The 57,671-nt window shown below is 56.2% G+C and carries 30 protein-coding genes (2 of these 30 cut by a window edge); 19 read left to right on the top strand and 11 right to left on the bottom strand.

The features are described 5' to 3' along the window. A protein-coding gene (locus ACR3ZL_RS17440) for an outer membrane protein assembly factor BamB family protein (RefSeq protein WP_473651841.1) crosses the window boundary here: on the top strand, nt 1-1,082 show its 3' portion. 151 nt of this gene lie to the left of the window's left edge; the window shows 1,082 of its 1,233 coding nt (coding positions 152-1,233); its start codon lies off the left edge, out of view; its stop codon occupies nt 1,080-1,082. Between the two features lie 209 nt (nt 1,083-1,291). Here ACR3ZL_RS17440 and ACR3ZL_RS17435 read toward each other — a convergent pair whose 3' ends face one another. The 3 genes from ACR3ZL_RS17435 to kdsA form a co-directional block, all read right to left on the bottom strand. Beyond that, a complete protein-coding gene (locus tag ACR3ZL_RS17435; protein ID WP_473651842.1) occupies nt 1,292-2,185 on the bottom strand; it encodes an alpha/beta hydrolase in 894 nt (297 codons plus the stop codon). A gap of 250 nt (nt 2,186-2,435) precedes the next feature. Next, on the bottom strand, nt 2,436-4,205 hold the full coding sequence (locus tag ACR3ZL_RS17430) for a tetratricopeptide repeat protein (protein WP_473651843.1): 1,770 nt from the start codon (nt 4,203-4,205) through the stop codon (nt 2,436-2,438). Nucleotides 4,206-4,297: 92 nt separating this feature from the next. After that, entirely contained in the window at nt 4,298-5,182 is an 885-nt protein-coding gene (kdsA, locus tag ACR3ZL_RS17425) for a 3-deoxy-8-phosphooctulonate synthase (protein WP_473651844.1), read from the bottom strand. A 182-nt stretch (nt 5,183-5,364) separates the two neighbouring features. On the opposite strand from kdsA, the gene ACR3ZL_RS17420 reads away from it, so the two are divergent. The 14 genes from ACR3ZL_RS17420 to ACR3ZL_RS17355 all read left to right on the top strand — a co-directional run bounded on the left by ACR3ZL_RS17420 (nt 5,365) and on the right by ACR3ZL_RS17355 (nt 27,521). Next, nucleotides 5,365-6,534, top strand: coding sequence for a DegT/DnrJ/EryC1/StrS family aminotransferase (locus ACR3ZL_RS17420; protein WP_473651845.1), 1,170 nt, complete (start codon nt 5,365-5,367; stop codon nt 6,532-6,534). Nucleotides 6,535-6,636: 102 nt separating this feature from the next. Next, the gene (locus ACR3ZL_RS17415; RefSeq protein WP_473651846.1) at nt 6,637-8,667 is read left to right on the top strand and encodes a tetratricopeptide repeat protein; all 2,031 of its coding nucleotides are present in this window, start codon (nt 6,637-6,639) and stop codon (nt 8,665-8,667) included. A gap of 47 nt (nt 8,668-8,714) precedes the next feature. Then, entirely contained in the window at nt 8,715-9,683 is a 969-nt protein-coding gene (locus tag ACR3ZL_RS17410; RefSeq protein WP_473653532.1) for a MotA/TolQ/ExbB proton channel family protein, read from the top strand. A gap of 57 nt (nt 9,684-9,740) precedes the next feature. Next, nucleotides 9,741-10,145 (top strand): ExbD/TolR family protein, encoded by a 405-nt coding sequence (locus tag ACR3ZL_RS17405; RefSeq protein ID WP_486172816.1) that lies wholly within the window; start codon nt 9,741-9,743, stop codon nt 10,143-10,145. Nucleotides 10,146-10,183: 38 nt separating this feature from the next. Then, nucleotides 10,184-12,013 carry a prenyltransferase/squalene oxidase repeat-containing protein gene (locus ACR3ZL_RS17400; RefSeq protein WP_473651848.1) on the top strand — a complete coding sequence of 610 codons (1,830 nt, stop codon included), beginning with the start codon at nt 10,184-10,186 and terminating at the stop codon, nt 12,011-12,013. 933 nt (nt 12,014-12,946) lie between these two features. Continuing rightward, nucleotides 12,947-19,063 carry an alpha-2-macroglobulin family protein gene (locus ACR3ZL_RS17395; protein ID WP_473651849.1) on the top strand — a complete coding sequence of 2,039 codons (6,117 nt, stop codon included), beginning with the start codon at nt 12,947-12,949 and terminating at the stop codon, nt 19,061-19,063. Nucleotides 19,064-19,403: 340 nt separating this feature from the next. Beyond that, nucleotides 19,404-20,477: a 3-deoxy-7-phosphoheptulonate synthase gene (gene aroF / locus ACR3ZL_RS17390; RefSeq protein WP_486172815.1), complete on the top strand. Its 1,074-nt coding sequence runs from the start codon at nt 19,404-19,406 to the stop codon at nt 20,475-20,477. Next, entirely contained in the window at nt 20,474-21,238 is a 765-nt protein-coding gene (gene tpiA / locus ACR3ZL_RS17385; RefSeq protein ID WP_473651851.1) for a triose-phosphate isomerase, read from the top strand. The genes aroF and tpiA overlap by 4 nt, the downstream gene beginning before the upstream one ends. 200 nt (nt 21,239-21,438) lie before the next feature. Further along, complete coding sequence (secG, locus tag ACR3ZL_RS17380) at nt 21,439-21,993, top strand: preprotein translocase subunit SecG (protein ID WP_473651852.1); 555 nt, start codon at nt 21,439-21,441, stop codon at nt 21,991-21,993. Between the two features lie 65 nt (nt 21,994-22,058). Beyond that, entirely contained in the window at nt 22,059-23,183 is a 1,125-nt protein-coding gene (locus ACR3ZL_RS17375; RefSeq protein WP_473651853.1) for a YicC/YloC family endoribonuclease, read from the top strand. 14 nt (nt 23,184-23,197) lie between these two features. Then, a complete protein-coding gene (gmk, locus tag ACR3ZL_RS17370; RefSeq protein WP_473651854.1) occupies nt 23,198-23,818 on the top strand; it encodes a guanylate kinase in 621 nt (206 codons plus the stop codon). Further along, a complete protein-coding gene (locus tag ACR3ZL_RS17365; protein WP_283432220.1) occupies nt 23,812-24,084 on the top strand; it encodes a DNA-directed RNA polymerase subunit omega in 273 nt (90 codons plus the stop codon). The genes gmk and ACR3ZL_RS17365 overlap by 7 nt, the downstream gene beginning before the upstream one ends. 63 nt (nt 24,085-24,147) lie before the next feature. After that, a complete protein-coding gene (gene fdhD, locus ACR3ZL_RS17360) occupies nt 24,148-25,068 on the top strand; it encodes a formate dehydrogenase accessory sulfurtransferase FdhD (protein ID WP_473651855.1) in 921 nt (306 codons plus the stop codon). Between the two features lie 50 nt (nt 25,069-25,118). Beyond that, nucleotides 25,119-27,521, top strand: a complete 2,403-nt coding sequence (locus ACR3ZL_RS17355; RefSeq protein WP_473651856.1) for an FdhF/YdeP family oxidoreductase — start codon at nt 25,119-25,121, stop codon at nt 27,519-27,521. A gap of 88 nt (nt 27,522-27,609) precedes the next feature. Here ACR3ZL_RS17355 and tmk read toward each other — a convergent pair whose 3' ends face one another. The 3 genes from tmk to ACR3ZL_RS17340 all read right to left on the bottom strand — a co-directional run bounded on the left by tmk (nt 27,610) and on the right by ACR3ZL_RS17340 (nt 30,885). Continuing rightward, entirely contained in the window at nt 27,610-28,239 is a 630-nt protein-coding gene (gene tmk, locus ACR3ZL_RS17350) for a dTMP kinase (protein ID WP_473651857.1), read from the bottom strand. Nucleotides 28,240-28,252: 13 nt separating this feature from the next. Then, nucleotides 28,253-28,840, bottom strand: coding sequence for a hypothetical protein (locus ACR3ZL_RS17345; protein WP_473651858.1), 588 nt, complete (start codon nt 28,838-28,840; stop codon nt 28,253-28,255). An 86-nt stretch (nt 28,841-28,926) separates the two neighbouring features. Beyond that, nucleotides 28,927-30,885 (bottom strand): DUF3352 domain-containing protein, encoded by a 1,959-nt coding sequence (locus ACR3ZL_RS17340; RefSeq protein ID WP_473651859.1) that lies wholly within the window; start codon nt 30,883-30,885, stop codon nt 28,927-28,929. Nucleotides 30,886-30,961: 76 nt separating this feature from the next. On the opposite strand from ACR3ZL_RS17340, the gene ACR3ZL_RS17335 reads away from it, so the two are divergent. Further along, complete coding sequence (locus ACR3ZL_RS17335; RefSeq protein WP_473651860.1) at nt 30,962-31,648, top strand: BON domain-containing protein; 687 nt, start codon at nt 30,962-30,964, stop codon at nt 31,646-31,648. Nucleotides 31,649-31,740: 92 nt separating this feature from the next. Here ACR3ZL_RS17335 and ACR3ZL_RS17330 read toward each other — a convergent pair whose 3' ends face one another. After that, complete coding sequence (locus ACR3ZL_RS17330; protein WP_473651861.1) at nt 31,741-32,664, bottom strand: uracil-DNA glycosylase; 924 nt, start codon at nt 32,662-32,664, stop codon at nt 31,741-31,743. A gap of 215 nt (nt 32,665-32,879) precedes the next feature. Here ACR3ZL_RS17330 and der point away from each other — a divergent pair, with 215 nt between their 5' ends. Continuing rightward, nucleotides 32,880-34,211 carry a ribosome biogenesis GTPase Der gene (der, locus tag ACR3ZL_RS17325; RefSeq protein ID WP_473651862.1) on the top strand — a complete coding sequence of 444 codons (1,332 nt, stop codon included), beginning with the start codon at nt 32,880-32,882 and terminating at the stop codon, nt 34,209-34,211. Between the two features lie 121 nt (nt 34,212-34,332). Here der and ACR3ZL_RS17320 read toward each other — a convergent pair whose 3' ends face one another. The 3 genes from ACR3ZL_RS17320 to ACR3ZL_RS17310 all read right to left on the bottom strand — a co-directional run bounded on the left by ACR3ZL_RS17320 (nt 34,333) and on the right by ACR3ZL_RS17310 (nt 54,164). Next, nucleotides 34,333-36,816 carry a dockerin type I domain-containing protein gene (locus tag ACR3ZL_RS17320; RefSeq protein ID WP_473651863.1) on the bottom strand — a complete coding sequence of 828 codons (2,484 nt, stop codon included), beginning with the start codon at nt 36,814-36,816 and terminating at the stop codon, nt 34,333-34,335. Between the two features lie 75 nt (nt 36,817-36,891). Beyond that, nucleotides 36,892-52,131, bottom strand: a complete 15,240-nt coding sequence (locus ACR3ZL_RS17315; protein WP_486172814.1) for a dockerin type I domain-containing protein — start codon at nt 52,129-52,131, stop codon at nt 36,892-36,894. A 572-nt stretch (nt 52,132-52,703) separates the two neighbouring features. After that, nucleotides 52,704-54,164: a sigma-54-dependent transcriptional regulator gene (locus tag ACR3ZL_RS17310; RefSeq protein WP_473651865.1), complete on the bottom strand. Its 1,461-nt coding sequence runs from the start codon at nt 54,162-54,164 to the stop codon at nt 52,704-52,706. A 100-nt stretch (nt 54,165-54,264) separates the two neighbouring features. Between ACR3ZL_RS17310 and ACR3ZL_RS17305 the strand changes: the two genes are divergently transcribed. Beyond that, nucleotides 54,265-54,486, top strand: coding sequence for a hypothetical protein (locus tag ACR3ZL_RS17305; RefSeq protein WP_486172813.1), 222 nt, complete (start codon nt 54,265-54,267; stop codon nt 54,484-54,486). 60 nt (nt 54,487-54,546) lie between these two features. After that, nucleotides 54,547-57,393, top strand: a complete 2,847-nt coding sequence (locus tag ACR3ZL_RS17300; protein ID WP_473651867.1) for a DNA translocase FtsK — start codon at nt 54,547-54,549, stop codon at nt 57,391-57,393. Between the two features lie 72 nt (nt 57,394-57,465). Here ACR3ZL_RS17300 and serA read toward each other — a convergent pair whose 3' ends face one another. Beyond that, nucleotides 57,466-57,671 carry the final stretch of a phosphoglycerate dehydrogenase gene (serA, locus tag ACR3ZL_RS17295; RefSeq protein ID WP_473651868.1) on the bottom strand. The gene runs 1,417 nt beyond the window's last position, so the window shows 206 of its 1,623 coding nt (coding positions 1,418-1,623); its start codon lies off the right edge, out of view; it ends in the stop codon at nt 57,466-57,468.

Genomic DNA, 57,671 nt, shown 5'->3' with positions numbered 1-57,671 from the left:
AATGGCGGGTCCGTTGTGGGGCGGGATATGCCGGCGTCGCGGTTGCCGGCAATCATGTGCTGTTGTGGCATCGCGAAGACGACCAGGAGTGTTTGGATTGCTTGTTGAGTGATGACGGCAGTCGAAAATGGCGAGCGGTCTTTCCAGCTGTCTACCGGGGAGGTGTCGACTCGGATTTAGGGCCGCGCTGCGTCCCCGTGATTGATGGCGAGCAAGTCTATGTATACGGAGCCGCTGGCGACTTACACGCCGTCAATCTAGCCGACGGCAGGACGATTTGGTCGCGCCCATTGCGAACCCAATACGAGGCCGATGAGGGGTACTTCGGCGCGGGCAGTACACCGATTGTCATCGGTGATCGACTGGTGATTGCTGTCGGTGGCGAACCCAATGCGGGACTCATCGCGGTGAATAAAGCCGACGGCGAGACTCGCTGGACGGCGCTCGAGCAGGAAGCGGCATATGCCTCTCCGGTTTCCATCAGACTCAACGATAAAATCTACGTGGTGGCGGTGATGCGACTGAAGACGGTCGTCGTCGACCCGGTGGATGGCACGGTTCTCACTGAGTTTGATTTTGGTCGCCGGGGACCCACGGTCAATGCCGCAACCCCGTTGGTGAAGGGATCCAATCTGTTCGTCACAGCGGCCTATGGAGTGGGCTGCCGAATGTTGGATTTATCCGGCGGAGTGCTCACGGATCGGTGGGACGCGAGAGATGTGATCAGCAGCCAATACGCCACGCCGGTTCGCTGCGGCCGATGGATGTTTGCGATTACGGGGCGGGAAGACTACGGCAACGGCGAACTGCTGTGCGCCAATTGGGAAGACGGAAAAGTAGGTTGGCGACAATCAGAATTCGGAACCGCCCACTTGATCGCGGCGGGTGATCGCGTTTTGGCACAGAAAATCAGTGGAGATTTGAAGCTATTTGCCGCTGACGGATCGAGTTATCAGGAACTAGCGAGTGCGACATTACCCAGCGGTACGTACCGCGCCCTCCCGGCATTTTCAGGCGGCGTGCTGTATTGCCGCCGCATCATTTCGCCTTCCCAAAACGAACTTCTGGCGATCCAGCCATAGCGAATCAAAGGGGCGGAGGGAACGTTCCGCTTCAAGCCGGTTATTGACTGGCAACCTGTGTGTCGGGCTGGTTTGTTCAGCTTCCCTTCGACCGGTTGCTTACGCCCACCGGCAGAGATATGTCGGCCTCAGGTCCTGTGGTCCTGTGGTCCTGTGGTCCTGTGGCCCTGAAGCCCTGAAGCCCTGAAGCCCTGCGGCCCTGCGGCCCTTTACTCTTTCCCCTCACTCACATATCGGAGCGATTCTAAGAAGTCCGACGTCATCCCCATCACTTTCGGGTAGATGGTTTTGTCTTTCGTTTTCGGGCGGAACGACGTGCTGTTGAAGAAGCCGTGCTTCTGGCCTTTGAATGCTTTTAATTCGCACTGGTTGCCCGCCTCCTGCATCAGGCGAGTGAATCGCTCGGCGTTTTCGAATGGGACGGTCGTGTCGCCGGTTCCGTGGAAGACGATCGTGGGAGCGAGTCCGGCACGAACATGATGGTTGGGTGAAATTGCATTCTGTTGTTCTTCGCTGAAGCGGGCGTGCCCGTAGCCTTGCTTCGTCGTATCCAGTACCGGGTTGTAGAGAATCATGGCATTGGGGACCGAACTGATCGACAGATCTTCGCCGTCCTCCTCGTTGCCTTCGATCACGCCGGTGCAGGCCGCGACATGGCCGCCAGCTGATCCGCCTGCAGCAACGATCCGGTTTGGGTCGATACCCAAGTCCGAAGCGTGTTGGCGAATCCAACGGACGGCTGACTTGCCGTCTTTGACGCATTCAAACGGAGTCGTCTTGTTGCGACTTTTGACGCGGTATTCTGCTGAAAAGGCGACCATGCCGCGATCGGCGAGCGTGCGAGCCTGCTCATAGAATTGGTTCGGGTTGCCCCCATTCCAGCCGCCGCCAAAGAAGAAAACGATTGCGGGTGATTGGTCGGAAGGCTTGTGATCTTTGGGCTCGAAGCAGTGCAGTTGTAGTTCGACGTCGCCAACCTTCTTGTAGGTCACCTTCCGATCGGGGCTGAAATCATCCGCTGACGCTGTTGAGACCGTTGCCATGGTGGTTGCCCAAAGGCCGGGAATGATGAGGATGGCGAAAGCGAGTAATGAGTTCTTCATGTGGTACGGCTCGGTGAAGGCATGGAGGTGAAGGCACGAAAAGGGAGAGCGAATACGCTACCTGCCAATCTACCTAGCGGTCAGCTCGGTTTGGCGATCCGCATCTGAAAACTGGAGATCGAAACTGCGTTTTTAAAGTTCGCTGGCCAGCGAAAGCGGCCTGGACAAACACATGGATTAACAGCCAAGTCGAGTTGCCCTGGAAGGCCGGACGACTTCCTGCTGGCGATGCCTTTGGCGTAACCACGTGCTATTTGCCCAGCAGGCGAGCTCGTAGGCGGTTGCCGTGTCCGTAGACCGGGCCGTCTGTTTTGAGCCGCTCGATCGCGGAATCCACGTCGCCTTCGAGCTCTTCAGAGCGGGCAGCGTTGTAGATAGCGGCATCTTCCCAGTAGGAGAGTTGTTCTTTGTCGAGAACTCGTTTGGTCAGCCAGTTGTTGGCGGTTTCATAGCGTCCGTCGTCGTACTGGACCAATGCCAGCCAATACGTGGCGGTTCGTTTGCCCAATCGCATGAAGCCCTGGACCTGGTTCAATTGCCGGTCGTAGTCTTCCGGTTTCATCCCGAGTCCACGTCGAATTCCGTACTGTTTTTGCAGCTCGACGTTGATGCGAAGGTCATCAATTTCAAATTCAGGAGCACGTTGTTCTAGGTAATAGGTGCGAGCGCCCTTTTGGCCTTCGATGTCATCGTCAGCGAAGTGGCCAATCAGGTGCTGCCAGCGACCTTGGGCCAGGTTGTTTCCGCTGGCGTCTTGGTTTTCCAAGATCGCGTTACGCGAATGGTGCCAGAACGAGAACAGCGGGTCTCGATCCGCCAGCATGGTCAGGACGACCGCGTACATTTCGGACAGCGTTGGAACCAGCCACGCACGCACGCCTGCGATTCCGGATACGTCATCGATTCGTTTCGACCAGTCGTCGGTATCGACCCACAGCGTCATGCGTCGATCGCCAGTCAGGCTGGACTGCAACGCCTTCATTCGCGGCGAAAGCGTTTCGGCGCGGACGTTCAACAAAGCGACGCTTTGCTGGATGTCGGTTCTTGAAAGAGGAAAGTCAAAGAATCCGGCCACGTCCAGACGCCGCATCACCGACGCATCCTTACGAGCCTCGGCAAGGGTGGCGATGCCGACTTGATCCGGGCCGGGAATCGGCAGCCCGATTTTGGGCTGGAACAGGTAGATTTGGTCGCCAATGAGAACGCCGACCGACCACGGAGTACGCTGGCCGGTGTCTTCAGATTGGGTTGCTAGGACTGCCGAAGGGATCCCCGCTTGAGTCAACAAACACGTGAAAACGCCAGCTCTTTGGAGCCAGTCACCGCGGCCTCGCCACAAGGTTTGAAAATCGGTTTGCCGATAGCCAGGTCCTTCGAATGTGATCCCGGGGGGCAGGTTTGGACGCGGAAGGTTGGGCGTGACTTCGGCTTGGTCCGGTTCCAGTGCGATATTGCGAACCGTCCAGTCGAACAATCGCATGGCGGTTTGCAGTCGATCGATATCGGCGTCGGTTAGGTCACCAGGTGGGTTTTCTCGCAAAGAGCTCAACCACGGGGCGAACAAGGGATCGTCGCGTCCGGGCGAGTCGATCCAGCCCCAAACCTTGTTGAATAGGTAAGCGTCACGCAGCAGCGGAACATCCGATGGGATGAACGCGTCCCGCAGGATGACTTCGTGAAGCCGCTCCTCTTCCACCAAATCGGTCAGTGTTTCGGCGATCGCAGGTAGCTTTTGGTCCGCCTGCTTTTTCTTTTCCGCTTCGGGCCGCTCATTATTCCACTGATTCAGGTGGTAAGTGATCTGTTGGCGAGCTTTTTGCTCGTTCAGCGTGACGTACTGGCTTAGCAACGCCACGGTTTCGCCGAGGTGATCTTGGCGGGTGGATTCCTGCAACGCGATCTGGCGTTTGTTTTGGATCCGGCGGAGCGTTTCGGAATCGTCGTTGCAGCCCACCGCAACGATCAATGCGAGCGACGTTGAGGCGGCGATCAGATACCGCTGGAAAGAGTTACTCGTCACTGCAAACATAGCCACTGCTAAAAACCCGTGTTCATGCGGTTTGTTGGATCGTACGCTTCGTCTGAAAGCTGGCTCGTCAGAGAGCCAAACGCTTATTCATCCAAGCTTTCGATTGTTTCGCGAAGTCGCAAAAGCCGCTCGATCGTCGCTGGGAATTCGTCCAGCATGATCATATTGGCACCATCACTGGGGGAGGTTGCCGGGTCGGGGTGGGTTTCAAAGAACAACGCGTCACAACCGATCGCTACGGCGGCGCGGGCTAATGGTTCGACCATTTCTCGATTTCCGCCGGTTGAACCGCCCAAACCACCGGGCTGTTGGACGCTGTGGGTGGCGTCAAAGACGACCGGAACGCCCAGGTTACGCATGATGGGGATCGACTGCATGTCGTTGACCAGTCGGCCGTAACCGAAAAACGTGCCTCGCTCGCAGGCCATTACGTTGGCTCGGCCCGCTTCGCGATCCGCCTCGGGTTGGCTGCCACGAACCTTGTCGACGACGTATCGCATGTCCGAGGGAGACATGAATTGGCCTTTTTTGACGTTAACGGGACGTCCGGTTGCCGACGCGGCGACCAATAGGTCGGTTTGGCGAGCCAGGAAGGCGGGGATTTGTAGCAAGTCGCAAACTTCGGCGACCGGTGCGGCTTGTTCCGGCAAGTGGATATCGGTCGTGACGGGCAGCCCGCTATCGGCGGCGACCGCTTCGAGCAATCGCAAGCCGGCTTCCAGGCCTGGACCTCGTTTGGCCGCCAAGCTGGTGCGGTTGGCTTTGTCAAAGGATGCCTTGAAGACGACCTGTACGTCGGGCCGCTCGTTGATTTTGGCAAGCGTCTCGCTGATTTCGAACGCCAGTTCACGCGTTTGCAGGACGCAGGGGCCTGCAATCAATAGCAGCGGTTGGCCGGGCCCGCACAGGTAGTCGCCGATAGCGACGGGGGCGATGGGCGAACCAGAAGATGAAGTGTTGTTTGTCATGCGGCAAAGAATAATGCAATGCGGCAGTTTGTCGTAGGCCAGCTTGTGTTGCCCCTTCGCTCTTGACGGCAACCCAGATACGGGCGTAAACGATTCTTGTGTGTTCAGTGCGGCGAGCCGTCTGAGCGACGACCGAAAACGGATTTTCGGTGCTTTAGCAACAATTTACGGATGAAATCCAAATGTCCAATCCTCAAGATAACGCTGGCGTCCCGTTGTTGGACGTCAATCGCGACAACGCCCCGCATCGCGAAGAATTCATCGAAGCACTCACCGAAGTTGTCGACAGCGGCCGGTTCTTGTTCGGCCCCGATGTCGTGGAGTTGGAAAACGAGCTGGCTGGGTATTGCCAGGTTGATAACGTCGTCGGTTGTGCCTCCGGCAGCGACGCGTTGCTGTTGGCGTTGATGGCACTGGACATCAAGCCGGGCGACGAAGTGATCGTGCCAAGCTTCACCTTCTTTGCTTCGGTTAGCTGCATCTCGCGGCTAGGGGCTACGCCGGTGTTCGCCGACATCGAGCCTGGAACGTTCAACGTCGATCCCGAATCGGTCGCTTCGCTGATCACCGACAAGACCAAGGCGATTATTCCGGTTCACCTGTTCGGCCAATGTGCTCAGCTCGACCGGATTTGCGAAATCGCTGCGAAGCACGACATTCCTGTAATCGAAGACGCTGCTCAAGCAATTGGTGCAGCTTACCAGTCGCGTCCCGCCGGTAGCTGGGGCACGATTGGTTGCTTTAGCTTCTATCCGACCAAGAACCTGGGCGGCATGGGCGATGGCGGCATGATGACGGTTCCCGACGCTGGGCTTGCTGATCGTGTGCGATTGTTCGCCGGTCACGGCATGCGGCCGCGTTACTATCACAAGGTCGTCGGCATCAACAGCCGATTGGATACTTTCCAAGCGGCTGTCTTGCGAGTCAAGTTGCGTCACTTGGGCGATGCGATCGAAAAGCGAACCGCCGTGGCGGATCGTTACGACCGCATGCTGACCGACCTCGGTTTGGTGGGCGAAGATCAAATCACGTTGCCTGCACGCGACGAAAACGCGTTCCATGTTTGGAATCAATACGCCATTCGAGTTGGCGGAGAGCGTCGCGACGCACTTCGTAGCTACTTGGCTGAACGCAAAATCGGTTCGGAGATTTACTACCCGATCCCGATGCACAAGCAAGAGTGCTTCGAAGGCACACCGTTCCGCCATAACGGATTGCAGCAGACAGAAAAGGCTAGCTTGGAAGTGTTAAATCTTCCGGTCTTCCCATCATTGACCGAAGAAGAGCAGACTCGCGTCATTGACGCCGTTGGCTCTTTCTATTCATCCGCTGCCGCTCGAGCAGCCGCATAACGCCTTCGATTTGGCTTGATGCCATTTCGTTGCATGTAAACGTGATCGCCCGCAGGCTTTTTAGCCTCGCGGGCGTTTCTGCCAGAATACCGGAGACTCAATTTGTCGACTCGATTCAGCACTTTGGCGAAGTTCATCGTCTGTGTATCTCTTGGTGGTGCTAGCTCACTAGGTCCGGGCTGTTTCGGTCCTGGGTTTGTGTTTGCCCAGGAAGCCAGTGCGCAGAATGCAGGCGCCCGGTTGGACGCTGCTGATCCAAGCGATGCGGAGTTAGCTGAGATTGATCGTCAGCTCGATGTCGAGATCGAAGAAGCCACGCAAGTGAATCTGGATGCGCCGGATCTAAAGGCAAGCAGTTTGGCGGCAATCGTCAAAGTGGCCCGCAAGTGCGAGCGTCATAACCGCCGCGAAGAGGCTGCGGATTTGCTGAACTTGGCTGGTGAGGTTTGTGCCAAGTTGATCGAAAACGGAAATGCCGCGCCGCCGGTGCCTCAGTCGGTCGCAATTTTCACGGCCGCCGCTTCGTCGCTGAATCAGCAAGGGCGTTATGCCGACGCGTTGCGTTGGTTGTCGTCGGCGGCTGATTTGGATGCCAACGGGACGTCTTCTTTGCGAATCGGCGAAGCTCTCTTGGCGACGGCGTCTGGCCTGCTTGACGAAGGAAACTTGGAAGGCTCTGAAACCGGGTATCGGTTGGCGGTTGAATCTTTGGCGAATGCTCGGTCAGGCGAAAAACCGCTCGCGACCGCTCGCTTAGGATTGGCGTGGACGATGGTGATGCGGGCTAACGCAGCCAACGATGAAGGCATGATTCGGGATGCGTTGACGGCCACGGATGCTTTCATCCAAGGGCATCCAAACCACAGCGATTCCAGTTCGGCGTTGCTGCTGAAGCTGAGTTGCTTGACCCGCCTAGGCGACAAGGATGCTGCAAAGGGTGTCCAGGACACCGTGTTGCAAGATCACCCGCAAACGGTTGCTGCTTGTGAAATCTTGAAGTCGGAATGCAATTGGCAATTGCCGTTGGCGTCGCTGCGGCCAGCGATTCGAAAGCACTTGTTGTCCAATTGTGAATTCATCGGCGATTCACCAGCGGTGGGATCCAATTTATCGGTCTTAGCATGCGGCTTGCTTGTGGCTGCTGCGGAGGGCCATCCTGCGGCTGAGGCGACCTACAGCGTTGCACTTTCGGTTTCGGACCAATCCGGTGACGCGTCGACTCATGTGCTAGAGGAATTGCAGTCGGTCGGGCACGACGCTGCCGCTTCTCGAATCGCGATCGATTGGCTTTCCGCTCGCGATGCTGGCGTGGTCAGTTCGTCGCTTGCTCAAATGCAAAAACAAGCCGGTGTGTTGGTCACAACCGGCGTCCGTGAAGCCGCTTGTCGCTGGGCAGGCCGTAACGGCGACTGGGCTATGTTGGCGATGGCAGCGGAAGACGAGCAAGGGCTTTATTCCTCGCGCGATAATGAGGAGGCTGTGGATGAGGCCGTTCGCCGCGGGCGCTCATTGCATGTGGAGCGATTGTTCGCGGAAGCTTTGTTGCAAACGGGGAAGACCAGTCAGTCATTGAAGTTGTGGGAGCACATTGTTGATACCGGCAACGCCGACGATTTTCCGACCTTGTTGCGAACGGCCGAAGCCGCTGTGGCCGCGGGTTCGGTAACCCAGGCGAGTAAGCGGATCGCGGCTGCCCAGGCGGCTGCCGGTGGGATTTCGCCTCAGGTTGCGTTGACGGATTTGTTGGCTGCCAATCTTGAAATTCGCCAATTGCGATTCGATCGCGGGCGAGCTTTGTTGGAACAGGTCGTGCGTTCGGCGGAATCCGGTGCGGATCTTCGCGGTCGAGCCCAGTGGATGATCGGCGAGACGTTCTTCATGCAAGAAAAATTCTCTGAAGCGATTGCGGCGTACCGGCAAGTCGAATCGATCGGCGATTCCGACGAATGGACCGCCGCAGCGTTGGTCCAAGCGGGGAAATCATTTGAACAATTGGGGAGGACACGCGAAGCGACGGTGTGTTATTCCACATTGGTCAGCCGCTTCGGCCAGTCTCCCCATGCCACCGGTGCTCGCCGTCGGCTTGCTGCGATGACGACCTCTGATCCTGAATCCAACACGATGCGACGATGATCCTATTCTCACGATCTCGCGACGATACCACGATCTCTCAAGCTGGGATGTTTGCGTCTTTCGCAATGCCTTGTCGTTGGGTGATCGGTTTCGCCGCATTGATGATGTGGGGCGAATCGGTCAACGCCCAAAACTACAACTTCTCGCCCAACGGCGGGTTCAATAACTACAACTCGACCGCACCGAACAACTACTCGAACAACAATTTTGGTGCGTCCCAGCCATCCGCTCGGATTGCCGCTGCGCCGCAGTCGTCGGCACCGGCCGCAAACCAATTTTCGATTCCCGCTGCGCCGGTTCAAGAACAGCCCGCCGAAGCGGAAGCCGAGTCCGCTCCGTGGGAGATGCCCGCCTTCCTAACGAAAGTTGCTGAAGGTGGTTGGTTGATGATTCCACTGGGCGTTTGCTCGCTGATCGTGCTTGGTCTTTCGATTGAGCGGATGATCGCGTTGCGACGTTCGCGAGTGATCCCCAAACCATTCGTGCGTCGTTTCACGGAATGCGTGGAAGACGGGCAGCTTAGCTATGAAGAGGCGACGTCGATTTGTGACGAGTTTGATTGCCCGGTTGCGGAAGTTTTTCATTCGGCGGTGCGTCGTTGGGGACGTCCGATGATGGAAATCGAGCAAGCCGTGATTGATGCGGGTGATCGAGTGGGTGATTCGCTTCGGCGTTTCCTGCGAGTATTCCATGCGATCAGTAATGTGACGCCGCTAATCGGATTGCTGGGGACCGTGCTGGGGATGATTCAAGCGTTTGAAAATCTTGGTGAACAAGGTGGCGGCGGTCAAAGTGATTTGCTTGCCTCGGGAATCAGTACCGCGTTGATGACGACAGCGGGCGGTTTGAGTGTTGCGATTCCCGCTTACCTCGCTTACATGTATTTCAGTGCAAAGTCAGATCGTTATCTCGGTGAGATCGACAAGCTTTGCCAGCGAGTGATCGATTGCATCAGTGCCGAAGGGCTCGAAAACAGCGGTGCTGCGAAGGCACCACGAAAACGACGCGCCGCCTAGTCGACGTGGTGTCGTTGTTGCCTTTCAATCGCGTTCCAATCCTTTGTATATCGAGCCATGCGAAAACGCCCAAATCCTGAAGCCGCTTCGATCAATCTGACGCCGATGATTGATGTCGTCTTTCTGTTGGTGATCTTTTTCATGGTGGGCAGCAAGTTTGATAACGGCGATTCCGGGGTTCAGGTCAATGTGCCAGGAACCGGTGACATGAAGTCGATGGCTCGTTTGCCAGACGAACGCATCGTCGAAGTAACGGCGGCGGGTTCGATCACCTTGGATGGAACAAGCGTCACCGCGGACGAATTAACGCAAACCTTAAAGACGCAGCGTGAAGCGTACCCATCACTGAAAGTTGCGGTTCGGGGCGAGCAAAACAGTTCGTTCGCTCAAGTGGCTGAGGTATTACAGCGTGTGCGCGCGGCCGGTGTGCAGCAGATGGGCATTGCGACCAAACGCCGATAGGCTTTGCGATGGGATTACCTTCTATAGAAGATTCTTTTTTGGCGGATCCGTCTCAATTTTGGCATAACGCAACTGCTGTGCGAGTGGTCGCGCTGCTTGCCGTTGGACTGTTGATCACGACGGTCTGGCTGTTTCGGCGGAAAGAGCGATCCGGTCATGGTGCGGCGATCATCTGTTTGATCGTGTCGATCGGTTTGCATGTGGCGATCGTGGCTTTCGTGCCTCGGCTATCGCTGTTCTTTGTCGGCACCGCTGACGGGGAACCGACGGATTCGGCGGGCATGGAGTCGATTGACGTTGCGGTCTTTGCGCCACAGCTTGATGACGCCTCGGTGTCGACTGACGATGCGCTCGCGGAGATGTTGTCGCCTGTGCCAGACGGCGACATGCCGGTTGAAGATCAGTCGATCGCGCCGCTGGCGCTTCCAGAGTCGATTGCATCGCTCTCAATGCCAGTCGCTTCCACACCACCAGTGGTTGAGTCGAATCCTGAGCCGATCGAGATGCCCAAGTCGATGGTGCCGGCGGTTTTAGCATCGGCAACGACGTCGACGGTGGAGGATCATGCGACGGCACTCGATGACATGTTGGGTGATTGGTTGGATGAAGCTTTAACGCCAACCGAAACTACGCCGGACCCCGACATGGTTACCGAATCCGATGTGGACCAGGTCGCCACGCCGGCTTCGATCGATGTAGCTCAGCAGGCTCCGACGAATCAGTATTCAATCACCGATCAAGACAACACGGCACAGCAGATGCCACCGCCAGCACCTCGGCAGGGCGTGCCGGTGGAGTCAACACGAGCTGAAAAGATTGACGAAGACTTTGCGTCCCGGATCGGAACCGCCAAGTTCGCTGCTCTTAGGGCCAGTGGCGGGAATGCGGATACCGAGGCTGCGGTGGAGATTGCACTGAAGTATTTAGTGAAGCATCAACGAGACGACGGGGCGTGGGATCCGACTGCGTCCGGTGCCGGGCAAGAGCGTGCTCCGCTGGGGCTTAGCCGTGGTAACGCGGGAAGGCGAGCGGAGACTGGGTTGACCGGCTTGGCGTTGTTGTCGTTATTGGGCGCCGGCCACACGCACCAATATGGCGATTACCAAGACAACGTGTATCGCGGCTTGGCATTCTTGCTTGGTAAACAGCGCGCCGATGGTTCGTTAGCGGGCGGAGCGTCGATCTACGCGGCACACTACTGCCACGCGATGGCGGCGTTGGCGGTTGCGGAGGCGGCTGCGATGACCGGCGACGAGGCTGCGATGGAAGCCACTCGCCGAGCGGTTGCCTATTCACGATCTACTCAACATCCCACGACCGGCGGCTGGCGTTACACGCGAGGCGACAAAGGCGACTTAAGCCAACTGGGTTGGCAGGCGATGCTGATTGACGCTGCCGTTCGTTCTGGAGCGATCCAGCAACCTCATTCGATGCAGCGTGGCGTCGCTCGATTCTTGGATTCGGTCAGCACAGGTTCGGCAGGTGGTTACGCGTGTTACCGGCCGGGGGAACGACCGACCGTCACGATGACCGCCGAGGCGTTAGCGACTCGGCTGCTGATCGGACAACACGTCAGCGCCGCTCGAATTCGTGAAGCGGAGGGGGCTTTGTTGGGCGCGCTTCCCGGAAAAACACCGGGGCCAGATAACTATTACCAGTGGTACTACGCGACGATGGCACTGCATCAGCTACAGGACGATGCCTGGCATCGCTGGAACGCTGCTCTTCAACAACGACTGCTGTCGACGCAGCATCGCGACGGAAGTTGGCCCGATTCGACTTTATGGGGCGGCTACGGCGGTACGGTCTATTCGACATCGATGGCAACGCTGTGCCTGGAAGCGTATTACCGCCACACCGAGCGGTGATCAGCCGGTGTCGCCATCTATCAACGGCTGTGCTTTGGTCCCGCGACGCTGCGGATTTTGCTTCAACCGACTTCCATGTTCGGGTGGTGGGCAAGTCAACGAGTCCATTTTCCGGAACCTTACGGTGACGTGTTGTCACGTCCAGTGCGGTCAATAGAGGGCTATGGCGGTGGTCTTCAGTGCATGGGGTGGCGTAATGCTCATGTCCGTTCCTTCACGTGGGCAAACTAGTGCTTCGGCTACATTTCATTTTGGGGTTGATCGTAGTGGATGAGGCGACGAATCCCATCCACTCACCAACCAGACGGGCTCGTCGCCTTGCCCACTACACTCCAAAGTTGAATATGGATGAAGCATTAGTGCTTCGTCTACATTTCATTTCGGGGTTGATCGTAGTGGATGAGGCGACGAATCCTATCCACTCACCGACCAGACGGGCTCGTCGCCTCGCCCACTACACCCCAAAGTTGAATATGGATGAAGCATTAGTGCTTCGTCTACATTTCATTTCGGGGTTGATCGTAGTGGATGAGGCGACGAATCCTATCCACTCACCGACCAGACGGGCTCGTCGCCTCGCCCACTACACCCCAAAGTTGAATATGGATGAAGCGCTAGTGCTTCGGCTACATTTCATTTTGGGGTTGATCGTAGTGGATGAGGCGACGAATCCTATCCACTGACCAACCAGACGGGCTCGTCGCCTCGCCCACTACACTCCAAAGTTGAATATGGATGAAGCGCTAGCGATTTTGATTGCGAACGATACGCTCGGGCCAGCCCCAGTGGTGGGCCATCCAGCAACGTCAAAAAGATTCTTGGAAATCCCACTAATGAATCGAACTGACGACCGTTATCCTTGTAGTGACCCACCTTTTCGTAGAGCCTCGTCTTTTCTTGGTAGCCCCACCTCCTCTGTTCAGACTCGATACCATGAACCTGCCCAGCCGAATTGTCTGTCTGTTTGTTTTGTTCCTTCTGCCCCTGGTGAGCCTTTCTGTGTCGCTCTCGCAAGCCAAAGACCCAAGTCCCGGGGTCTGGAAGCCGGTTCAAACTGCCTTGGAAAAAGGGTTGCCCAAGTCGGCGGTCGAAGAAATCGAAAAACTGTTGCCGGGTGCCATCGACAAACAGCAAAATGCGTTGGTTGCTCGGGCGATCGCGACCCGTGCAACACTTGACGGCGCGATCGAAGGCCGCGGCGAGTTGCACCGGATCGTTCGCTTGCAAGCGGACATTGCGATGGCTCCCGAAGAAGCCCAGCCGATCCTCAATGCGTTGATGGCGAATTGGCTGTGGGGCTATTTTCAGCAGAACCAATGGCGGTTCCAGGATCGCACCGAAATCGACAACGAAGGTGGCGACGGCGAAAACGAATCCATCTTGCCGATTCGATCCGAAGAGGACTTGGCGACGTGGAGCCGTCAAAGAATCATTGCACAATCAAGGTTGATCTTCGAACGAGCCTTGCAGGCCGATGAGGTTTTGAAGGCCGCGCCGATCGAATCTTACAATGACCTGCTCGTCGGTGGGAACGCACCGGATGACTACCGACCAACCCTCTACGATTTTGTCGTCGCCGATGCGATTGATTTCTATAACGACGCTGATGAAACCTACGCGGGCCCGGCGACTCGATTTGAATTGCAATCGGATTCACCGATCTTCAGCAAGGCCGAACAGTTTGTTCAGTGGGAAGTGCCGCAAACCGATCCCGATTCGCCGCTGATGCGAGCGACCCAGTTGTATCAGGACTGGTTGCGTTTTCATCGTGATCGTGGCAACCAATCCGCGCTGCTGGATGCGGATCTTGCTCGACTGGCATTCGCTGATGAACATGCGATTGGCGACGAGGATGACAAGCGGTATTTGGAATCGCTTCGCCAGTTTTCCGCTGATAACGATTCGCATCCGATTTCGGCTCGGGCCCAATTCTTAATCGCTCAGAACGCGTTTTCCAATGACGAACCGGCCAAAGCACGCGAAATCGCGTTGGCTACCATTGCGTCGCATCCCGAAAGCGTCGGGGCATCGCAGTGCCAAAACTTGGTTGATCAGATCGAAGCACCGAGTATCTCGGTTTCAACGGAACGTGTTTGGAATCCGGCTGCGGCTTCGGAATCTCAAGCTCAAATTCATGTCGAGTATCGAAACTTAACGAAGGTCTATTTTCGTCTGGTCAAATTGGACGCCGACGAGGTTCAGGCTTCCGGTCGAGATGCGGTACATGTCAATCCAGAACAGCGAAAAGCGTTGTTGTCGGCGAAGCCGGAGCACAGTTGGTCGGAATCGCTGAAGGCTACCGACGACTATCGACAGCACGAAGTGGATTTGTCAGCCAAGCTGAAATTGCCGCGTGGTGGCTACTACTTGTTGGCCAGCAATTCGCCGCAGTTTTCAGACGAGCGTAACTTTGTCGCTGTGGCCGAAGTTTGGATCAGCGGTCTATCGCTGGTCATTCAGTCGGACCACCAGCACGGCACCCTTCGCGGTTTCGTCGTCAACGGTGACACGGGGCAGCCTGTCGAAGGTGCCAAGGTGCGGCTCTATGGACGTGAGTCCGGGGTGCGGCGAAATGATCGCGAGGTTAAGGAAATCGCTTCGCTAAAAACCGCTTCGGATGGCAGCTTCGACTTCAAGGGGCGTCAGTTGAGGGATGCGACCTTTTATGTCACCGAAGGCGAGGACTCGTTGTTGTCGAACGTTTACTACGTCCACAACCCTAATCGCAAACCCCAAGAGAATTCCAAACGGAGCTTCTTCTTTACCGATCGCAGCATCTATCGGCCTGGGCAAACGGTTCGATTCAAAATTATCGCGACTCGGTCCAACACCGAAACCAGTTTGTATGAAGTCGCACCGGGGGAACGCTTGACCGTTGAGTTGCGAGACGCCAACGGAAAGGTGGTGCAAACCCAGGATTTGAAGACGAACGACAAAGGAAGTTGCAATCACAGCTTCCCGTTGCCGTCCAGCGGGTTGACTGGCCAGATGAGCTTGCAAATCAACGGCCCGTTTCAAGGCAACGCCATGATCCGGGTCGAAGAATACAAGCGGCCGAAGTTTGAGGTCGAACTGGAGTCGCCCAAGCAGGCCGTGCGTCTGAACCAAGATGTGACGGTCAAGGGCGTTGCCACTGCGTACACCGGAGCGGCGGTCGATGGTGCGAAGGTCACTTACACCGTCACCCGTCAAACGCAAATGCCGCCTTGGTTCGGTTGGCGTTGTTGGTGGATTCCCGTGCCACCGTCGTTCCCGCAAGTGATTGAAACGGGGACCACCGAAACCGATGCGATGGGCCGTTTTGAAGTTTCGTTCCCGGCGATACCGGACGAGTCCGTCGATCGTAAAAACGAGCCTGTGTTCCGGTACGTTGTCAAAGCCGAAGTGACGGACACCACCGGTGAAACGCGGGAAGACAGTCACGCCGTTACGGTGGGCTACACGATGCTAGCGGCCACGCTTAGCGTGGAAGATCCGGACTGGGTGACGGACGAATCACCGGTCGAAGTTCGCGTCAATACAAAGACGGTTCAAGGGCAACCGGCCTCGACGAAGGTCAAGGTTCAGGTGCATTTGTTAAAGTCTCCTAAGCGAGTTGGGCGTCCATCGTTGCGTGGCGGTCACCCCATTCCGCTAGGGACGCTGGATGCAGACGAAGCGGCCGATCAGGTGGTTGATTCGGATCCGAATACCTGGCCAATCGACAAAACCGTTGAGGTCCGTGACGTAACAACTGATGCGAATGGCGATGGCAAGTTTGCCGTCGAACTAGCCAGTGGCTTCTATCGGGTTGAGTTGTCAGGCGTGGATTCCGCCGGCCAATCGATTCAGGCTCTGTTGCCACTGCGGGTAATCGATCCGGACGCGAAGGAATGTGACTTGAAGGTTGCCAGTTTCTTGGCCATGCCGAAGAATTCGCTGCAGCCTGGTGAGACATTTCGTGCCGTTTGGGGCAGCGGATACAAAACGGCCCGGGCGTACGTGGAGATCTCTCATCGGGGTAAACCGATTCAGCGATTTTGGACGCCCGAAGGGCAGACCCAGTTCACCCTTGAGCAAAAGGTGGACGAGGCGATGCGTGGCGGCTTCGTTGTGCGTGTCTTCAGTGTGCGTGAGAACCGTTTGCATGTGCACCAGCACACCGTAGACGTGCCTTGGTCGAACAAGTCGCTGGACATTCGTTGGGAGCGGTTTGTTTCCAAACTGAAGCCTGGCCAAGAAGAAACCTGGACGGCTGTGATCACCGGTGCATCGGAGGATCAAATCGCAGAAATGGTTGCGACGTTGTATGACGCTTCGCTTGATCTTTTTGCACCTCATCGCTGGATGTCGCAGTTCAATTTGTTCTATCGGGATTTTAGTAACGTCTCGACGAACCACCAAAACACTTATGAGGGATTGCGGTTGCTCAGTTCGCTGCACCGCCAGATCACGCCCGCCCGTTCGCTTTCGTATCGAGACTATCCCAGCGAGTTGCAGTCGCACAGTCGGTTTGGATACGGCCGGATGATGCAAAAGGGCGTTCCAAGGATGATGCGGGCCGAGTCGATGATGATGATGGATTCGGCGCCGGCACCGATGATGGCCGCAAGAGCAGCTCCGGGCAGTCCGGTTGCGGGGGCAGCGAATGAAATGGTCGCCGAAGATGAGAGTGCTGACATGGGCGGCGCCGCTGGAGGTGAACCACCGGCTGACCCGAAAGAGGTCGATTTGTCGGATGTTTCGCCACGCCGTAATCTCAACGAAACCGCGTTCTTCTTTCCTGAGTTGACCGCTGATGAAGACGGTGTGGTCTCGATGAAGTTCACAATGCCAGAAGCACTGACTCGATGGCAATTGATCGGCTTTGCACACACCAACGATCTGGCCGCCGGCACGATCCTTGACACCGTTGTGACCAGCAAAGACCTGATGGTTCAGCCCAATCCGCCTCGTGTTTTGCGTGAAGGCGACTTGATTGAAATGACGGTGAAGGTCAGCAACCAATCCGCGACCAATCAAACCGGCACCGTGGCGTTGCAATTCAGTGACGCTCGGACTGGTGATTCAGTCGATGTGGATTTGGAAAACACCAACGTACGGCAATCCTTCGACATTCCGGCTGGGCAATCCAAGTCGTTCTCTTGGCCGATTAGGGTCCCCGATGGGATGGGCTTCCTGACTTACAAGGCAATCGGCTCCACCGGACGTTTGTCCGACGGGGAGGAAGGTTATCTGCCCGTTTTGTCGCGACGAATTTTGGTGCACGAGTCGCTGGCTTTGCCAATCGATGGCGCCGAAACGAAGACGTTCACGTTGAATAAGCTTGCGACTGCCGATGGCACGTCGATCACCAATGAGTCTTTGACGGTCCAAATGACCTCCAATCCCGCCTGGTACGCCGTGATGGCACTGCCGTACTTGATGGAATATCCGCACGAGTGCAGCGAGCAAACGTTCAACCGTTTGTACGCGAACCTGTTGGCTCGGCATATCGCGACGTCCGACCCTAAGATCGAACGCGTGTTCGAACAATGGCGGCGACAACCCGTCGCGGCGGGGCGAGAAACGCTGGACAGTCCTCTGGAACAGAACCAGGACATCGCTTCGATTGCCTTGACAGAAACGCCATGGGTTTTGGAAGCTGAATCCGAATCAGAGGCTCGCCGTAATGTGGGGAACCTGTTCGATACCAATCGCACCAACGATCAGGTTGTACGCTGGACCGAGCGATTGGCTGAAATGCAACTGGACGACGGCAGTTGGCCTTGGTTCGATGGTGGGCGTTCGAATTCGTTCATCACGCTTTATCTGACCACTGGTTTTGGTCGACTGCGTCATTTGGGCGTTGATGTCGATACGCGTTCGGCGGTCCTTTCGCTCCAGCACCTCGATGCGTTCATTCTGAAACAGTACAAGCGAATCAGTAATCTGAAGGAGAATCATCTTTCGCCCACGATTGCGATGTACCTGTACGGACGAAGCTTCTTCCTGAAGGACATGCCGATTGCCGACGAATCCCGTGTCGCAGTCGACTACTACCTCGATCAAGCGGCCGAGCATTGGCTGTCGCTGTCGAGTCGCATGAGCCAGGCTCATGCCGCGGTGGCATTGAAGCGATTCGGTCGTTTGGACGATGCCTTAGCGATCACGGCGTCATTGAAGGAACGAAGTGCGACGGACGATCAAGGGATGCACTGGAACGATGGCGTCGCTGGGTGGTTCTGGCATCAAGCCGACATCGAGTCACAGGCGATGATGATCGAAGCGTTTGACGAAGTTGCTGATGATCAGGCGTCCGTTGAGTCTTGCAAGGCTTGGTTGCTTCGCCAAAAAGAAACCCGATCTTGGGAAACGACCAAGGGCACCGCCGACGCAATCTATGCGTTGCTACTTCGGGGCGTCGATCTGTTGGCCGACCAGGCGTTGGTCGATGTGAAGGTTGGTGAGTCAGACATCCAACAAAACGATGTCGAGGCTGGCACTGGTTTCTATCAACAGCGTTTCACGGCCAAGGAGATCACTCCGGCGATGTCGTCGATCACGGTGACCAAAACCACGCCGGGGATCGCATGGGGCGGAGTCCACTGGACGTTCTTCCAGAACATTGACGAGATCACGCCGCACGAAGGCACACCGCTGAAGATTGAAAAGCAGTTGTTTGTCGTTCGCAGCACGCCGACCGGCGAAGTGATGCAGCCGATAGTTGCGGGACAATCCAAGCAACCCGTCGAAGTCGGCGACCAGATCGTTTCGCGATTGATTGTGCGAACCGATCGGGCGATGGAGTTCATCCATTTGAAGGATTCCCGCGGTAGTGGCACCGAGCCAACCAACGTGCTGTCTCGGTACCAATTCCAGGACGGTGTGGGGTACTACCACAGCACTCGGGATGCGGCCGAGCATTTCTTCATCGACTATTTGCCCGCGGGGACGTTTGTCATCGAAAGCCGCAGCCGGGTGCAGTTGCGAGGCGAGTACCAGGCTGGGTTGGCAACGATCGAGTCGATGTACGCGCCGAAGTACAACAGTCATTCCGAAAGCCATCCGCTGAAGATTGGTGGGAAATAGACGTGCTGGTGTGAAATAGACTCGTTGAGTAGACGCCGGTTCACTGTCGGTTGATAGAGCCGGTTGATAGAGCCGGCTGATGCGGTCCCCGGGCGAACGCTTAGGGGGCCGTCATCAGCAAACGGCCGGCGGGGGATTATCGGACTCGCTAGCTAGGTGACGGTTCGATAGCGGGATTGATGCGATTTGAGACCGGCGGCCATTGGGATAGCGGAGTTTGCCAGGGCCGAAATTTGGGCCAATTTCCATCCCTCTCGACGTTTCCTAAGGTCGCCTGCTAAAGTACCCGCTTGTTCCTACGCTATTTTGCTATCCGAATGAATTCCCAGCGGGTTTTGTCTTGATCCTGATCCTCAAAAACGGTGCGACCGACGACCAAATCGACCACGTCGTCCAACGGGTTGAGGCGATGGGGCTGCAATCGCACCTGAGCCGCGGCACTTTCCGCACAATTGTCGGGCTGATTGGCGATGAGTCGACCTTGAATCAAGAGACTTTGAGTGCTATCCCGGGCGTTAGCCAGGTGATCCCCGTATTGCCGCCTTACAAATTGGCATCCCGCGAAGCGCATCCTGAATCCAGCGTGATCGACGTTTCAGGCGTCAAAATCGGTGGCGGTCATCTTGGCATGATCGCTGGACCGTGCAGCGTGGAAGACCGCGACCGGATGTTCCGGATTGCTGAAAGCGTCTGTGAATCGGGGGCCAACATCTTCCGAGGCGGCGCCTACAAGCCTCGAACGAGTCCCTACGCGTTCCAGGGGCTTGGCGAAGAGGGCCTGAAAATCTTACGCGAAGTGGGCGACAAGTTTGGCATCCCGGTCGTGACTGAGATCACGGACCCGCGAAACGTCGAGCTGGTCGCCGAGTACGCTGACATGTTGCAGGTGGGTGCCCGCAATATGCAGAACTTCGTGTTGTTAACCGAAGTGGGCAAGACGAAACGTCCCGTGCTGCTCAAACGCGGCATGAGTGCAACGATCGCGGACCTGTTGATGAGCGCCGAATACGTTCTTTCACAAGGCAATCCCGACGTGGTGCTTTGCGAACGAGGGATCAAGAGTTTCGATCCCTCCACGCGAAACCTGTTTGACGTTGCCGCGGTGCCGGTTGTGCAGGGGCTGACCCACCTTCCCATCATCGTGGATCCATCCCACGCCACGGGGCGTCCCGATTGCATACCGCCGTGTTCGCTAGCGGGATTGGCTGCGGGTGCCGATGGCGTCCACATCGAAGTTCATGATTGCCCCGAAGAAGCGAAAAGCGACGGGCCGCAAGCGTTGCTTCCTGAACAATACAAAGACATCGCTCATCGGATGCAATTGATGGCCGACTTGCTCGGTAAAACCATCTCGCCGCGTCCGGGAGCATCCTCTAATTCACTAAATCCACCCCCGACCGAGGCCCTAGCGTGAGTCGTCGAATTTTAATTGCTGGTAACTGGAAAATGAACATGCGGGCGGCCTCGGCTGCTTCGCTCGCCAAGGGCATCGTCGATGCCGTCGGTACCGACAGCCCCGTCGAAGTGGTTTTGTGCCCGCCAGCGGCATACCTGCACACCGTCACCGAAGCGACTGCGGGAACGCCCGTCGAAGTGGGGGCCCAGAACTTGTATCCCGCCGACGACGGTGCATTCACCGGCGAATTGAACGCCGCCATGCTGACCGATGTCGGTTGCCGTTTCGTGATCTTGGGCCACAGCGAACGTCGCCAGTTGATGGGCGAAACCGACGCGTGCGTCAGCAAAAAGTTGCACGCTGCGTTGGCCGGGAACTTGATCCCAATCGTTTGCGTCGGCGAAACGCTTGAGCAGCGTGAAGCGGACGAAACGGAATCGGTCATCGAAACTCAAATTCGCGGATCGCTGGAAGGTTTGGACGAAGTCCGTGCCGCTGGCATCGTGATCGCCTACGAGCCTGTATGGGCAATCGGCACCGGCAAGACAGCTTCGAAAGAGCAAGCGGAAGCCGTCCACGCGTTCATTCGTGGCTTGCTTGGCAAAATGTTCACACCCGGCGTGGCTGAACAAATCCGCATCCAGTACGGCGGTAGCGTCAAACCCGGCAACGCTGCTGAATTGCTGGCTGAGCCCAACATTGACGGTGCCCTTGTTGGCGGTGCCAGCCTGAAGGTCGAAGATTTTGCGGGCATCATTTCCGCTGCTCCGACCGCTTAATCACTATCCCTGTTGCGGATGGGTTTCGTATCAATTGATCTTGGTTGGCGAGTTGTTGTTCGTTCGGAACCCAACTCGCAGTGAGCACGCGTTGAGTGCTCACGCCAACCAGTCGGATTGATCGAGAGAAACCATTCGCTCCCCTCAATCGTTTTTCACTCACTGGGTTTCCGCCCAACATTCAACGGACTGACCACACCATGGCTTCCCTTATTAACTTCACCCCATTCCTGCCGCTCGCCTCATTCTCCGGTCTTGTGCTGGGTGTGTTGATGGGCTTCTTGTCGCTGTTCCTGATCCTGTTGATTCTCGTTCAGCGTGGACGCGGTGGCGGACTTAGTGGTGCTTTGGGTGGCCCCGGCGGCCAAAGTGCTTTCGGTAGCAAAGCGGGTGACACGTTCACCGTCATCACCGTTGGTGTCGCCGGCGTCTGGATTTTGGTTTGTGCGTTCGCGATGTGGTTGCTAGGCATGCACACCCCCGCAGTCGCCAACTTGAACGACGATTCGGAAATGTCCGCAGGTCCCGAAGATGGCGAAGTCGAAGATATCGCTAGCGGTTTGGTCGTGCCGACTTTGGACGGCGATGGCGACGAAAATGTAGAGCTGACCCCAGCCGAAGGTGACGCCGATTCGGCTGAAACCGAAGCCGCTGTTGAAACGGAAGAAGCTGAAGCGGAAGCAGCCGATTCAGAAGCTGCTGCTGAGGAAGAAGCTCCTAGCGAAGAGAAGGCTGCTGAAGCTGCCGCCGAATAGGCGAGTTTCCGCTTCGTAATCTTCAGATCGAATACGAAGGACGCGGTGCATCATCGCCGTCCTTCATGATCGATCGTCGCGGATGCCCCGCGTTGAAGCCGCTGCTTTTTGCAGTCGGCGAGCATCGCGAGCCAATTTGCGATTTCCTTTATCTTTACCTCTTGCCGCTAGCATCTATGTCCCAGCCGTATTCACACCTGCGAAGCATGACCGGTCAGGGAAGCTGCGAGGTGCGAGGGGATGCTGGCGTGTTGGTGGTCGAGCTTCGCGCCGTCAATCATCGCGGACTCAAAGTCGTCTTGCGGACCAACGACGCGTTGTCTGCTCACGAACCCATCATCCAAAAGCTGGTCAGTGGTGCCGTCGAGCGCGGAACGGTAACGGTTCACGCTTCGTTGAAGCCGCCACCGGGCCAGGACTTGCCGAAGATCAACCAGGCGATTGCGTTGGCCTACGCGACTCAGCTTGGCGAAGTCGCTCATCAGTATGTGGACTTGCCCGTTAGCCGAGCGACGGCACCTCCCCAGTTGGATTTGACGAATCTGTTAAGTCTGCCGGGCGTGATGAACTCGACCGATACCAGTGCTGTTAATGCCGGTGAGTTGTCATCGGATGAACAAGCCGAAAAGTCTGCTGCGGCGGAAGCCAAAGAGCAGTTGATTCGTGAAGGCGTCACTGAAGCGGTGGCCCGGTTCAACGAGATGCGGCATCACGAAGCAGTGTCGATGGCCAGTGTTTTGATGGCGGATTTGAAGTCCGTCGCCAAGCGATGTGAAGCTATTGAAGGCTTGGCACCGGCGGTCGTCGCACGTTATCGCGAGCGTCTGCTGGATCGGATTAACAAGACGCTTGCCGAACATTCCATCGAGACCGATAAAGTCGATGTGATTCGCGAAGTTCAGTTGTTCGCCGATCGCAGTGACATCAGCGAGGAAATCACTCGTTTGGGCAGTCACATCGAATTGTTTACCGCGGTGTTGGATGGATCGCACACTTCGGACCGTGATGATTCTGCCAGAGCGGTTTCCACCGAAGCGGTGGGGCGAAAACTCGATTTCATCATCCAGGAAATGTTCCGCGAAACCAACACGATCGGCAGCAAAGCTGGCAACGCTGAGATTGCCGAGCATATTGTTGAGATCAAATGCGCGATCGAACGTATGCGAGAGCTTGTCCAGAACCTCGAATGATATCCTCCACGACCATGTCTCAATCGCCTTCGCACTCGCCCAAATCGTCTCCCAAAGGCCGGTTGGTGATCGTATCTGGGCCCAGCGGTTCAGGGAAATCCACCGTTGTCACCCAGTTGCGGACCGTTTGTGAGGTGCCGCTGGCGTTTTCGGTATCCGCCACCACCCGGGCACCACGTGAGGGGGAAGTCGACGGTCGAGAGTACTTTTTCTTGAACGACGCGGAATTCCAGCGGAAACGCGAAGCGGGCGAATTCCTCGAGTGCAAGCAGGTTTTCGGCCTAGGACACTGGTATGGAACGCTGGCCGATCAAGTTGCCACTGGTCTAAATGCCGGTAAGTGGGTAATTTTAGAGATCGACGTACAGGGTGCGATGACGGTGATGAAGGACGATCGCTACGATCCGGTCTCCATCTTTATTCACCCTGGCGACATGCAAGAACTCGAGCAACGCCTACGCTCGCGGGGAACCGAATCCGAAGAAGCCATCACCGCGAGGCTGAAAACGGCGGCGGCCGAGATGGAATATCTCGACCAATACCAGCACGAAATCATCAATCAAACCGTCGATCGAGCCGTCGACGATATCTGCCAACTTTTAAAACAATCTCACAAGGAACACGCCGCGTGTTAGAAGAACTTAAAGAAGAAGAAATCGTCAACAAGGTTGGTGGTCGTTTTAAGCTGAGCACATTGATTCAAAAGCGATTGGTGCAATTGAATCAAGGTAGCCGTGCACTTGTGAACATTGACACCCACGACAAGATGTCGATCGTTCTGCAAGAAATCGTGCAAAACAAGATCTTCTTGAATCTTGATAATGAAGTCGCCGTTGCCGACGACCTGGATACCGTGGTCGCCGCCGCGGAAGCTCCTGAGCTTGACGCTTCGGATCTCTAGGAACCGGCCAACGGAAGTCGAAGGCTTTGCTGAGGCATTTTATCCTGAAATCTTGGCATTGCCGTGGCGAATGTACATCGTGATTCATCTCGCTTCCCGGTGGTGCGTTTCACCGATGGAATAGCCTCGCACGTCATCGACGATGTCGCGGTCGAGTCTCCGCTGGAGATCCGGTTGGTGATTGAAAATGCACCTGACCGTCTGGTGTCAGGTGCAAGCGTAGAAGCGAAATTGCCTCAGGCTGCGTTCTCTGTTGCGAATGTTGCGTCCAGCGAAAGTGTTACGGAGCATCCGATTTCCGTCACGATGCGGACGCCGGGTAGTGATACCGAACTTGCTTTGGGCTTCCTGCTGACCGAAGGCATTATCACGTCGCCGGAGCAGGTCAAACGCGTCCGCTTGTGCGGTAATGACAGCACCGTGCGTGTAACGCTAGCACCGGGGGTTTCCGTTGATGTCGATCGGCTGAAGCGTCATTTCTATACCTCCAGCAGTTGCGGGGTTTGCGGCAAATCAGCGATCGATGCAGTCAGTGTATCGATCCGCCACCCGCTTGAGCCACAACATCCAAATGTCGCCGTGAGTGTTCTGGCGGGATTGCCGGACGCGCTACGGTCGGCGCAACAGGTGTTTGATCGCACTGGTGGGCTACATGCCAGCGGCTTGTTCAAGCCATCGGGCGAACTGATTCGAATGCATGAAGATGTCGGCCGACACAATGCGTTGGACAAACTGATTGGTGCGCAATGGTTCGACGATGAGTCCGTGTTTTCGGAATCGGTTTTGCTAGTCAGCGGACGTGTGAGTTTTGAACTGGTTCAAAAGGCTTTGGTGGCGGGGATCGCCGTGCTGGTTGCCGTTGGAGCCCCGTCGAGTTTGGCGGTTCAGTTGGCTGAAACGCACGGGATGACCCTAGTTGGATTCGTTCGTAACAATCGAATGAATATTTATTGTGGGGCCCATCGAATCATCGATGTCGCCTAAATTGAATGCTAGCGATTTCCATTTTTGAGAACACGAAAAGGTTAGCGACAGTGCCACCGTCTTCCGCCGATGAAATTGTCAACGTAGACGTGATTGCCAGCGACGCTGACACGGCGCCGCTGGATAATGGTCATGGCCCAATCCATTTGATCCCGCTGGAAGAAGACGGGATTTTGAAACAGAGCCCGGTGAAAAGTAAGGGAACGGGCTTGCCGGCGGTGTTGAACAGCTTCCGCTATGCAATCGGTGAGGCCGGAGTGTTGCGGGGCACGTTGCCGATGCTGCAAATCAATCAGGCCGACGGTTTTGATTGCCCCGGTTGCGCTTGGCCGGATCCTGACCAGCATCGGTCGGCGTTTGAATTTTGCGAGAATGGTGCCAAAGCGGTCGCACACGAATCGGACAAGCGTCGGATCACACGCTCGTTCTTTGAACGTTATTCCGTCAGCGAGATGTCGCGGCATTCGGATTATTGGCTGGAACAACAGGGAAGATTGACCGAGCCGATGGTGCTGCGCGAAAACGCGACGCACTATGAACCTATCGGATGGGATGAAGCGTTCGGCATGGTCGCCAAACAACTCCAGGGGCTCGATTCGGCTGATGAAGCCTGTTTCTACACATCAGGTAAGGCAACCAACGAGGCAGCGTTCGTGTTCCAGACCTTCGCGCGAGGGTTGGGGACTAACAACATGCCTGATTGTTCCAACATGTGTCATGAATCCAGTGGCCGCGCGATGACGCGGATGTTTGGTCATGGGAAGGGCACGGTGTTGCTGGAAGACTTTAAGAAGGCTGAATTGGTGTTCGTGGTGGGACAGAATCCTGGCACGAATCATCCTCGTCAATTAACCGCTTTGCAGCAGGCGAAGCGTGCGGGTGCGAAGATCATTACGGTCAACCCGTTGCCGGAAGCCGGACTGATGGGGTTCATGAACCCGCAAGAAGTCAGCGGGATGTTAGGGGTGTCGACTCAGTTAACCGACGTGTTCTTGCAGGTGAAGATCAACGGCGACATTCCGCTGTTCAAGGGGATCTTGAAGCAGCTTGTCGAGTGGGATGACGCTCAGGGTGGCGGCATCATCGACCGGGAATTTGTGGATCAGTACACGATTGAGTTAGACGATTTGCTGGCGGACGTGCGAACGGCATCCTGGGATGACATCGTTCGACGAAGTGGGATCACCCGTGATCAAATCACCGAAGCGGCGGAGCTTGTTAGAGACCGAGAACGGATTGTGATTTGTTGGTGCTTGGGGGTAACTCAGCATCGCAACGGGACCCAAAACGTTCAAGAGTTCTTGAACTTGTTGTTGATGCGTGGGGCAATCGGCAAGCCGGGTGCAGGTGCGTGTTGCGTTCGTGGGCACTCCAACGTTCAGGGGGACCGGACGATGGGCGTGTGGGAGCAACCCAAGAAGGCATTGTTGGACCGGATGCAAGAAGTCTTTGACTTCGATCCACCCCGTCATCACGGTTTCGATTCGCATTCGTCGGCGATTGCAATGCACGAAGGCAAATTGAAAGTGTTCGTTTCGCTGGGGGGCAATTTCTTGATGGCGATGCCGGATACTCGGTATGGCGCCGAAGCACTCCAAAACACAGATTTGACTGTGCGAATTGGCACCAAGTTAAACCGTGCGGATTTGGCAACCGGACGCCAGTCGTTGATCTTGCCCTGTTTGGGGCGTACCGAGCGAGATGTCCGGATCGACGCGGACGGCAAGACGGAACGTTTGCAAATCTCCAGTACCGAAAACTCGATGGGGGTTGTGCAGCGGACAACGGGACGATTCGAGCCCGCTTCGGCCGACTTGATGAACGAGACTGAAATCCTTTGCCGGCTAGCGCATGCGACTCTGGGAGACCGAATTGGCGTGGATTGGCTGGCTTGGGCAGATGATTACGATCGTATCCGCGACGCGGTGGCGGAAGTCATTCCTGGCTTTGAAGACTACAACGTTCGCGTTCGTCAGGATGGTGGTTTCTATCTGCCTAACGGGCCTCGCGTGCGAAGTTTCCCGACGCCATCCGGCAAGGCCGTCTTTACCGTCAACCCGATTCCGCCCGAAGAGGTCGGCCCGGGCCAGTTTGCGATGACGACCGTACGCAGCCATGACCAGTTCAACACAACGATCTACGGACTGCATGATCGCTATCGTGGGATCTACAACGCACGCCAGGTCGTGATGATGAACCAATCGGATATGGACGAGCTTGGTCTAACTGCTGAGCAAGCGGTGGATGTGACGAGCCATTTCGAAGGTAAGACTCGCAAGGTTTGCGGGTTCAAGGTGGTACCGTATCCCATTCCAAGACAATGCTTGGCGATGTACTTCCCCGAAGCAAATCCGCTGATACCGATGGGCAGTACGGACGAGTTCAGTAATTGCCCGTCGTTTAAACACACCGTGGTGACGGTCGCGGCAGCTGCTGGGTTAAAGAAACGGTAGAGTTGATCAACTGCTTGCGGGCCGCAGGGCCGATGCAATCTTGGGTGACCAACCGTGACGACTTGTGGCGTTCAGGATGCAGAGGTGACTAAGTTTCTTGAACCGCGGTCCAGATGCGTTCGGCAACTTTTTCAGGGACATCGTCGGCGTTAATGACGACACCACGTCCACCCGTGTTAGGCAATTCGTTCAGAAACGCATTACGAACCGCGTTCATGTATTCGGCTCCCCTGGCTTCCATGCGATCAGCCGGGCCGTCGATCCGCTTTAACGAGGCTTCGGCGGCCATGTCCAGCACCAATGTCAGGTCTGGACACAGGCCTCCACAAGCAATTCGTCCCATTTGCCAAAGCGTCTCCGGCGCGACGGTTGGTTTGGCTCCCGGACGCAGATCGCCGGTGCTTTGATAAACCACATTCGCCAGCAAGAATCGATCTGAAATTACCGTTTTGCCTGCGTTCAGTGCCGGTCGCAAGATGGTCTCAATCATCTCCGTTCGACTCGCCATGAACAACATCGCCTCGGTCAGGCGGTTCATGTGCAGATCGCTGTCCAGCAGCAAGGCACGCAGCTTTTGGCCGATTTCGGTTGAGCCAGGATCACGAACCACCAAGACTTCTTGTCCGGCTTCGGTTAGGCGTTGAGCGAGAAGTTGGATTTGGGTTGACTTGCCGACACCGTCGATTCCGTCGAGAGAGATGAATTGGGGGAGGGGCATCGTCAACTAATCGTTAGGGCGAAGTGGGAATCGGACTGGTGGTGAATCCGTCGGCGTTGCCAACGATGGGAAGGTGTTGATAGCTAACTACAACCCAACCGCCGTGCAGACTATCGTTTTCGCCGCGTTTTTCAAACGTGAGTAGAAGTCGACGCGGAACTCGGATGTTCTGCATCGATCCCCGCTTGCTGCTGACTTCGACTTTGACGGTCATGTCGACATCGGCCTGGACCGGGTCCGTGTTTCGGACGACGTCGATGCTGCGAATGCTGCCTACTTTGGCTTCGGAAAAAATCCATTGTGGCAATTCGGCTGCGGCCTGCCGACGGGTGGCCTCATCGGCGATAACGGCGAGTGCCGTTTCGTGATCGTTGTGTTCAACGGCACTTGCGAGTTCGTAAATCGCAAGTTCAATGCGTTCTCGATCGGTCACCCAATTTTCGGAGATAACCCACACGACGGGTACGCAAACCGCAACGATCAAGCCAGCGATCACGAGTGGTTTTTTACCGGTTTGCAACCAACCGTAAATCAAACCGATCGCCAAGACGGCCAGCATCAGTGAAACGATGGTTGGACTTTCGGCGAGCAGTTCAGTCATGATCGAAGCCTGTCAGGGTGGAGTCGTTCATTGTAGCGAAGAAGTGCTCGTACGGGTGACCCGACAATCGCGTCGATAATCGTGGGCTACTTCAATGGACGCAAGCTTATGATTCCGAAATGCAACCCGCCCGGTTCGTTGTAGCCAAACGTTCCGCTGACATTAAAGTAGCGGCGCAGTTCATCGAAGGGTGGCAGTTTATTGCTTTGCAACAAGTCGGCGAACCCGGCTAACTTGGAATCGTTTTGAGCCCTACGCTGCATTACTTGAGCGGACGAAGGTGAAGCTGCCATTTCGAATAGAATTCGATAGCTTTCCGCGTCACGGTTGAACGAATAGTAAAACGGTTTTTCGGAACCAAGCTTGGCACCGATTTCAGACGCCAATAACGCAAAGTCGCTGTCCATGGCGAGACCGTCAACGGATCCGGAATGGGCTTCGAGGATCGCGTCGACAATTTCGCGACTGTCAGCAAGGATCAAATAGTCATCCAAAAGGAAGAAGCTACGCTCGGGGACGCGAACCATTTCAGGGCGTACTTGGTCAGGCCGCGAACGCGACTTCAAGAAATGGACTTTCTTGCCTGCGATGTTGCGTGTCGTTACTTCATCGGCCGGTAGCTTGGCAATGACCTTCTTGATAAGAGCTTCGATCTGGTCGGGATCTTTGACCTGTAACGCGTCGGCCCGGGCTGCTGAATTCCACGTGGCGGGTTCCTGGTAGCGACGCATGCCCACGTAACGGCCAGTGAGATTGGCGATCAAATCGTCTCGTAGACTGATACCGAGGCGACTCTTGATTCGGTCTTCAGTGAATCGAGCGAATCCGCCTTCGCCAGCGAACCGATCCACCACGATGCTTAAGTTGTCGTGAGCCGTTGCGATGTCCCAGTTGGCGGTCGAGTAGGACATCATCTTCGCAGGAACCCAATTCGGCGGCGTGGGCGGAACGTCTTGAGGCCGCACGACGCCGAACAATCCATCGCGTGGTGGGTCAATCACGACATGCAGATGAACAATGCCCTCGATCAGTTCGCCGCCGCGAAAGACGCTGCCACCGATTCCTCGAATCTTCGAGATTCCAAGGTCTTCTAGAATTGGCATGATGAAGAACGACGAACTGCTACGGCGTATGATCCGTTGGACGATCGCATAGGGATTGGCAAAGAATGTGATTTGGGGCGTTTCCGCTTCGGCACCCACACAGCGGGTCATGACAGATGCAAAGTCGGCGTTGCCAGATAGTCTGCCAACGGTGAGGGTGTCGTCATCGTCGGTTTGCGTCGCGGCCTCTTTGCGATTCTTCGGCAGGTCCGTGGCGTTCCAGCGACGCAACACTTCGGCGGCGGATTGGTTGCCGATTCCGATCACGAACATGCCGTCACGGTGAAACCATTCGACGCGCGTCGAACGGCCTCGGGATCGCACCCAGCGAGTCAGTTCGTGTCCACCAATTTGTTCGGTTTGTTTGACTGATTGATTTTTCTCGGCGAGCCTGCCGACTTGCTTGAGCAGTTCGTGCATCGTGTCGGACGACTCGGTGTCGTCGCCGGTGTCGATTAGGAAGACGCCGGCGAAGCTGTTCAGTTGCCGTTGCCGACGTTGCATTCTTCGTTTGATCTGATCGTCGGTCAGTTCTTCATCACCATCCGCATCCTCTCGTTCGTCCTCGTCGACCGGAACGCCTTGCAGGAGTGCGACGGCAAATTGACCGCGGGGAATCGCGAGCAATTCAGGAAGCGACAGCCCCAATTCGGATGCCAGTTCGGTAAAGGTTTGTTCCAACGCATCAAAGGTGCCTGACACGAAGGGACGCATCGCTGGATCGTCGAGCATTTGTCCAAGCGAGGAGCGTTCGAATCCGTCTTTCAGGTCATCAACATCGCGAATTCGTAGATAGGCGAGCGTGTCCTCGGGCAACAATCGGGATGCCGGTGGAGGCGCGGTGGACGTCTCGGCCGCATGTCCGGATTGGTTGGGTGCCGCACAAAAAAAGCATGCGAGCAAAAGCGGGGAAACTGGAAAACGAAACCAATGAAATTTCATGGGGTTAAACTAAAGTGGATGGATTGCCAGACAAGACGTTTGGACTCAAACCTATTTTGCCATATTGAGGCCACTGATGCTGAATCGTTCGTTGCTTTCCCGTCGTTCTTGGCAACAAGCTGTGTATTTCTTGCTCTTCGCGGGGTGCGTTGCCGTTTCCGCCAATGCTCAGAACACCGGTGAGAATGCAAATGCCGGCGGTGAACAAGCTGCCGGAGGGATCGGCCAGGGTGGACTGACGCCTGAACAAGTGTTTTCAGAGGGTGTTGAGCGGACCGGCGTGGTTGGTCAGTCATCCGCTACTCCGGCCGGAGCCAGTGCCGCTTCGACCGCCGGTGCTGCCGCTGCGGGTGGAACGGCTCGTGCGGGAGGCTTGGGTGGTTTTGGCGGCGGTGGTGGTGGTCTCGGTGCCGCTTTTGGGAATCTTTTTGGTAACAACAACGCGAGCGGCGGCGACAGCGGCGAGGCAATTCGAACCCGGCTTCGCGGCGCGGTGACGTTGCCACCATCAGCGATCGTGCCCACTGCAGAAAAGAACCGACGTGCTTCCAGTCATCTGTATCAAGCTTCCTCGCTAGGCCCAAGCATGGCTGGCCCGAACGCAGCCGACCGGTTTGGCGGCGTTAGCGTTTCGGTCGAAGGACGCACGGCTGTGCTGACAGGTTCGGTTTCGTCGGAAGCGGATCGACGAATGACCCACTTGATGATGCGGTTGGAACCCGGCGTGTCGGCGGTTCAAAACCGGATCCAATTGTCGCCGTAGCTTTTAATCTGGGTGACTGACTGGTTTAGTAATTATGGTCAGTAGCCCTTTCGTCTCGTCAGGGCCGCTTGATACCAGCCTTAACGCTCGTCCTAAAGTCCAGCGTCTTTCATCAGAAGCTGCAAATCGGCCCAGGCGGCTTTCTTGGCGTCGGGATTTCGCAGCAGATAGGCGGGATGATAAATCACCAACACTTTACTGTCGTGGTATTGGTGAAATCGCTGTCTTAATCGTCCGATCGATAGTTTGCTGTTAAGCAGCGATTGTGACGGCACGGCACCCAAGCAGATGATGTATTCGGGACGCAGAATGGCGAGTTGTTGTTCGAAGTACTCTCGGCAGTTACCGATTTCGCTGGCGTCGGGATTCCGGTTGCCTGGCGGTCGACACTTGACCGTGTTCAACAGGTAGACCTCTTCTCGAGAAAGCCGGCAGGCCTGGATCATCTTGGTCAAAAGTTGGCCGCCTCGGCCCACGAACGGTTGGCCGCTGGCGTCCTCCTCCGCCCCAGGAGCCTCGCCGAAGAAGACAAAGCGGGGTGACGGGTTGCCTTCGCCATAAACCGTGTTCGTTCGGCATTGAGCCAGTTTTTCGCAGCGGGTACAAGACGCCACGGTCTGTGCCATCGCTTCTAAAGTGGCTTCTCGATCGGCGATCGGCAGTGAAGCACCAGGGTAAGGTTCGCTCGAAACGGTGACGGCGGCGACGGGAGCGAATCGGTTTGTGGCTGGACTGGAGTCTGGACCAGATTCTGGAGTGGGGCTCTGATCGCCGGGTCTGGCCGCTGTCTTGGTTGAAGTTGCATCTGCCGCTGCGGACGACGGCGGGGCGACTGGCGCACTGGCGGGCGTCTGTGAGGCGGCAGTCGGTTGTGTTTCGACCGACACGGTATGGAATTGCTGGCTCCAGGCTTCGACTTGATCGGGCTGTGCTTTGGGAACATGTCGCAACCCGCTGCGATGCAGATGCTCAAACAAGTGCTTGGCGGCGTCAGAGATCTGGTGGGGATCGAGCATGGAGTGGTTTGTGAGGTCGGGGGCGACGTCAGTACGTTGGCAGCCAGCATCCGGCTGCGGATCGTGAAGGCGGCAAAATAGGCTGAGTGAGAGGCCAAATCCTAAGCGAATTCGGGCCGTTTTCAAAAGCCCGTACCGCAATCGGTTCGGGCAGTCTAACATGTCCGTTGATCGTGAAAATCTGATTATCTAATTTCGAATGCCTCCCCCCCACTATGCCTGTTCCTCAAGTCGCCATCGTCGGTCGCCCCAATGTCGGCAAAAGTAGCCTATTCAATTGGCTGGCCCGGCGTCGGCTAGCGATCGTTGACAATTACGAAGGCGTGACCCGCGACCGAATGACGACGTTGATCGAGACGGATGATCGGTTTTTTGAGCTGATCGATACCGGCGGAATCGGTGTGGTCGACGCTGACAATTTGACTGCGGATGTGACTCGCCAGATCGAAATCGCATTGGTTAGTGCGGATGTCATCATTTTGGTCGTCGACGTTCTGACGGGCGTGATGCCGTTGGACGTCGAAGTGGTTGAACGGCTTCGCGGAATCGAACGCCCGGTGATCTTGGTCGTCAACAAAGCGGACCAGGAGCATCAAGACATTCATGCGGAAGAGTTTCGCAAGCTCGGTCGTGGAATGTTGATGACCGTTAGCACGATGCAAAACCGCGGACGCGACGATCTTTTGGAAGCGATCGTTGACCGTCTGCCCGACGAAGATGACACGGTGTCACCGGAATCGACGATGAAGATCACGATCGTCGGTCGGCGGAATGTGGGGAAGAGCACCTTCGTCAATTCACTCGCTGAAACCGATCGCATGATTGTCAGCGAAGTGGCGGGGACGACACGCGACAGTGTCGATGTGAACTTCACGATCGACGGTCAAACGTTCACTGCGATTGATACACCAGGTTTACGTAAGCGGAAAAGCGTGCGGACGGACCTGGAGTACTACAGCACGCACCGGGCCCAACGTAGTGTTCGGCGAGCCGATGTGGTGTTGATGTTCTTTGACGCTTCGGAAAAGACCAGCAAGGTCGACAAACAACTTGTTGGATACATCATGGAGAATCACAAACCGGTGATCTTTGTGGTGAACAAGTGGGATTTGTATGCGGGGAAAGTCCCAACCGAAAAATGGGTGAAATACCTGCACCATCAATTCACGACATTGACCTACGCTCCGATTGCATTCATCACGGGGCAAGAAGGCAAGAACATCAAGACATTGCTGAACCACGCGGCAATGCTTCACAAACAATCGCAAACCCGAGTGACAACCGGCGAGCTGAACCGGATTATCCAGGCGGCTGTGCAACAGCATCCACCGCCGATGTACCAGGCCCGCCGCCCGAAGATTTTCTATGCGACGCAGGTTTCGACTGAGCCGCCGACGATCGTCGTGATGGTGAGTGAACCCAATGCGTTCGGCAACGATTACCAGCGGTACTTGTTGAGTTGGCTGCGAGATCACCTGCCGTTTGGCGAGGTGCCGATCAAGCTTTACTTACAAAAACGAAGCCGAGCCGAAGCGAACAAGGCGTAGGGTTTAAAGCCGCCTGCTGCGATGGGTGACCGGAAACGTGTGTGTAGATGAGGTGCCGCTTTTCGCTAACAAGGGTTGTTAAACCTTCATGTTAGCGGCGCTCACCAGAACATCGTCGCACTCACACGAAGCTCAACGGATCGTCGTCTTGGGTTGCCGGTTGGGCTATCCATTTGATCGGTTGTGCTAGGACTTCGTCGACATTGTTGTCAGCCGCAGCGATCAAAGACGCATCCGCTGCATCGTCGTCTTCAGACAACGCGATCTGTTCACTCGATGGCGGCGGCAGGGTGTTTTCTTGTGCATTGAGATAGTTGATAATCCGAAGTGCATCCAGCGTGGTCACCATCCCGTCATTGTTGACGTCGACCTTCTTGCCTTCGAAATCGTCCCAAGCCAGTTCGCGTGAACCGTTTGCGTTGAGGTCGTTAATGACCTGAAGTGCATCCAGAGCGGCGACTTTTCCATTTTGGTCGGCGTCCTCGGGAAAGGCCGCGTTGTAACGTGGGCTGTCGACTGGGCGTGAAGTCCAGACAAGCGGACCATCCGCCAAACCGCCACTGCTGATTGTGATCGCAGTTGAGATGGCAACCTGATCAGAGCTTTCCGGTGTTGCGATGACTTGGTAGTCCCCGTCGGGCAAACCGCTGACCGAGAACGCACCATGAACGTTGCTCACGATCGCCGACTGAATGCCGTAGCGGATAGCGGAAACGGCGATAGTGCTTTCAGCGTGTCCGGACATGACAACGCGTACGATTTGGCTTTGCGGGTCTTCGAGTGTGAGCGTTTGCGTTTCGCCGTATGCCAAAACGCCGTTGACGTGGTTCCGAATGTCAGTCGTCACGCGGGTGACAAGATTGCCTGCTGCATCAAAGCCCTCAATCCGGGCGTAGGCGACGTCGCTCGATCCAGTCACATCCACTTCGACATGACCGGTGGGAACATCCAGCAAAGCTTCGAATCCGAGTCGTCGGTCGAGATTGGATGTCCAGTATTGCAGTTCGTCGTCATAAACATGGAAGAACAACTCATCGTCAAGTTGTTCGTCCGATCGGACCTGCACGTTCGTGCCAGTGGCATTCGTGCTGCCTTGCAGAGTCATTCCAGCAAGGGATGTTAGGTCCGAGTAAGTCGAAAGGGAGGAGACATCCGCTTCCCCGGTGGGGAGTGGTTCACCGGATCCGGTGCGGATTTCGATAGTTGCGTTTCGAAGTAGTTCTTCGCCGGAGTCAAGCGATCCATTGCGATCGTTGTCGATGTAACCGAATCCGATCAACGCTGAATTGTTCAGCAGCGGAGTCGAGGATGTGCCGGACAGTATGGGGCTGGTGATGCCTGTTTCAGCATCAATGACGCGAAATTCAATCGTCGTGAAATCAGCGGGGACATCGATATTGAGATCGAAAGAAGCGGTTGGCGTATCCGGTGAAGCGACCGTGGTCCAGCCACCCGAATCGATCGACATTTCAAGCCGGCTGATACGGTTGATCGTAATGTCGCTCTGCGGACCTGACGAGTTTTGGTTCGCTAGTGTCTGGACGGACGCCTCGGCAAGCAGGTGAAATTGACCCGTCGTTTCGTTCAGAAGTCCTGAGCCTTCCAGTCGAAGCGGGACATCCAGTACGTCAAAAATGCCGTCCCCGTCGCTGTCCTGCCAGCCTACCAAGGCGAGGGTTGACGCCGCCGATTGATGTGAATCGTAAGAACGATACAAGGCGTTGATGCCCGCCATGATCGAGTCTTCTTGCACGAATCCAGGGCTGGGGTTGTCGATCGCGTTGACGTTTTGGGTGTCGTAATACCCGCGAGTGGCGGTATAGCTGCTGCCGCCAGAGTACTCGTCAAAGGCCCAGAAAATATGTCCCATCTCGTGAGCGATTGTGCTGGCGGGACGTTCCGACGTGGTGACGAAGAAACCATGTCCCGCAAACGCGAACGCACCGCGGTGGGAACCCGATGAGGGGAAGAACCCATCGGAGTCGTTGGAAGCATCGGCGACGAAGATGGTGAATGCCCAGTCCGTGTCCAATTGCTCGCGTTGACTGCTATTGAATGTTTGCATTCGGTCGCTGAGACCTGATGCGGAATTGACGCCGACCGTATCTAGAAACTCGCTGGCATAGACGCTGTAGCTGTCGCTGACGCGATTGATTGGTTCGTAGGGGATCTCAACAGGGTCGCGAGCGTAGGTATCGTCGATCACGAATTCGAGTGAATGAACAGTGTTGAGCTGATCAAGTGCTTCCGTCCACCAGTTCACGCCGGTGATAATCTTGTCGAGCACCTCGGTGATCTGCTCGTCGGTCCAATCTTCCGTATTGGGATCGAACGATCCATCGGATTCGAGAAAAACTGGCGTAACGGCCACGCGACCCAGCAAAAATTCGGCTGTATCATCCCGCGTGACGCCCGTTGGCAGCCCCAAACTGGCCGCCATCACCCGGCGATCTTCCAGGGATTGCAGAGTCAAACGACGCTGAAGGCGGCGCAGCGAAGAGCGTTCTCGGCGAGGATCAGGTCGTGGCACAGGAACTGGTGGCGTTAGAATGGGATAAGCGGGACGACGACGGGAAGCGAAATCGTCCTCGTGGATCACAGACATTTAGCCTGTGTCACGAGGTTAGACGAATCGCAACCCCAATCGGTTCCTTCTTAGTTTGATTCAACACCCCCCAGTTTAACCCAGAGAAGCGAAAATCTGGTCGACCGCGGAATGCGACCCGTCAGTTTGTTCCGATCCTTCCGATTCTACGCCCTGTCGATCCTGGGCAAGAGAATCAACCACCGAATCGAGGTCGATCGTGGCTGGCGAATCGAAGACGCTCGTCTTGGATTCCGTCACAGTCACAGGCGTCGATTCGACAAGCGGCTCGTTTTCCTGGGTCGCAGGCTTTGTGGGATCGAACATGATCGTCGCGTTGGTAGCCAACACGCCATCAGCGACTGGGCTGTAGCTGATCGGCTCGCCACTGGCGACCATGGTGTTCGACGATGCCAATTCGAGTGGTTCGCCCGAAGCCAACGGTTCACCAACGCCAACGGGGTTTTGCCCGGGGCCGGTTAGACTATTTAGCCGGTTGATCACCAACAGTGCATCGATTGGCGAGACCATGCCGTCGCCATTCACATCGGGGTATGGTGGCAACACGATTCCCGCAGGAACGTTCGATAGGTCGACGGAGTTGGTGCCGCTTTGGTTGAGCACGTTGATGACCAACAAAGCATCCAAAGGAGTCACCGCGCCGCTGTCGTTGACATCGGCAGGGTCTCGGTTGTCAGCGATTTGACCGATCAAGATCTCGACACTGGCACCATCCGCTTCGCTAGCGGGTTGCAAACGGTTGCCCGCATTGTCCGCGATGAAGTTGGTTACGACGGTATCGCCGCGTGGTGTCGATTCGGTCTTCAGCAGCACTCGATCGCCCACCAACTCGGCTTCGATGCCCGCACTTTCGGCAGCCGCGGCGTAAGCTGCGGCGACCGTGTTGGCGTCGTCGTCGTAGCGAATCACAACCGCTTGAGCGGCCGATTCACCGGGGGTCACAATTTGGCTAAGTGCCGTGTTGGCCAGATTGAGCTGAAGGTCGTTGTCTTCGCCAAGCGTAACCCGTCCGCCGCCGGCGTTAGCCGCGAGTCCAGGGAACTTCGAGTTGATCGCCAAGACAAGTGCATCGGCCAAGTCATTCGGTGTGCTATCGAACGAGGCGTCGACGACACTGACCGCGGTTGCATTCGGGTTCAGAAGTGAACCGTTCAGATCGATCTCAAACGTTGTCGTGCTCGCAACACCTAGGCCGAGAGTGAACGTTTGGCCGTCCACAATCGCTGGCGACAACAAGCCGTTCTCGCTTGGGATTTCCAGGCCGAATCCAGGCGACACGCCGATGCGGCTGTTGCCAGTGATCAAGGCACCGTCGGTCGGCGATGTGACTGAGATCGGACCATCGTTACCGCGGATTCGGAATGAACCCGATGCACCGAATGCGGTCACGTTCATGCCGGCGGCACGAATCTCAGTGATCAACGCGGCCACCAATTCTCTTGACGAAGCGTCGTCGGTTACCGTCACCGCAACTTGCGTGACAGTCGGATCCAAGACGTTTAGAACATTATCGGTATCGAATTCGAACGTGATCTCTTGCGTTCCGTCGAACACAACGATTTGTTGTCCATCGAAGTTCGTTTGGGCAAGGCCGTTGTTATCTTCAGTGACTTCGGCAAGCAATTCGACGTCGAGAGCCAAGTTGACTTGGCGGAAGACGCTGTCGTCTTCCAAAGCAACGAAGGCGTCTTCGTCAGTACCTAACAACTGCAGACGTCCAGCCTGACCTGTATCGGTTTCGTCAAGGAAGACCGCTTCCAGATTGATGAGTCCACGATCTTGAGCGACTCGGTTAATTTCGCGAGCCAATAGGCGAGCAATCATCACTGATGATGCCGTTTCCGGCAACGTGACGGCGAAGTTGCCGCTCTCGGTCAACGTCGGGTCAATCAGGTCCAGTTCGTCGGTATCGGTAACGAATTCGAACGTGACGCTTGGATTGACACCATCATTGATCGTGACGGTTTGACCACTGATCGTGTTGCCATTGGAATCGGTCAACGCGGTTGGCGGTACGGAGAGTTGAATCCCCAGTTCGGCTTCCAACACGCTGTCGTCGATGATCGTTTGGTCGCCATCACTGTAGGTGATGCCGTCGAGAGCTTGGATAGCGGCGGTGAATCCGTCGGCGTTTCCAACTTCGCCACCCAAGAACTGGATCGTGTAGATCGAGTTGTCGGTCCAAATACCAGCAATCGGAGTGATGCGGATCGTGTTATCGCCCGGTTCATAACTGAATCGGTAGTCACGACCTTCTTGAAGGATGTCCGGTTCGGCGTCAGCGTTCAACAAACGCGTGACGATGATGTTCTGGCTAAGGACGGTATTGTCGTTGACACCAACACCGGGACCGGAGTCAGCAGGACGGATACCGTCGATCAACTGGATTTCAAACGAGTCGTAAATCGTTCCTGAGGAAATCGAACGACCGAATCCGCCAGCGGAACCGTCGAAGATCAGGTCTTCGCCACGAGGCGAGGTTAGGACGAAACGAGGGCCTTCGTCATCGGTTCGTTCTTCCGCACCACGGTCGACGAATGCGTTCACACCCGTGCCGAATTCCGAATCGAATGTAGGGTCGTCGACTCGAGTTTGTCCATTGGCATCCGTTCGTGTCGCCAGGACGGGACTCTCAGGGATTCCAATCGAGTTCTTCAAGACGATCAATGAAGCTCGATCCTCAAGAGCGGACAGACCGCTATCGATGATCGGGGTGCCAGATTGAGGCGTGAAGATCAGGTTCGACGCATCCACGAAGATCTGGTTGGACACATCCAGGAACTGAGGGCGTTGTCCAACACCCGTCGTGCCACCCAAAAGGGAGTCAGTGGTGTTGGCGTGGAAGGTCGTTGCACCGATGACTGTAAGTGCACTGGAAATGTCGGTCTGGCCGGAGCCAACCGCTGGCACGGCAGGAATCGAAATTCCTGTTCCGAAGTTGCTAACGATGTTGTTCAGCAACGTCGGAGCCGAGTTGTCCTGTACTCGAATACCGACTTGGCCAGGCGTGTACTCTTCTCGCAGCACCGTTGAAAGTGCTCCGATCGCATCGATGTCAGCACCGGCGGCACCGAAGTCGAACGAGCCATTGGGCGAAAGGTCAGTCAGGCGAACGTAGGTGAAGCGGTCGTTTAGACCGAAACCGTATGCGTCCAGGTCAATCGTGTTGCTGAGTCCGAAGATCTCACCAACATTGAAGTAGGTCACGTTGTCACGGCTGATTTCAACCTGGACACGTTCGGCGATACCCGTCTCAAAGATGATCAAGTCCGCTTCCGAGTCACCGATACCAACCAATGAGCTTGGGTTCGACGAGCTACCGGTCAAGAAGTTGTCTTCAAAGACAAACGTGGCGGAGCCGTTCGATCCGAGCGAAAGTGTGAACAGTCCGTCCGATGGATCGGCACTGGCTACGCCGTTGTAATCTGGCGATCCCAACGCGGCTTCGGTGTTGGCGAACGTGTTCTCAACGTCGTCACCTAAGTTCGTGCCGCTGACCAGAATCGAATCCGCGAACGAAACGCTGCCTTCGGGGAAGAAAATCGAGTTGAAGGACTGCGACCCAAGTGAGTCTGGCTTGGTGATCGAACCACCAACAAGCGTGTTGTTGATGATACGGTCAAAACCGACTGGGTTCGCGGTGGCAGCACCACCATTTTCTAGACCCGTGATGTCGATTCCGACGCCGCCGTTGAAGGCAAACGTACTGTTTCGCACCGTGACACCCGGCAATAGATTTTCAACATTGAGTTGTTCAAAGTTGCGAATCGATGGCAAGACGGTCGGTGTGGGGGTTCCCGGAACCACTTCGGTTTCGGCGGCACGGGTGATCGACGCACCGGCTTCTTCATTGGAAATGAATCGGCTGTTTTCGACGATGATCACGCCCTGTTGTTCTCGGTCGCGGTTGGTATCGCCGCGTAAATCGGTTCCGGTCGCGACAGTGAACGGATTGCCCGTCGTGGTGATCGTGTCCGCACCAATCAGGATGACGTTGCGATCTGGCACGTCGGTGGTGGAGTTGATCCGAGTAAGGTTGGATCGACTTGCCGTCACACCCAGTACAGATTGCAAGTTGTTGCTGTTGATCGCGGCAATGACTTGGTCCGCGACTTCCTCAGCGGTGGCATCTGGATTCAAGCGAACTTCGATGCGGTTGGCACCGGTCGTGATTCCATTGCTATTGCCGTTGCCGTCCAGAATGTTGAACTCAAACGTAACCAGTGCGTTTGAACCCGAGACCGTGAAGGTCGATCCATCGAGGATCTGGGCAGCTTCTTGAGTTTCCAAAGCCACGCCGGAATCACTTAGTCGATCGTTCGTGTCAAAGGCACGGAAACGTGCCTCAACCAAAACGGGGTCGCCGAACGTTCGGTCGGGCACGATTCCCGAGGCGATGTATTCGGAAGCATCACGAATTTCGAGCTGGTAAGAACCGGAGTCGGTCAGACGGCGACCTTCATTCGGTGTCGTCAGTGTTGTGTCGTTGAAGTCCACGAAGGCTTCATTGGCACCGACCGGATCCGAAGCGGTCACCATTTCGCCACGTTCAGCGAAACCGATGATCACATCGTCGATGTAAGCTCCTTCGAAGGCATTGTTGGCGGCACCACCTTGGTAATCGCCACCGAATCGATCGCCGTAACGACCATCCAGACTATTGCCGTTTTCGTTCACCGTTAATTGGAATGCACCCAAGTCAGTGAACGAGTCCACCAAACCTGGAAGACGTAACAGCGAACCGCTACGTGGGACCAGTGATGTGTCGCCGGAGAAGAAGGTGTCTGCAACGGCCTGTTGCACGGCGGCAGCGACTTCGGCCGCAGATGCGGTTCGACTGATGGAAATGGGGTTTTCCGTCAATGCCGCGTTGTCACGAATCGCGAGGCCACTGTTTGCTGGCGTCGTGATGTTGGTGACACCCGTGATCTCAACCAAGGCACCCGATGCGGTTGCATTGAACTCGGTCGTGATCGAAACGGTCAAGGCATAGCCGCCGACAGCACTGTCTTGGGTCGATCCCTCGATGCGTGGATCGTAGGTGCCGTTGCCTGGGCCGCTAACGCCGATGTAGTAAAGCCCATCGGTGGGAGCCGTCAGCGTGAAGACACCGGTCAGAACATCGGATGTCACATTCGCTGCGTCGACCTCGTCGCCTTCGGAATCGAAGAAGCGAACGATGTTGTTGACGCCAATTTGATCGGCGTTGGAATTGACAACGATTTGTGCTCCTGCGTCGACGGTCAAGCTAACCAAGTCAACGTCGTCGGCGTCGGTGATGATGCCAAGATCGGTGAAGCCCAAGGCACCACGTCCCTCGATCACCAAGTTGCCGCCCGTGTAAGGCAAGGCAGTGGCTTCAAACGTCAAGTCATTGCGAGCTTGGCTGCCACTGGTGTTGGCGTTGCCGAATGGATCGATCGGATCGGCAGCGTCACTGAAGTTGAAGTTGTTAACCACTGGAACGGCAGGCGATTGGGCCAGCAATTCAGCCTGGACTAGCGAGGCGATGTTCGCTGCCGTCAACGAAGTCAGTGTCGATGGCAAGGTGATCGAGATCGCGTCGGCAGGAACAATTCGAGTGCCGTCGTTAAGTACGTAGACTTGATCGTTCAGCTGGAACGTCGATAGTGCAACTGGGTTTTGATACAGCTGGGCTAACGTTTGGCCAGATGGGAAAACAATCGCGGTAGCGAAGTCGACCGTGAAGGTTTCGTCACCAATCTCGAACGTGTCACCATCGTTCAGTTCCGAAGCCGCGACAGTGCGGATTTCAGCACTGAGTGTGCTGGTCGTTCCCGCGGTCGCAAATTCGAATCGCAAGGTCAGACCGTCTTGGCCAGCGAAAGCGGCTAGCGGCACACGTGCTTGACGCCATGTACCGGTGTTGTCGTAAAGCTGTTGGACGTCGACATCAATGTTGTCATCGTAGATTCCGGTTTCAAACGGATCGTCAAACTCATCGCCAAAGGAGCTGGCGTCGCGAGACTCATTGTTGGTCGCCACCAAGTGCTCGACGCCTGAACTATCAACGACATAGACTCGGAAGCTGTCGCGGTCTTCGTCAAACAGGTTCGCATCGCCATCGGGTAGGTCGTTGTCGTTGTCGAATTCATCGGTGTCCAGGAAGTAGTTGAAGTACATCACTGGCACGTCGCTGGCGGAGTAACCAGCCAACGAGAATGCGTTCGATTCGACCGTTCCGCGTGCACCACCGGGAAGGTTGTAAGTCCCTTGGACGGCCTGGCCGTCTTGACGGACGTTTTCGGCTGTCGTGCCCAAGTTCCGTACGGGATCTTCGCCAGGAGCGTAGTTGCCGCCGAACACGTTCGTGTCGTAATTGAACACGAGCGAGTTGTTGGCGGTTTCACCGGGGCGAGCACCGTGGAAGGCATCGTTGATACCGTGGCCTTCGTCCGATTCGCGGTCGTCGGTGACGTGCCAAAGGTTGTAATCCAGTGTGGCGAAGTCCAAACCTTGGGCATTGAAGATGCCGGTCGCGATGGACGACTGACCGCCTGCGAATACGTTTTGCAATTCACCAGCAGTATTAAACGCATAGATACGTCCGTTCGCTGTGGTTGCGAATAGCAAGTCGCTGTAGCGACCGCCTTCGAGGCTGCTTGGACCGGCACGCAATCCGGTGAAGTTCAAGCCGACCAGCTCGGTAGCGGTACCGACGTATTGGCCGATATTGTTGTTGCTGCCAAGGTTGTTGATCGCTGCGGAAGAGACGAAGTACAGCCCACCCGTGTTCGACACAGCATAGATGTCGTTGCCGACCATTTCGACACCCGTAATACGACCGCCGTTGGCAGCACCACCGGCTTGCAACCCGGTGCCCGTCGTCACGACTTGGGACACGATGTTGGCGGTGGTCGGTGTAATGGTGTCGAACAGGACCGACCGGGTTTGAGCCGTCACGGTCAGGTTGCTTAGGAAGCCGCCAGCGATCTCTCGATTGACCGCTTGGACGATCCGCTGAGCGATGACCGATGCACTGTCCGTTGGCAAGATGGCGATCGGCACATTGGCAAGATCGGTCGTGTTGTCGCCGTTGAGCGACAGGCCTGCTAGTGAACCCAGTGGCGGGCCGATCAGTTGAACGTCTGTCGCCGCTGGGATCGTCAACTGGGTTCCTTCGAAGGAAACCTGGAAGTTGTTTTCAACCAGAACGTCAGCAAGGGTTTCGATGAAGTTGGTGCTGGACCCAGTACGGTCGATGTTGACCGCGATGTTACCTGGCGTCGTGACCGCACCGTTGGTTACTTCGAATACCGTTGGCACACCACCGGGGATCTGCACTCGGATGGTGGTTCCGTCTTGGATCTGTGCAGGGTCGGTGGCAACCAAGGTGTAACCTTGATTGAATTCAAACGTCACCGTGTCGGTGCCATCGAACAAGGTGAACGTGTCGCCGTCGAAAATCTGTGCAACCGATTCACCGAATACGTTGAGATCAGTGGCATCGGAAAGACCCAGTGCCGTGCTGAAGGCGGTCGAATTGCCAAAGAAGTCAGTCGGCGTTGTATCGATTTGCCCAACTTCGCGGATGTCCGTACCGGCACCGGAATTGGCAAGTGTCAAACCGAACTCGAGGCCAGTGGCTTGTCCGGTTTCTTCATTGAAGGCGTACAAGATGTTGTCGATGTACTCCAGGCCGGCTGACGAACCACCGCCAGGGCGGTTGCCGACGAAGAAGCCGGTTTCGATGCCGTTGCGGGCGCGAATAGTCAGAGCCTCGACCGTCAAACCAACGTTACTGGCTTCGTCAAGAATCTGAACCGCAGGCGGTTCTTCCGTTTCTTGGTTATTGAACGTCGATAGACCAGCACCAGCGGTTAGGAATTCTTCAATTCCGCCATCGACGGTGTTCAATCGCACGTAGCTCCACGTCGTGTCACCAGTTTCGCCATCAAGGTAGGTCGTGTAGGCGAACAGTTCACCATTAGCGGCAAACGCGATATCGCGAATCTCTTGATCGTCGAAGCTGCCCATCGCAGCGTACTGTTGTCCGGTGAACGGGTTTACCATGAACAACGACGAACCGGAGTTCACATACAAGAAGACATCATCGAGAGAGTAATCAACGATCGAATTTTGATCGAACAGGATCGGTGTCGTTGGACCTTCAGCGACTTGGCTGTAATTCGTTTGGCCCAAGAAGTCGAATCCTTCTTCAGCGACTCGTCGAGTGCTGTCGACAGGTTCCAAACGAATCAATGGGTTCGTTGCATTGCGGCTGTTGAATTGATCCAACACGGCCGGTACTTGGCCCTGATTCGAAACGGCAACGTAGTAGGTGCCTTCAGGAAGTTCAGCCGAGCCGATGTAAGGGTCGGCTGTGCCATACGATCCACGCGTCAGATCGGATCCGCCGTTGGTGCCTGGAAGGACAATGTCGTCGGCGATATTCGAGTCGCCACCGATCAAGACAAGACGCCCATCTTGGTCAAAGACGTGCAACGCCAAGTCGGCCCGGCCCAACCCGTCGGAGTAGTCCAGGTCGAAGATCGTGGCTAGGTACATTTCTGCACCGTCGCGGGTCAATTGCTGATAGTCGATGTCGAACTGGTACCAGTCGACGTCGTCAGTGCCATCGATGAACCCGGAGATGTTGGTTGCCAAACGGTCCGAAGACAAAGGACCGGCTGGGTTGTCCAACACGATGTCAACACCGTCGCGTTGGATCAGGATGGATCCGTCGGCGTTTTGGGTTGCGTTGGCGGTTAGACCGATGCCGTTAACGTACTGGGTGTCGTACAGACCGAGGCGTTGTGCACCCGCAAGGGTTCCATTGTTGGTAGCGGCGTTCCCGTCACCATCGGCATCGTTTTCGTAGTTCTCGCCAGACAGCGGGCTGTGGAGTGGGCCGCCGATGACTTCAACACCCTTGTCCGCATAAAACACATCGCTGTAACGGATTTGCGTACCCGCATGCACATCGGATTCCTCGATGCGGATTTGCAGTTGGTACGAACCGTTGGTTAGACCTTGACGCAAACCACCGTTTTGGGCGCTGGTTGTTGTGATGTTCTCGGAGACGAACGAGGTGTTGCCCACGACCATCGCGTTCTTGTTGTCTGCAGTCAGCGTGTCTTTCGATGCTGTCGAAATCGCGCTTCGCACTCGAACGTAGTAAAGCGATTGAACGCCAGCGGTACCTGGAAGGACAACTTGCATCCCCGCATCACGCGAGTTCGTTGAGTAGTTGTCTTGGTAGCTGACGATGCCGGTGCCCGCGTTGAGTTGACCGGTGGCCAAGCCGAACAAGCTGCTTGAGTCCAAAGCTTGTGAACCGCGACCGGTACGAGCATCCAGGAGTGCTTGCAGTTGTGCACGTTGAGCCGCCGTGGACGGGTCGGACGTGTCCAGCGAGCGTAGGGTTTCGATGATCTCCGCTTCGGCCATGGCGTCATCGGACAACACCAAGGTTTGACCGTTGGAGTTCACCAATTCGATGACCGTGTCCAGGCTGCTATCGGTGCGGTCGATGTCCAGCCAAACCAATGTGCCGGCTTCGGCGACGAAGGAATAGACGTCCACGTCGGAATCACTGCTAATGTCGCCCTCAACGATCAAACCAAGGCGACGGTTTTCGTCACCGGCACTGATGCTCGGAGCCACTTCGCCAAGGTACTGCGACCGGCTGGCCAACGCGTTGGTGTCGCTGTTTCCAACGTTGGCAGGTTCATTTTCTTTCGTGATGGAGACGTTTTCATCCGAAGCAGCTTCTCGGATGACTATGCCATCCCAAGAGCCCGCAGTCGGGCTGGCGTCGATGCCGTCGGTGTCCAAGTTGGCAACGCCGGTTGGTGTGAATCCGGCACCAACGGAATCGTCGGCCAACGATGTCAAAACGACTGGGAAGTCAGGCTGACCGATCACTTGCAAGCTACCGCCGATGCGATCAGCGATACCAATGAACTCATCTTCGGCGGTGTAGATGTTACCACCGACCACGATTCCCGCACGGCGTTGTAGCAGTGCGTCGTCGCTGTTGTCCTGGTTTTCGAATTTCACGACCAACGAACCGCGGGCGTCACTTTCAAGCCGCAAGCCGCCGTAAATGTGTTGGTTGGGGACTTCGATCATGTCGCGGACGATGTGCACGATGTCCGTATCATCCAGCACGATCTCGGTTGCGACCGTACCGCCACGGACTTCCATACCAGCCAATCCACCGTCAATCGCGTTGCCGCGAACCAGTGGACCACTGTTGCTGACCACGGAAATTGAGTCCAACGTTCCGGTCGAGCGACCTGGGTCGGTAACTTCTTGCCAAGTGAAGCTGTTCAAGTCAAAGGTCAATGCGGGACCTTCGCCACCGATGAAGGTGTTGTTGATAATCGTGGGTTGAGATCCGCGAACAAAAACGGTTCCCGAGGCATTGTTCACCCGACCGACGCGTTCTTCGCGAGGATCATTCGGGGCGTTGATGTTGTTGCCTTCATCGTTCAGGAAGCCACGGCCGTCCAGGTTGTTTTCGAAACGGGTGTTGGCGATCCGGAGGTCGCTTTGGTGCGATTCGATGACGTTGAAGCTAGCGAAGCCACCTTCGATTTGGGACGTTCCACCGCCACCAGCGATTACGGCGTGATCGAACGATCCATCGGCACCGAAGCCAAGATAGATCCCTGACCAATCGCCAGCTTCGAAGGTGTTCGAGTTGGTTGAACCTTGCAGGCTGCCGTTGGTGTTGAACGTACCACCGGTGCCGTAGCGAGAATCATTCAGGCTGGTCAGAACAACGGGTTGGTCCGCGGTACCTTCGGCAAACAGACGAGCACCGAAGGTGACGTCGATCCGTGCACCATCAAGCTTGACGATTGTGCCTGGATCGATGGTTAGGCCTGGATCGAGCCGTCCGATCAATGCCAAGCCGCTGTCACCACTCAAAGCTGGGTTGAGCTGCACAGTTCCAGCAGCGACCGTATCGGTGAAGCTGGTGCTGGACGTGTTCAACTGTCCGACACGCAAGAAGTCGCTGTAGATTGGCTCGCCTGTAATCGGGTCTTGACCCAATACCTGGGCGCGATACAGACGTCGTCCCGAGAAACCGCTGGCGGCGGAAACGGTCGGGATCGAGGTCAAGCGGATGGAACCCGTTGCGGACAATGTGACCGGATCACTTGGATCGCTGGCGACGGATTCAAAACCATCCGAAGTCACGTTGGTTAGCTGGTAAACATAGCTGCCCGCGGGAATGTTGCCGGCCTGAACACCAGGTTGGTTGATCGTCGCGGTTTGAGTGGTCAGCGTGAGACTTGGCCCCTCGGTGACTGCCAGTGGACCGCCGGGGGTGCCTTCGATCAACAAGTTGTCGGTCAAGATGTGAACGATGTCGGTGTCGTCGAAACGAGCGTTGATCGTCAGTTCTTGCAGACCGTCACCGGTTGGAGTGTCGATGCGAATCAACAAGCCGTTGTAGGTGTTGTCCGTGATCGTATTGCCACGAATGTGCGGTCCGATACGAGCAAAGTCGCTGGTGAAGTAGTCCGTCAGGCCGCTTGCCGTTTGGAAGCGAGCTTCGTCGAATCGTGTCTCTAAGAATGTGTCGGGGGTTGCTGCAATCGCACCGTCGGCGGAACGGGTGATCGAGCTATTGATGATGGTCGCTCGCGTTTCGGCCAGCTCAATCGGGGCAACGGCTCGCGTCACACCATCAACGCTGACTCGTCCGCCACCGCCTTGAATGTCCGCGTATTGAATGTGATTCAGGAAGACACCCGCGTCTTCCAGGTTGAGACGGCTTTCGTCGGCGTAGTCCACGTCGCCGCGAATATCGATTCCGCCCCAAGTGCCAGCGGAGCTAAGTCCGGTTCCGACCAATTCGACGGGATTGTCTGGCGTACCCAAAATTTGGATTGCCGATCCGCTGCGGTCGACACCGGCGGTGGTGCTGCCCACGCCAATGCGGCTGCCGGACATCTCGAAGCGAACGCCGCCATCAAGTACCAAGTTCACATCCTTGGGGACTTCGATCGTGGTCAGCTCGCCGCTCGTCAAGGGAGCACCGCTTTGGTCGAAACCGATACGGTAAGTACCTTCGCCAGCAACCCGAATTGTCTTGACGGGGTTTGTGGAATCAAGCCGAGTTTGCACGCTTTGGAACGCAGCACTCAATGTTGCGTAAGGAGCGTTGATCGTGCCGTTGGCTCCGCTTGCGGGAGCGGTTGTGTTGTCAACGTAAACAGTGGTATTGGGATTGGTGGGCTCGAACCAGTATTGGAATAAGCCGCCCGCTTGGCCGTCGGCATCGCCATCGAGTTCGTTGTTGTCAACATCGACGATGCTGTTGGTCGAACTTGGCGTGAACGACATGGCCAGTTCGTAACTGCCTTCGGTGACGCCACCCAGACCAGTACCGCTGATCGCGGGGTTGTAACTGTCGTTGCCCGCAGCACTCACGCCGACAACATACTTACCTGGTACGACATCAATTTCAATCAGCGAGTCGTTGCTGAAGTAGTCGTCGTTAGCGGCAATCTCGCGAGGAACACCGTCTTCGATGATGTACAAACGCAGCATCGTGTCGAGCGTGCTGGAAGTCGACAATCGCTCGGCAATCGTCGATAGGCTGATCGTGCCAGGGTTAACGAGCGTGAACTCGTACAAGTCGATATCGTTGGATTCGGGACGATAGAGGTATTGTCCGTTAACGATGTCTGCGGGGCTTGGGAATAGCGACTCGTTGGGGTCGGCTAAATCGTCCGTCGTTGCTGGCGTTTGGTCTTGGACCGGTACGTCAGGATCCAACACACCGTCAGCGGATTGGGTGATCGGTTGAGGAAGGTGGTCAGCGTAGCCGTAGCCAAGTAGCTGGCCGATACCGAGGAAGACGCCGCGGAAGAATTCGCCGCCGGTGTAATCATCGGTGCTCTCTTGGAAGTCTTGAGCATCCAAGACGATCAGTTGGTTGCCGTTGTTGGCGTTTGTTGGGAAGCCAACAAAGGTGTTGCCGTCGTCGTCCAACGCACGTGTGGCGACCGTGATGCCGCCTTCACCGCTGCTGACGCTGCCGCCAGCACCTTCGAGTTCACCGACCGCGATGCTGAAAACAGGGCCAGGTGTTCCAGCGAAGCTGGTGCTTGAGATTGCTGAAGCGGCGTCTTGTCCAACTTCGATGAATTGCACACCGAGGTATTCACCGAACAACGAAGCGACTTCACGAACGCGTTCACGAGCGATCGAGGCCGCTTGGCGATCGCTTTCAGTTTGTCCGGATCCCAGGCCAATGGTGCTGGAATAAGTACGGTCGATATCGATCGTCGCCGTATTAAGATCGTCGCCCTGGAAGGAATCAGGGAAGTTGTAATAGATCGTGCTGATGCCGGGGGTACTATCCGCTTCGCCGGTCACGATTCCCAGTGGAACCGTTCGGAGGTCCGCAGTTGGATCGTCCGGCCGAATGTCTCGCACGCCTTCGTAACCTGTCCCACCAGGGAACTGAAGGTCAAACGCACTGGTGTTGATGATCTCACCGCCGGTCAAGCGGATTGCTGTGGTACGCGTGACATCCGAACCGTCGAACGCGCCGACCGATACCGGGCCCGGAAGCGCGCCTTCGGCAAACAGGCTATCGCCGGCTTCCGCGACTGCTAGTGAAGGCAGTTGGTTGGGAAGCAGAGTGTCATTACCGATTCGCAAGCGAACCGAAGTGCCGGCAACGTAGTTCGGGACTACGGCGGCGTCGGGACGCGAGAACGAGCTAGCGAAGATCAAACGAACCGCATCGGTGCGACCATCAAGTGCTTGCACCGAAGTGGGCTGCACTGGGATGTCATCGTCACTGGTGATGGTGTCGTTGGTGTAGACCGCGCTGTAGTAAGAAGGGTTTAGAATTGAGTTGCTTACATCGCCGCTGAAGTAAACCTCAACCACATTCGGTTCGCTGATCAAGCGACCGTTCACCTTGCTAACGGGTTCAGGAACCACGGCCAAGACTTGTGGCGCGGTGTTGACGCTGAATGAGTAAGCTTGGTCGACGCCGTCGTTGAACGCTTCGCCATCTTCGTTCAACAGAGCACGATCGCCGGAGCCGTAAATTTCGATTTGGTAGCTGTCTTCGGGAAGCGGTTCAGCAAACCGGAACACGACTTCGTTGGGCGAATCGCCGATACCGATGTAGCCTGGCGTGACGACGGTGTCACTTCCGCCTTCCAATTCCAGCAGCAGTGCAGTGGAGCCAGGCGTGTTGGTCAGTTGACCACCGATAACGGTCGCCAAGTCACCGCGAAGAAGCGAAGCGGTGATCAGACCCGATACGGATGAGTTACCGTTAAGTGCTTCAATCAGGTCATCGATCGTGGACTCAAAACCGGGAGTCGAGTTCAATCGCACCAGGATCGTGTTGCCATTGATACTGACTTGAGGTTCGATCGCACCGCCAAAGTTTTGCGACGCCAGTGCAACGCGTAGATCGGTACCAGCCGCCCCAGATTGATCCGCGATGATACGCAGTTCAGTGCCTTGACCCAAACCAAGATCGGTGATGACTCGAGCGGCGTTCGCTCCATCCAACGTCAGCGTCAATCCACTCGACGGCAGATCGCTGCCGATCGGGGCAACCGCTGAACCGGATACCTGGTACGCCTCAATCAGGTTGTTGGCGGACGAATTCTGCAACGCCAGAATCAGGTCACGGGCGCTGGCCGGGCGATTCGGGTTGGTGTTCAAGTCGATGCGAACGATTCGCAAATCAGGATCGACCGAAGAGATCACGACGGGGGCCACCGTCAATGACTTGCTCGATGCGGTGATAATGACTTGCGTCCCGTTACCTTCCACGCCGGGAAGTTCGTCCGTCGCGCGGAACTCGACAACGACTCGCGAATCGGTACCGAGGCTGACATCGGAATTGAAGTCCGTGATCGCACTGGCGGTTTCGAACAAGCCGTCGGCACCGGCCCGTGTGATTGTGATCCCGAGCGGTTGGACTTGAGTGTTTTGCGTTGTTGCCGCAGTGACCAGCGTGTCCGCATCAATTGACGAATTGTCGTCAAATTGGAAACGCAACTCGTTGGGAGCGGTTTGCAGGATCGAGGTGCCGAAGGACGGAGCCCCTTCGATCGATGTGCTGTCCTGGATCAGCAACTCGCTGTTTGCCTGGATCCCGATCAATTCAGGACCGGCCAGCAGTTGACGCGCCTCGAGAGGTTGAGCGTGCAATTGTCGATGAATGTTCGCTCGCCGTGCTCGTGCGGAAGTCGAAACACCACGACGATTCCGTCTACGGTCGCCTCCCAAACGTTGGGCAAGCGATTCGCGAATACTGCGACCTGAAAGAAATTTGCTCGGTTTACCGATCGTCATCAGTGGCCTCGTTGTTCCGTCGCCGTTGGTCGTCCCACATGGGATTTTGAACGGGGGGCGGGAAGCTGAAATTCGTGTGGTGAGCGGTAATTTCGAGCCAGCAACTCAACGGGGCCAAGGATCTCAAGGCGAGCGGTGAGTCAACGGGAAGCAAAATTACCAATAAGGAAAAGCTGCGTAGGCGGCGCAATCTGGGCCGGGACGCAGCTTGCGAGTTTAGTCAGGGTGGCCTGCAACGCAACGAAAAACGCGTTGTAGGCGGGCTTTACGAGCATTCAGTCCGTTTGGAACGATTGCTCCGGCAGGATCGAATGCACTGCCGTTGGATGCCAGCAAACCCAGAAAAGTTCCGCGCTTAACGGTTATGCGGTTCGCGATATGCTCAGTCCCCTCATTCACGGGGGGCAATTGCACCGGTTCACCGGTCGCAAACGCGACACCAGTGCGGCAAACGCGAGCTAATTCGCCAGACGCAACCTTGATGCGCCCAGCGTGGCGATATCTCGCCGAGAGCGGCGGCTATTGAGGAGAGGTGCGATCTTGCAACCGAACTGGCGCAGAGCCGCCTTTCGCTACTTCTCTACCGAAACGTCGCCTTTCAGCTTGATTCGATAGGTGTTGATGCGATCCCGCAGTTTGCCGCGGGTGATGCCCAGGATCTCGGCTGCTTGGCTCTGATTACCGTCGGTTTCCTGCAAAACCTGCATCAACACATACTGTTCCATGTACTCCATCGCCTCGGAGTACACGTTGGTGGACTTCTGTTTGAGCAACCGTTTGACCAGCTGAGGCAACTCGGTGCCGTCGGCAGTGCTTGGCGAGTCCGAGTTGGAAACCGGCTGCGTGCTAGGGGAATTGGCTCCCTGTGTGACTGCGGTCGGCAAAATATCCGGTGTGATTACCGGCAGCACGGTATCGAGCACACATCGACGGATGACGGCGCGAAGTTGACGGACGTTCCCCGGCCAGTCGTACGTTGTCAGCATATCCACCGCTTCAGGCGACAAACCTTCCAGGTCGGGCTTGTTGAATTCGCTCTTAGCCTGGGCCAGAAAGAATCGGATCAGAGAAGGCACGTCACTGAGTCGTTCACGCAATGGCGGCAGCTCAATCGTGACTCCGTTGAGGCGATAGAGCAGGTCTTCACGGTACTCGTCGTCTTCGACCATCTGTTCCAACGGTCGGTTGGTGGCGGCAATGATCCGCACATTGGTGGTCAGTTCTTTGTTGCCGCCGAGTCGTTCAAATCGCTGTTCTTGCAGAACACGCAGCACTTTGGCTTGCACAGTCGGAGCCATGTCCCCAATTTCGTCTAGGAACAGCGTGCCGCCGTTGCATTGTTCAAATTTGCCCGTGCGTCGGCTCTCGGCTCCCGTGAATGCTCCCTTTTCGTGCCCAAACAGTTCACTTTCCAGCAAATTGTCCGGTAGCGCGGCGCAGTTCACCGCCAGGAAAATCTCGTCGCGTCGATGGCTGTAATTGAACAACGCCCGCGCCACCAGTTCTTTACCGGTTCCGCTTTCGCCGCGAATCAGGATCGGCACGTTCTGTTTGGCTACTTTGCCAATCGCTTTGAACACCTGCAGCATTGCTGGCGAGCGGCCGATGAACAGATCCTTGGATGAGTCAGCGTCGCCTTCGTCGGCCGAAATCGCGACCGGCACGCTACTGATTTGCCGTTGTTCGATTGCCTTTTCGACCAAATTGCGAAGGGGCTCGACCGACAGCGGCTTCCCGATGTAATCGAAAGCACCAAGCTGCATGGCTTCAATCGCAGTATCGCTGGCCGCTTCGACCGTCATGAAGATGACTGGAATGCGGCGATCGTGCTCTCGGATTTCGCAATACACAGCCAAACCGCTCTGGTCGGGTAGCTGGATATCCAGCAGCACAGCATCGAAGTCGCCTTCGCGAACTTGCTTCAGCCCGGCAGCGGCCGTTGTCGCGGTTGTGACGTCAGCGACCGAGGAAAGAGCCTTTTCCGTGAGTGCACAGATAGCGCGGTCGTCGTCAATGACTAAAAGGCGAGGCATGGACAAGGACTATTGGGCTCGAGGCAGGCTGATTACTTCCGCGGACATATTGTGTGTCATCATTGTGATAGACGCCAGTCGCTTTGGTTAGGGGACTCGTATGCGATTGGATCAAACCGGCTATGACAGCGGAATCGTGGTGGCGGGTAATCCACCAACTTACCTGCATGGGGGACGTGGTTGTCGGCCAGTTGGTACGGTTGGTGAGGGTTTTCCATCGAAGTGGCCGCTCGTCGCTGGAGGTGAAATCGCGGGGCTGGTTGTAGGTCGCGAGCCGATTTTTCCGGTTGCGACGATTTCTCGGTCAACATCCGGGCGGTGAGCGGTCGATAAATCGAATTGAGTGTATTCGATTTGTTTTTTTGTATTTGATGAGCTGCCCATGTCGACCGCGGCCCAAGCCAACCCAGAAGCGGAAGCGGTTCGCTCCGTTTCCCTGCGCCGCGATGTTCCGGCACTCGCTATCGTGGGTGTAACACTGCTGACGTTCGTTGCGGTGTTGACCCATGACCCCGCCGACCCGGTGCCCAGCGATATCTGGCCGATATCGCAATTTTACATGCCCGACGCGGCGGTTTATCCGCCCAACTCGACCGTCCAGAATGCGTGCGGTTCGTTGGGTGCGTTGATTTCGTCCCTACTATTTGATGCCGTCGGAATTGGCGTCTCGCTGATCATCGCGGCCGGTGGCGGAGTGGCTACGGCTTTGCTGGTGCGCGGTCAAATGAACGCGCCAGTCCTGCGCTCGTTGGGCGGCTGCATCGTTTTAGTCGCTGTTTGCACGGCAGCGGCGATGACGAAAATTGAAATGGTCGGGATGCCCGTCGTTGGAAACGGTGGCTATCTCGGTGCGATGGGATCGACGTTTCTATTGCAGCATTTTCACCCGGTGGGTTCGTGGATTTTGACGATGTCGGTGCTGGCCGTTGGCTTGCTGTTAACGACCGACTACATGCTCGTTTACGCGGGTAAGAAAGTCGTGGTGGGCGGTGCGTCCGTTTCAAGGAAATCGCTTGCTCGCGCCGCCGGCGTGATGCCAGTCACGTTGAAACGTCGTCGACAACCGTTTTCTGACCTTGATAGCCCGATCCTGCTCGATGGCGAAACTCCGCCGATCGTGGAGGAGCGAATTGATCCACCGGAACCTCAGATCTCCATTCGTTCACCGGGCCGAATTGCTGAAGAAGCCGCTCAGGCTGCGGCGGCCCAGGCGGCTGCCGAAGCGGAAGCTGCTGAGGCTGCGAAACCAAAGAGCGGTCTGGCGAAGGCGGCTGCGATCACCGCTGGCTTGGCCGCTGCGGCAGGACTGACCGCTGCCGCGTCGTCAGCGACGGATCAGGAAGCCGCTGGTGAAGACGCAAGTGCTGAAGGCGAAGACGAGTATGAGTACGAATATGAATACGAGGAAGAAGAGGAACCGGTTACTCGCGAGCTGAGCGTCGACGAGGAATTGTTAGCGTTGCGAAAGGATGAAAAGCATCCGGTTGAGCCGCCCAGTATTCAAACGCCACGCCGCAACAACATGCGGGAAGAGCTTGATGCTGCCGTGAAGGATTCCGCTGATGATCTGTCGGACTATCGCTTGCCAAGCCTGGAGTTACTTGAAAGCAGTGACGGGTTTGACTACGCCGAACAGGAGGCGGAGGCCAATAAAAAAGCGATCCTTTTGCAGGATACGATTTGCAATTTCGGCTGCAACGTTCGCGTGACCAACATCACCTTGGGACCGGTGATTGCGCAGTACGAAATCGAGCTGGAACCAGGGCTTCGGCTCAATAAGATCAGTGCGTTGGCAGACGACCTGGCAATTGCCTTGCGAGTCCCCAGTGTACGTGTGGTTGCGCCGATTCCGGGTAAGAATACGGTCGGGATCGAGGTTCCCAATGAAATTCGCCAGGTCGTTCGTTTGCGTGACGTGATTGAGCAATCCGACTCGCGCATCCAGAAGATGAACATTCCCGTGTTCCTGGGCCAGGACGTGTCCGGGGATCCCATGCCGGTTGACTTGGCCAAGATGCCTCACCTTTTGATCGCGGGTCGAACCGGTACCGGTAAATCGGTTTGTTTGAATGCGATCATCGTTTCGATCTTGATGTGCTGCAAACCTGACGAAGTGCGGATGCTAATGATCGACCCGAAAATGGTCGAGTTGTCGGGCTACGGTCGACTGCCGCACTTGATGCACCCCGTCATCACGGACATGAAGAAGGCGGAGGCGATTTTGGGCTGGGCGGTCGACAAGATGGAAGAACGCTATTCGCTGTTGGCGAAGGCGGGCGTCCGGCACATCAACAGTTACAACGACCTGGGCCGAGAAGAAGTTCTACGTCGTTTGGAAGTGGATGAAGACGACGGCGGCGACGATGTGCCCGATAAGCTTCCCTTCATCGTGATTGTTGCCGACGAAATGGCTGACTTGATGATGACGGCCGGTAAGGACGTTGAGCAACACATCATTCGTTTGGCGCAAAAGAGTCGGGCCGTTGGAATTCACTTGATCTTGGCGACGCAAAAACCAACCGTTGACGTTATTACGGGATTGATCAAGTCGAACTTGCCCGCACGTTTGAGTTTTCAGGTGGCGTCCAAGACGGATAGCCGCGTTGTCTTGGATGAAAACGGTGCCGATAAGTTGCTCGGCAACGGTGACATGCTGTTTTTGTGGCCCGGTACAAGTTCGTTAATTCGTGGACAAGGGACGTACTTGTCGGACGCCGAGATCGATCGCATCTGTGATTACTGCAGCAGTGGTGGCGAACAGAAGTTCGTCGGCGAGTTGATGAACATCAAGGTCGACGATGACGGCGAAGGTGGCGGCGAACTCGACGTTGACAATCTTCGCAAGAAAGACGAACTGTACGAGAGCGCGATTGAAGTCGTGATCCGCGAAGGTCGTGGTTCGCTGTCGTTGATCCAGCGTTGCCTGGGAATCGGGTACGGCCGGGCGGCACGATTGGTCGACTATATGGCCGAGGACGGAATCGTGGGCCAATACAACGGTTCAAAGTCGCGTGAGGTGCTGCTGTCGATGGAGCAGTGGAACGCGATGCAGGGGATTGAACCGGACGAAGAAGTTGCACCGGAGCCGCCGGCAAAGAAGTCAGCCGCATCGGCTCAACAAGCCCCCGCTCAAGCGGTGGCGGAGCCCGACGAAGAAGCATCCGAGTATGAAGAATACGAGGACGAGGAATCTTACGACGGTGAGTATGAAGACGTCGACGAAGATTGATCTTCACCAACGTCACTCACCAGCGAAGTCGCGACTGGGGATCCCAGTCGCGATGAATTAGCCAATCCGAGCTTAGCTCATCCAGCTTGGAAGCTCACCCGCTTGTGGCAGTTCGATGACCTTGGCACAAGTGATGGCGTCGATCGCCTGCAGTTCTTTCATCGCGGCTTCGGAGACGTCGCCGTCGAGGCTCAAGACGCCGATCGCCTTTCCGCCAGGCGAATTGCCTTCGCGTCCGACTGCCATTTGAGCGATGTTGATGCCGTGGTTTCCGAAGA

It is taken from the genome of Rhodopirellula sp. J20-39 (assembly GCF_057365095.1).
The sequence above is the reverse complement of the archived record's forward strand: the minus strand, read 5'-3'. Positions and strand labels throughout refer to the sequence as shown.

Excerpts from the sequence above, each read along its gene's own strand:
- ACR3ZL_RS17435 (WP_473651842.1), bottom strand. The coding sequence starts at position 2,185 with ATGAAGAACTCATTACTCGCTTTCGCCATCCTCATCATTCCCGGCCTT.
- kdsA (WP_473651844.1), bottom strand. The coding sequence starts at position 5,182 with ATGACAAACAACACTTCATCTTCTGGTTCGCCCATCGCCCCCGTCGCT.
- ACR3ZL_RS17420 (WP_473651845.1), top strand. The coding sequence starts at position 5,365 with ATGTCCAATCCTCAAGATAACGCTGGCGTCCCGTTGTTGGACGTCAAT.
- ACR3ZL_RS17410 (WP_473653532.1), top strand. The coding sequence starts at position 8,715 with ATGTTTGCGTCTTTCGCAATGCCTTGTCGTTGGGTGATCGGTTTCGCC.
- ACR3ZL_RS17405 (WP_486172816.1), top strand. The coding sequence starts at position 9,741 with ATGCGAAAACGCCCAAATCCTGAAGCCGCTTCGATCAATCTGACGCCG.
- ACR3ZL_RS17395 (WP_473651849.1), top strand. The coding sequence starts at position 12,947 with ATGAACCTGCCCAGCCGAATTGTCTGTCTGTTTGTTTTGTTCCTTCTG.
- secG (WP_473651852.1), top strand. The coding sequence starts at position 21,439 with ATGGCTTCCCTTATTAACTTCACCCCATTCCTGCCGCTCGCCTCATTC.
- ACR3ZL_RS17375 (WP_473651853.1), top strand. The coding sequence starts at position 22,059 with ATGATCGATCGTCGCGGATGCCCCGCGTTGAAGCCGCTGCTTTTTGCA.
- gmk (WP_473651854.1), top strand. The coding sequence starts at position 23,198 with ATGTCTCAATCGCCTTCGCACTCGCCCAAATCGTCTCCCAAAGGCCGG.
- tmk (WP_473651857.1), bottom strand. The coding sequence starts at position 28,239 with ATGCCCCTCCCCCAATTCATCTCTCTCGACGGAATCGACGGTGTCGGC.
- ACR3ZL_RS17345 (WP_473651858.1), bottom strand. The coding sequence starts at position 28,840 with ATGACTGAACTGCTCGCCGAAAGTCCAACCATCGTTTCACTGATGCTG.
- ACR3ZL_RS17340 (WP_473651859.1), bottom strand. The coding sequence starts at position 30,885 with ATGAAATTTCATTGGTTTCGTTTTCCAGTTTCCCCGCTTTTGCTCGCA.
- ACR3ZL_RS17335 (WP_473651860.1), top strand. The coding sequence starts at position 30,962 with ATGCTGAATCGTTCGTTGCTTTCCCGTCGTTCTTGGCAACAAGCTGTG.
- ACR3ZL_RS17330 (WP_473651861.1), bottom strand. The coding sequence starts at position 32,664 with ATGCTCGATCCCCACCAGATCTCTGACGCCGCCAAGCACTTGTTTGAG.
- der (WP_473651862.1), top strand. The coding sequence starts at position 32,880 with ATGCCTGTTCCTCAAGTCGCCATCGTCGGTCGCCCCAATGTCGGCAAA.
- ACR3ZL_RS17320 (WP_473651863.1), bottom strand. The coding sequence starts at position 36,816 with ATGTCTGTGATCCACGAGGACGATTTCGCTTCCCGTCGTCGTCCCGCT.
- ACR3ZL_RS17315 (WP_486172814.1), bottom strand. The coding sequence starts at position 52,131 with ATGACGATCGGTAAACCGAGCAAATTTCTTTCAGGTCGCAGTATTCGC.
- ACR3ZL_RS17310 (WP_473651865.1), bottom strand. The coding sequence starts at position 54,164 with ATGCCTCGCCTTTTAGTCATTGACGACGACCGCGCTATCTGTGCACTC.
- ACR3ZL_RS17305 (WP_486172813.1), top strand. The coding sequence starts at position 54,265 with ATGCGATTGGATCAAACCGGCTATGACAGCGGAATCGTGGTGGCGGGT.
- ACR3ZL_RS17300 (WP_473651867.1), top strand. The coding sequence starts at position 54,547 with ATGTCGACCGCGGCCCAAGCCAACCCAGAAGCGGAAGCGGTTCGCTCC.